Origin of the sequence: Arthrobacter sp. FW306-06-A (assembly GCF_021870055.1) — a bacterium.
Classification (GTDB): Bacteria; Actinomycetota; Actinomycetes; order Actinomycetales; family Micrococcaceae; genus Arthrobacter.
The window spans coordinates 786,970-844,640 of record NZ_CP084552.1 but is presented as its reverse complement, the minus strand read 5'-3'; the positions used below and the strand labels follow the sequence as shown (position 1 = coordinate 844,640).

The following is a 57,671-nucleotide window of genomic DNA, read 5'->3' as shown; positions in this document are numbered from 1 at the left end:
GGAAGACCACCCGGTCCGCCCAGGCAGCGTGCCTGGGCTCATGGGTGACGAGCATGACGGCGGCACCGGCGTCTTGGGTTCTAGTGGTCGTTGCAACACCCCTTAGTTTTGGGAGTTGCAACGACCATGTCGTCTTTAAGCGAGGACAGGACCCCTCGACGGAGCTATACCTCCGGGGAAAGGGAAGGGTTCTTCCGGGCACTGGCAAGCGCGGGGAGTGTTGCTCTTGCCGCGGCTGAGCTCGGGCTTAAACCGTCGGCGTGCTACCGGTGGCTGCGTGAGGCGGGAATATCTGCCGGCACCATAAATGGCGGGAATGTCCGTGGGGCGAGAGTAACCCCGGAGGTGAAGGCAGCGTTCTTCAAGGCTTTGGCGCGTACCGGTAGCACTACGGTTGCCGCTGCCGAACTGGGGTTGAGCCGTCAAACTTGTTACAAGTGGACCCAGAAGGCCGGGCTTGCGCGGAAACGCACGGAAGGCCCCAGCCGTGAGGATTTCCGCAAGCTCCGCGAAGCTGGAATGACACGCCGGGAGGCTGCCAAAGAACTGGGCATTAACCGGTGCACGGCCCAGGAATGGGACAACGGGGTCAGAAGGACACGGAACGGGCGAATCTACCGTGATGGCCGCCGGGTCGATTACACCAGTGGTGTGATGACACTGACCACCGACGAAGCGATCACCGATTCTGGCGCGTTTCCCGCACTTGCGGCCTTGGAGAAACCACTGGATGCCAGATTCCTGACTTTGCAGGACCGGGAACGGATTGCTGACCTCCGCGCTGCCGGCACACCGGTCCGGAAGATCGCCAGGGAGCTGGGCCGGTCCGCCTCGACCATCAGCCGGGAACTGGCCAGGAACAGTGTCAACGATGGGAAGTATTACGCCTATGCAGCCCAACGTGCCGCGACCGCCCGGCGGCCCCGGCCCAAGGACAGCAAGCTGGTCACTCACCACCGGTTACGAAAGTATGTGAAGAAGAAGCTGCTTCGGCGCTGGTCACCGGAACAGATCAGCAACAAGCTGATCAGGAAGTTTCCCAACGACCCGGAGATGCGCGTGAGCCCAGAAACGATCTATCAGGCCCTCTACTTCCAGGCCCGCGGAGGACTCAAACGTGAAGTCCAGGCAGCTCTGCGCACCGGCCGGACGCGCCGTAAGCCTCACAAGGACCCCCAGCAGCGGCAGCCCCGCTTCGCTGACCCTATGGTGATGATCTCCGAACGCCCACCCGAAGTTGAAGACCGCGCCGTTCCAGGACACTGGGAAGGAGACCTGATCACCGGGGCAAGCAACCAGTCCGCCATCGCCACCCTCGTTGAACGCACCACCAGATACGTCATGCTCGTCCATCTGCCCGGAGACCACACCGCCGAAACCGTCCGTGATGGCCTCATCGCCACGATGAAGACACTCCCCGAACACCTCCGAGGCTCCCTGACCTGGGACCAGGGCGCGGAAATGGCAGCCCACAAATCCTTCACCATGGCCACGGACATGCAGGTCTACTTCTGCGACCCCGCCAGCCCCTGGCAACGCGGCTCCAACGAAAACACCAATGGCTTGCTGCGCCAATACTTCGAAAAAGGCACGGACCTATCCATCTATGGCCCCGAAGACCTCGAACACGTCGCCCAAGAACTCAACAGCCGACCACGCAAAACGCTCGGCTGGGACACCCCAGCCGAGCGTCTGCGTGATCTACTAATGACCACATAACACCAGCAGTGTTGCAACGACCCCTAGAAACCGCCCGTCGGCGCGGGACCGCAGCACCTCCATGACCCCCTGGCCCGTCGTGGAGTCGAGCGCGCCGGTGGGTTCATCGGCCAGGATCAGCCGTCGCTTGCCCACGATGGCGCGGGCGATGGCCACGCGCTGCTGCTGGCCTCCGGACATCTGGTCCATGAAGCGGTCGGCGAGTTCCGGGATTCCCACCTGCCGGAGCGCATCCGCGGCCTGCCGGTGCGCCTTCCTGGCGGAAGTTCCATCCAGCTCCAGCGGCAGCGCCACGTTTTCCGCGGCGGTAAGCGTAGGGACCAGGTTGAAGTCCTGGAAAACGTAGCCAACGGCCCGGCGGCGCAGGCGGGCGAGGTCATTCAGGCCCAGCCCGGCCAAGGGCGTGGACTCGACGTAGACAGCGCCCGACGTCGGCCGGTCCAGTCCGCCGGCAAGGGCCAGCAGGGAGGACTTGCCGGAGCCCGACGGGCCCATGACCGCGACGAACTCCCCCGCGCAGATGGTGAGGTCAACGTCGCGGAGTGCGGCGACCGCCGTCGCACCTTCCCCAAAGGTCCTGCCGACCTTGGCGAGTTCAAGGACCTGCTGCGGCCCGCGGACGCTCACCGGCGGCTGTCCGCGTTGAGCGGGGCGTCTTCCGTGGCCCCGTTGGACGTCTTTCGCGGGGCACCGGCGGAGGCGGCCTGGGCCTGGGCCTGCTGGACCATCCTGGCCTCGCAGAGGTCCAGCCAGCGGACCTCCGCCTCGGTCTGGAAGATCAGCGAATCCAGGACCAGCAGCCAGGCGGTGTCGGCAGCCCGCTGGTTGGCCGCCGTGTCACGACGCGCCTTGGTGTAGTCCTGCAGGGCCCGGATGGAGGCCACCCGCTGGGCCTGGATGATGGCCTGCACATCCACACCGGGCAGGGTGACGGCGAGCGCGAGCTTGATGGCCAGCTCATTGCGCGGCGGGTTGTTCCGCTCCACCGGGGCCGCGAACCAGTTGCGTACCTCTGCTTTTCCGGCGGGGGTGATGCTGTACACCACGTGCCCTTCGCCGTCGTCGCCTTCCTTGGCCACCAGGGCGTCGCGTTCCAGCCGGTCCAGGGTGGTGTACACCTGCCCAATGTTCAGGGGCCACGTGGCTCCGGTGCGGTTCTCGAACTCGACCCGCAACTGGTAGCCGTAACGCGGCTGGTCCTGCAGCAGGGCGAGGAGGCTGTGGCGAATGGACATTTTGCTCCCCCGGGCTAGTCACTGTCGGCATGCACGGGCCCCCAAGACCCGTGCATACCGCGTATGGTCAGCCTAACGCGTGCATACCCTTTGCGCAATACCGGGTATGCATCTGGGGTTTTTTACATAACCAGCAGGACCTTGCCCACATGGTCGCCGCTGTCGAAATAGCGGTGGGCCGCCGCAACCTGGTCCATCGGGAAGGTCTTGGCAACCAGCGGGCGGATCCTGCCGTCGGCCACCAGCGGCCACACGGCATCGCGGACAGCGGTCATGATGGCGCCCTTTTCCGCCACCGGCCTGGGCCGCAGTGCGGTAGCCACCACGGCAGCCCGCTTCTTCAGCAGCAGCCCCAGGTCCAGCTCGCCCTTGGCCCCGCCCTGCAGCCCGATCACCACCAGGCGGCCGTAGTCAGCCAGGGCCTCCACATTCTGCTGGAGGTATTTGGCCCCCACCACATCCAGGATGACGTCCGCGCCCTTGCCGTCGTTTTGGCGTCGGAGGCTCTCCGGGAAATCTTCCTCTTTGTAATTGATGGCAATGTCCGCGCCGAGGAATGCCTTGGCAGTGCTGACCTTTTCCTCGGTGCCCGCCGTCGTGGCCACCTTGGCACCGAACGCCTTGGCCAGCTGGATGGCCATGGTGCCGATCCCGCCGGTGGCGCCGTGGATGAGGACCGTTTCGCCCGGCTGCAGCTGCGCCGTCATGATCAGGTTGGAGTAGACCGTGGCAGCCACTTCAGGAAGGGCTGCCGCGGTGACCAGGTCCACCCCCTCAGGCACACGCAACACCTGCTCTGCAGGGACTGCCACCTGCTGGGCGTAGCCACCCCCGGCCAGCAGGGCCACCACCTTGTCCCCCAGCGAGAAAGGCTTGCTGACGCCGGGGCCGAAACCGGCAATCCTGCCGGAAACCTCCAGCCCGGGGACCTCGGAGGCGCCGGGCGGCGGCGGGTAGAACCCCCGGCGCTGCTGCACATCGGCCCGGTTGAGGCCGGCAGCCACCACATCAATCAGCACCTCACCCTGGCCGGGCACCGGGGCATCCACGTCCCGGACTTCCAGCACCTCCGGGCCGCCCGGCTCCGAAATGTAGATGGCTTTCATGGACCTCTCCCGTTCCTGACTCAAAATCCGGCTGCAACCAGTGTGCACCGGACACCTTCCCCGGCCTGTTTTGTTGCAGGCAAGTGCCTATGAAACACTACTAGCTGAGGAAGGTTGTCCGAGCGGCCGAAGGAGCTGGTCTTGAAAACCAGTGTGCGGTAACCCCGTACCAAGAGTTCGAATCTCTTACCTTCCGCAAGGGAACCCCTGGCAGCCGGTGACGGCGGCCAGGGGTTTTTTGCTTTAACGCCATTCCCCCCGCCGCCACGGAGCCCCGCCTGCCGACCATGCCGTATTGCCGGCACGTAAATTCTTTGGACTAACCCCCTGCCAAAGCCCGGCCGGAAAGCTACCCGCGGGTATCGTGTGTGATTAGCGGCACACCTGCGCGTGTGCCCGCATCATCACTCCCGCAACAGCACCTTCGGTACGGGTTGGGGAAGCCCGTCCCGGAGGCGGGGCGTTCCGCTGGGGAACGTCCCGCCGAATGCACGCTCCAGCCACCTTGCGTTCATTCAGTGCTGTTGTCCTGAGCCGGACACCCACTTGACCAGGAGCAGGATCCGGGCGCCACGCCCGGGTACAACCTGGACGCACCCCGCCGGGCCATCCACCCGGGACACCTCAATGAAAGTAAGAGCGGATGCATCAAAAAACATGGAAGTTGACGCTGGGCACAGCGTTGTCGGCGGGGCTTATTGCAGCCCCACTGGCAACCGTCCCGGCAGCCGCGGAGGTCTCAACCGCGGCCGGCACCTCCCCCGTTGTGATCAACGAGGCCTACCTGAGCGGCGGCAGCATCGGCGCCGCCTACAAGAACAAATTCGTAGAGCTTTACAACACCTCCGACGCTCCCGTTTCGCTTGACGGCTGGTCGGTCCAGTACCGCTCCGGTGGCGGCACCGCGGCACCGAGTGGAGTGGCCGCGCTATCAGGATCCATCCCGGCCGGGGGCCACTACCTGGTGCAGGGCGGCAGCAACGGTACCAACGGCGCCGACCTGCCCAAGCCCGACCTCGTGGCCGGCGCCCTTAACTTTTCCGGCGCCTCGGGCACCATCGTGCTCGCCAAGCAGCCCACCGCCGTCGGACTTCCCACCGGTTCCGTGGTGGAGACCGCAGGCGTAGCCGATCTCCTGGGCTACGGAACCTCGAACACCTTTGAGACCCAGGCAGCCGCGGCGCCCACCTCAAACACCGATGTGAGGAGCCTCAACAGGACCGCCGGCGCGGACAGCAACAGCAGCGCCGCGGACTTCACCCTCAGCGCCGCCATCACGCCGACGTCCTCCGGCGGCGCAGCTCCCGCTCCGGATCCGACGCCGGCCCCTGACCCGGTTGCCAGGACCATCGCCGAGATCCAGGGCACTGGTACAGAAAGCCCCCTGACCGGCGCCACCATCACCACCAAGGGCAAGGTCACGGCGGCCTTCCCCACCGGCGGGCTCAACGGTTACTACATCCAGACCCCGGGCACCGGCGGCGACCTCACGGCCACCAACCATGCCGCATCCGACGGCATCTTTGTCTACTCCCCCGCCACGGTGGGTTCGGTACGGGCAGGCGACTACGTCCAGGTGACCGGCACCGTGGCCGAGTACTTCGGAATGACCCAGCTCAACGTCACGGCGGCCGCTGGCCTGACGAAGCTCACCGACGCCGCACCCGAGGTCAAGGCCACCGCCTTCACCCTCCCCGCCACGGAAACCTTCCGCGAATCGTTGGAAGGCATGCTCCTGGCGCCCCAGGGCCCCATGACAGTGAGCGACAACTACAGCCTGAACCAGTACGGCGAGATCGGCCTGGCCGGCGGGACCACCCCGCTCGAGCAGCCCACAGCCGTGGCGCCCTATGGCTCGGCCGAGTACACCGCCCTCGTCGCGGAGAACGCAGCACGCAGCATCAAGCTCGACGACGGCGCCAGCACCAACTTCCTCAAGGACGCCACCACCAAGGCCGAGATCCTGCCGTACCTGGCCACCACGGACCCCGTGCGGGTGGGCTCGCCTGCCGCCTTCACCACCAACGTGGTGCTCGGCTACGCCAACAACTCCTGGAAGCTGCAGCCACTCACCCACCTCACCGAGGCCAACAAGGACACGGTCCAGCCGGCCCGCTTCGGCGGCACCCGCACCGAGGCTCCCGCAGCGGTGGGCGGCAACCTGAAGCTCGCCTCCTTCAACGTGCTGAACTACTTCCCCACCACGGGCGACACGCTGACCGGGTGCACGTTCTACGAGGACCGGGCCGGCAACCCAATCACCGTCCGCGGCGGCTGTGACGCCCGCGGCGCCGCCAACGCCGAGAACTTCAAGCGCCAGCAGGACAAGATTGTTGCCGCCATCAGCAAGTCCGGCGCCGACGTGGTCACCCTCATGGAGGTGGAGAACTCCGCGCAGTTCGGCAAGGACCGGGACGACGCCCTGGCCAAGCTCGTGGAGGCGCTCAACATCCCAACCCCCGGGATCTGGGACTACGTCCGCTCGCCCGCGAACGCACCCCCGCTGGCGGACGAGGACATGATCCGCACCGCATTCATCTACAAAAAGGCCGCGGCGGAGCCTGTCGGCGAATCGATCATCCACAACGACACCGTTGCCTTCGCCAACGCCCGCAAACCACTGGCGCAGGTATTCAAGCCCATCGGCGGCGGCGCCGGCAGCGAGTTCATCGCCATCGCCAACCACTTCAAGTCCAAGGGCTCGGCAGCAACGCCGGACGACACGGACAAGGGCCAGGGCGCCTCCAACCTCGCCCGCACGGCCCAGGCCAAGTCCCTGCTGGACTTCGCCAACTCCCTGCAGGCAGCCAAGGGCACGGACAAGGTCTTCCTGATCGGTGACTTCAACTCGTACGGCAAGGAAGACCCCATCAACGTCCTGACGGGGGCCGGATACGCCAACCAGGATGACAAGGCACGCAACGCCGACGGCTCGGCCAAGCACTCCTACCTGTTCGGCGGCCTGGTGGGTTCGCTGGACCACATCCTGGCTTCCCCCGCCGCCAATTCGGTGGTGTCCGGCGCGGACATCTGGAACATCAACTCCGTTGAATCCGTGGCCCTGGAATACAGCCGCTACAACAACAACGTCACCAACTACTACGCCCCGGACCAGTTCCGCGCCAGCGACCACGACCCCGTGCTGGTGGGCCTGAACCTTCCGTCCACACCTGCCAGCGTTGACCTGAACTTCCTGAACATCAACGATTTCCATGGCCGGATCGACACCAACACCGTCCAGGTGGCCGGCACCATCGAGAAGCTCCGTGCCGCGGCCGCCCCCGGTGCCACGGCATTCCTGTCGGCAGGTGACAACATCGGCGCCTCCCTGTTCGCCTCGGCGGTTGCCAAGGACCAGCCCACCATCGACGTGCTGAACGCCCTGGAGCTGAAGGCTTCGGCCGTGGGCAACCACGAGTTCGACGGCGGGTGGGCGAACCTGCGCGACCGCGTCATTGCGGGCGGCACCAACGCCAAGTTCCCCTACCTGGGCGCCAACGTCTACCGCAAAGGCACCACCGAACCGGTCCTGCCCGAGTACACCGTGCTGGACATGAACGGGATCAAGGTGGCCGTGATCGGCACCGTCACCCAGGAAGTTCCGTCCCTGGTGACGCCGGCCGGGATCGCGGACCTCGACTTCGGCGACCCCGTCGAGGCCATCAACCGGGCAGCCGCGAAGATCACGGCTGACAAGCTTGCCGACGTGATCGTCGTTGAGGATCACGACGGCGCCGGCTCCGGTGTGGTGGAAGGCGCCACTCTGGAGCAGGAAGTGGCAGCCGGTGGGCCTTTTGCCAAGCTGGTCACCGAAACATCCCCTGAGGTTGACGCGATCTTCACCGGCCACACCCACAAGGAATATGCCTGGGACGCACCTGTCCCCGGCAGGGCGGGCGAGACCCGGCCCATTGTGCAGACCGGCAACTACGGCGAGAACGTAGGCCAGATCCAGCTGACCGTGGACACCGCCACCAGGCAGGTGACCAGTTACAAGGCCGGGAACGTCAAGCGCAGCACCGATCCGGCTGCCGATCTGGTCGCCACCTACCCACGGGCGGCCGCCGTCGACGCGATCGTCAAGAAGGCTTTGGCGGACGCCGCCGTGGTGGGCAACCAGCCCATCGGCTCGGTCACCAAGGACATCACCACCGCCTTCACCACCGATGCCACCGGCACCGCCAAACGTGATGACCGGGGCAGCGAGTCCACCCTGGGCAACCTGGTGGCCGACTCCCTGCTTGATTCGCTGAAGTCTTCCGACCTCGGCGGTGCGGAAATCGGCGTCGTCAATCCCGGCGGGCTGCGCAACGAGCTGTACTACGCGCCCGACGGCACCATCACCTACGCCGAGGCCAACGCAGTGCTCCCGTTCGTGAACAACCTGTGGACCACGTCCCTGACCGGCGCGCAGTTCAAGACGCTCCTGGAGCAGCAGTGGCAAACCAATGCTGACGGCACGGTCCCCAGCCGCGCCTACCTGCAGCTGGGCCTTTCAAACAACGTGAACTACACCTACGACGCCGCCCGTGCAGCAGGCGACCGGATCACCGCGGTGCGGGTGAACGGCGAACTGCTGGACCCGGCGAAGTCCTACCGGGTAGGCACGTTCAGCTTCCTGGCGGCCGGCGGGGACAACTTCCGGGTCTTCACCGAAGGCGCCAATACCCGGGATTCGGGACTGGTGGACCGGGACGCGTGGATCGGGTACCTGCAGAAGAGCAGCCCCGTGTCCCCCGACTTCGCCCGCCGCTCCGTGGCAGTCACCAACACTACGGCTGCCGAGGTCAAGCCCGGCGAACCCATCACCCTGGCGGTGTCCAAGCTGGACCTGACCTCCCTGGGCAGCCCGGTCAACACTGCCCTGCAGGCGTCCTTCACGGACGCCGCCGGCACGGTGACGCAGCTGGGGACTGTTCCGGTGGCCTCCGGCGCGGCATCGGTGAACCTGGCGGTCCCGGCCGGCGCAGCGGAAGGCGCGGCAACCTTGGTGCTCACCGCCGTCGAATCCGGCACCGAGGTTAAGGTCGCAGTCCTGGTGGGCGCGGACACCCCGGCACAGCCGGTCTGCGTCCCGCCGGTCAAGCCCACCCGTCCGGCTGATGTCAGGGGCCAGGCCAACTACGGACAGGCCATGGCCGCGTACAGGGCCTGCCTGCGCGGCTAAGACCGCAGATGCGCCATCACTTTGGTCCCTATTCCGCCCGTTTAGCGGCCAAAAGTGATGGCGCATCGCCGTTTAAGCCCTGTTGAGGATGGCGTTCGCGATCTCGTCCGCGTCGCGGAGGGTGCGCTGGCCGCTGCGGTACGCCGGGCCGCCCGCCTGGAGGGCCTCGGCGGCGATGGCTGTGCCCCACTGGGCGGAGGACAACTGCAGTCCCAGCACATACAGGTTCTCCGTCACGGATCCATTGGCGGCCACGGGTCGGTACGGGTGGGGCTCCACGTCCAGCCCGGTGGACTCGATGGGGGCGCCCTCCGGGGTCATCATGAGCTTGGGGCGCACCAGCCCATCCGACAGCAGCTGTTCCAGTACCGGGGAGTCGTTGGCCGAGACCCGGTTGCCGGGGGCCAGTGCTTCCACCATGGTCCGCGCGGCGGCGGGTGGACCGGCAACCCACGGCGAAGCCGCGGTGAACATCGCCGCTTTCCGGTCGATGCCAAACTTCGGGTCGGGGCCAACAAAGCTGACCACCCCGGCCCGTGCCAGTGCGGCGAGCTGTTCGGCCCGCAGCGCCGGCGGGCCGCTGGCCAAGCCCTCCACAAAGGACTCGAACCAGCCACGCAGCCCGGCGACCCAGGACTCATCGGTGATGCCGCCGTCGGCCACTGCTGTCTTGAGGACCGCCCGCCCGTGGTGCAGCGCCGCGATGGCCATTTTGACGGGGTCGTCCTCACCCAGCGCCGAGCGGCGCGCATCGTCGAGCAGGAACTCCACCACTGCCCCGTCGTGCTCCCCGCGGGATGCGAACGAGCGGCCCGACAGCGGAGCCGCAAGCCCGGGCAGGTCCAGCCGGTGCCGTGGGCCAACGTGGATGGCCAGGACGCTCTCCACGCCGTCTTCCCAGTTGGCGGCACTGTGCGCGTGCGGCTGCAGGGCTTCCTCCAGCGCGGCCAGGAACGCCGGCGCATCGGGCACCGCCCCGGGCTGCGAGCGCACCAGCGTTGAGTAGTAGGCCCACAGGGCGTCACGGTGCAGCAGCGGCCACAGGTCGTGGTCAAAGGACGGTCGGATTCCGGCCTTCGCCAACCGCTCGATGGCAGCCTCGGTGAGGTAGCGCAGGGTGATGGACGGGGCGTAATAGCCGGGCAGGGCCGCCTTTGCCCGGTACGGCGTGCCCCGCCGGGACGCAGCGATGATCAGCGGTTCCTGGCCGGACGGTTCGTACTCCAGGCCGCTGCCGGTGGGAACGAACTTCCCGCCGCGGCCTTCGGTGAGCTGGCCCATGGTGTCGAAGAAACTCAGCCCCATGCCACGGACCAGGACGGGCTCGCCGGCGGGGATCAGGTCCCAGTCCACATCCGCGGGCGCGGCCGGCGGGAAGTACTGCAACCCCAGCTGCACGGCTGATGCCTGCAGTTCGCGTTGTTCCGGGTTCAGGCGGGACGGAATGTGCCCCAGCGCCAGCACCACGGCGTTGGCGCGGATGATCGCTCCGGTGGCCAGGCCGACGTCGTACCTTCCGTCCCCGACGGGACGCACCGACTGTGCGGACGTTTCGTGGAATTCGACCGTGACGCCGTCGGGCGCCTTGTCCAGCAATTCCGCCAGGGTGCTGCGGAGGTACCGTCCGTAGAGGGCACGGCTGGGAAAGTCGGTGGACTCCAGCACCGCCAGTTCCGCAAGTTCGTCGGCCGTAAGGTCCGGCAGCGGGTCGCGCTGCTGCTGGGCCCGCCACTGGTCGAAGGTGGTTCCGGCAACCGGCGCCGGCAGCGACGCATCCTGGGGAATCAGGGTGGGATAGAAAGACTGGGTGTTCATGAGGAACAGCCGGGACTGGCCCGGCTGCCAGACATGCCCGGGACCTGCCGGATAGGGGTCCACCACGTCGACGTGCAGCCGGACCGGCCCGCCGGCCGCCGCCGCGTGGGCGAGCAGCCGCTCCAGCACGCTGGTGCCACGGGGGCCGCCGCCGATGATGACGGCCCGGTTGCTCTGCGAGAATTCCACGGATCCAGCGTACGGGCTGAAGACGGGGCCGGCGCCCACCGTGTGACTTGCCAGCCATGGGTGATGTTGTTTGGATGGGGCGCATGACCACCACAGCAGCTGATCAAGCGTCCGTTCCCGGTCCCGGCCGGGACACTTCCGGCACCGCAGCCCGGGAAACCGCACCCGAACCCGTCGACGAAAACGTATGGCTGGAGGATATCTACGGCGAGGAGCAGCTGGCCTGGGTCAAGGAACAGAACTCCCGTACCGAGGACCTGCTGGAGGACGGCGGCTACGCCGAACTGGAAGCCGGCATCCTGGAAGTCCTGGACTCAACGGACCGGATCGCCATGGTGGGCAAGCGCGGCGACTGGTACTACAACTTCTGGAAGGACAACCGGAATCCCAAGGGCCTCTGGCGGCGCACCACCTGGGACAGCTACTGCACCGGTTCGCCGGAATGGGACGTCCTGCTGGATGTGGACGAGCTGTCCCGCACCGAGGGCGTGGAGTGGGTGTTCCACGGCGCCACCTTCCTGCGCCCCGCGGCCGGCGAGCCCTACCGGCTGGCGCTGCTGGCCCTCTCCCCCGACGGCGGCGACGCCAACCGCTACCGCGAGTTCGACGTCGAAGCACGCGGCTTTGTGGATCCCGCCCAGGGCGGGTTCGACCTCCCCACAGCCAAGGGCAACGTTTCGTGGCTGGATAACGACATGCTGCTGGTGGCCTCTACCGCAGATGGCCTGCCCAAGACCGCCTCCTCCTACGCCCGGACGGCGGTGTCCCTCAAACGGGGCGAATCCCTGGCCACGGCACCGCGCATTTTCGAGGTGCCGGAAGACCACATGATGGCCGTGGCTGCGCACGATTCCACGCCCGGCTTTGAGCGGACCTTCGCCGTGGACTACATCGACTTCTTCAACCGCACCAACTTTGTGCTGCGCGACGAATCCTGGACGCCCATTGACGTCCCCACCGACGTCAACGTGAGCGCGCACCGGGAATGGCTGCTTTTCCGCCCGCAGCAGGACTGGGTGCTGGATGGCACCACCTATCCGTCCGGATCCCTGCTGGCCGCCAATTTCGAGGACTACCTGGGCGGCATTCGGCAGCTCACCGTCCTCTTCACCCCGGACGCCCACACCTCGCTGCAGTCCTGGAGCTGGACCCGGAACTTCCTGCTGCTCAACCTGCTCAAGGACGTCTCCTCCGAGATCCGGGTGCTGGACCCGTCGCGGCCCGCCGGCTCCGCGGACGGCGGCTGGGCTGCCACTCCCCTGGATGCCTGCCCGCCGCTGCACGACGTCAACGCCTACGCCGTGGACGACGAGGACGAGGCACCGGCCGAGGGTGGGGCCGGTGACGACTTTTGGCTCATCGCCACCGGCTTCACCACCCCCACGACGCTGATGCGCGGCACGCTGGAAAAGGAACACGACGGGACGTCCGGCGTGGTGAGCCGGCACGCGACAGTCAAGACCTCGCCGTCGTTCTTTGCTGACGGTGACTACGAGGTGGAGCAGCACTTTGCAGTGTCCGACGACGGCACCCGGGTCCCGTATTTCCAGGTGGCTCCGCGGGGGCTGGCTTTGGACGGGCAAAACCCCACACAACTGTCCGGCTATGGCGGGTTTGAGGTTTCACGGACACCTGCTTACAGCGGCACCGTGGGCCGGGCCTGGCTGGAGCGGCGGACCGCGCTTTCGGACGAAAGCGGCGGGAAGGCTCCGCACTCGCGCGGCGGCGTCTACGTAGTGGCGAACATCCGAGGGGGCGGCGAGTACGGGCCGGCATGGCACCGGGCCGCCCTGAAGGAGAACCGGCACCGGGCCTATGAGGATTTCGCAGCCGTGGCACGCGACCTTATCTCGCGCGGCGTCACCTCGCCCCGGCGGCTGGGCTGCGTGGGCGGCTCCAACGGCGGCCTCCTGGTGGGGAACATGCTCACCCGCTACCCGGAACTGTTCAGGGCCGTCTCCTGCGGAGTGCCCCTGCTGGACATGCGGCGCTACACCAGGCTCTCCGCCGGGCATTCGTGGATTGCCGAGTACGGGGATCCGGACGTTCCCGAACAGTGGGAGTACATCAGGACGTTCTCGCCCTACCACCTGCTCAGGGACGCCGTGGAATATCCGGAAACCTTCATCTGGACGGCGACCTCCGACGACCGGGTGGGCCCTGTGCAGGCACGCAAGATGGCGGCCCGGATGTTGGCCATGGGCATCCCCAATGTCTGGTTCCACGAGGCTTTGGAAGGTGGCCACGCGGGCGCATCGGACAACCGGCAGGCCGCTGCGCTGCAGGCGCGCAGCCAGCATTTCCTGTGGAAGGCGCTGGCAGGCTGAACGCTTTGAATCCTGCCCTGACGGTCCGCCGGGCCGGCCCCGGCGACGTTAAGCGGCTTGCCCAGGTGCACGTCCGCTGCTGGCAGGAGACCTACCGGGGAATGCTGTCCGATGCCTTCCTTGCTTCAGTGGATCCGGCGGGGCGACTGCGGCTGTGGCGACACTTGCTGGACCGCCCGGAGCCTGCCGAGGCATGGGTAGCGTGCGACGGCGGGACAGTGGTTGGGTTCTCCGGCGCCCGCCGGCTGCCAGCGCCCGGTTCGCCCGAAGGGCACCCGCCGCCGTCGTCCGGGGACCTGGAACTGTGGGGCCTCTACCTGCTGGCCTCGCACCAGGGCCTTGGGCTGGGCGGCCGTTTGCTGGAGGCTGCCATCAGCACCAGCGCGGCGAGCTTGTGGGTGGCCGCCGGCAACAAGCGGGCCATCGGCTTCTACCGGCGTTTCGGCTTTGAACCCGACGGCGCCGAGGACGTCCTGGCTGACTGGGAGAACCTGCCCGAGATCCGCATGGTCCGCCCGGCACAGCGTTTCCTGTAGGGGGCGGCGGGACTTCAGCGATTGGTTTGGGTAGGGAAGGAAACCGTTTTGCGCTGCATGGCCGGATCTGCGTATCCTTGGTGGGCTAGCAATAGCAATTGGAGACGTGCCAGAGCGGCCGAATGGACTTCACTGCTAATGAAGGGTCGGGGTTAAACTCGACCGGGGGTTCAAATCCCCCCGTCTCCGCGTTTGGCCCCGGTCCTCGGACCGGGGCCTTTTGCGTTGCCTGCGCTTTCGGAATGCGCTGTCCACAACACGGACGTGCAGGGCGCAAGGTGTCGCCGCAGTGGCAGGATTAGCCCATGGCGGCACCCAGCAAACCACACCAGCCGGACGACACCAGTTCAGGATGGAACCCTCGCCTGGCACTCCTGGTGGCAGCGACCTTCTTCATGGAATTCCTGGACGGCACGGTCCTCACTACCGCTATTCCCAGCATCGCGGCTGACTTCGCCATTCCCGCTGCCGACGTCAACATCACCATGACGGCCTACCTCCTGACGGTGGCCGTTGGAATTCCCATCAGCGGCTGGCTGGCTGAAAGGTTCGGTGCCAGGCGGATCTTCTGTGCTGCCATCGCCGTGTTCACCCTCGCTTCGCTGGCCTGCGCCCTCAGCCAGGACCTGGCCACGCTGACCCTGAGCCGCATCGCCCAGGGGGCCGGCGGGGCCATGATGGTCCCGGTGGGAACCCTGGTGGTCCTGCGCGGCACACCGAAGTCCGAGCTGCTGCGGGCCACCGCATTCCTGGTGTGGCCCGGGCTCCTCGCACCGGTCCTTGCACCGCTCGTGGGCGGCGCGCTCACCACCTACCTGTCGTGGCACTGGATCTTCCTGGTGAACATCCCCCTCGGCGCAGCAGCGTTTGCGGCGGCCCTGCGCCTGGTTCCGGTGACGCCGGGAGACCCCGGCCGACGGCTGGACTGGACCGGCATGGCGCTGACCACCGTCGGGGTGGGCGCACTGGTGGCCGGGCTGGAGCTGGCCAGCAGCCATCCGGAGCTGCCCTGGGCCGGAATCAGCGCGCTGGCTGGAGCCGTGGCACTCACCGCCGCCGTGCTCTGGATGCGCCGGGCTCCCCACCCCCTGTTCAATCTCCAGGTCTTCCATGCCCGGACGTTCCGGGCCATGGCCACCGGCGGGTTCATGTACCGGGTCACCATCAGTTCGGTTCCGTTCCTGCTGCCCCTCATGTTCCAGACGGGCTTCGGCTGGTCACCGCTGCAGGCCGGTGCCATGGTGGCGGCAGTATTTGTGGGCAACATCGGGATCAAACCGGCCACCACCCCCCTGATCCGGAAGTTCGGGTTCAAGGCAATGCTGGTGTTCGCTTCCGTGGCATCAGCCATCACCTTCGCCGCCTGTGCCTTCCTGACGCCGGAGACCCCGGAAGCGTTGATGTTCGTGCTGCTGGTGTGCAGCGGCGCCTTCCGTTCCATCGGCTTTTCCGCATATGCGTCGGTGCAGTACGCGGACATTCCGCCGGCGCAACTCACGTCCGCCAATACGGTTTCGGCCACGATCGTGCAATTGGGCACGGGTTCAGGCATCGCCCTGGCAGCCCTGCTCATCCGGACCTTCAACGGCCCGGTGCTGGTACCGCAGGATCCGGCCGGGCCCTTCCGCGGTGCGTTCCTGGCGATGGCGGTCCTGATGCTCGCCAGCACTGCGGACAGCCTGCTGCTCCCGCGTCATGCGGGGGCGGCAGTGAGCCAGCGCGGTCACGGGCAGGACCAGTCCACCAGGCCGGATACCACCGCGGACGGGGACACGCAGCCTGGCACCTCATGCACAGCCACCATGTCCACGCCTGCCCAAGCTGGCACCACCCAGCCTGCGGTCAGCCCGCCTGCGCCAGAACCAGGGGAAGTACCGCTCCCGCCCCGGCCTGCCGAAGGGCGCGCCCCGCGACGGTAAGGGTCCAGCGGCTGTCGGCGAGGTCATCGATCAGCATCACGCTCTGCCCCTGCACCGACTGCAGGGCAGCCTCAAGGTCCGGGCCCACCACCAGCCGGTCCCAAACCCCTGCCAACCGGTAGGCGCTGTTGCCGCCTCGGCCGCCGGTGGGGCCACCGTGCGCCAGCTGCAGCTCGCCAAGGTAGGGAATGCGTCCAATGTCGGAAATTCCGCGGGCCAGTGAGCCCACCAGCTGCCGCTTGCTCCGGGACGGCATACCAACAATGGCGGCAGGCCTGCCCGCCCCACTCCAGCCCGGGTTCCGGCTGTCGCCGGTTCCCCATTCGCGCAGGACCTGCACACATGCCTGGAGCATCGAGGGGTCCACCGGGCGGTCCTCCGCGCCGGCGGCGAACAGCTCCCGCAGGGCACCGCCCCACCCCAGGTCGGTCAGCCGGGACAGGACGCGCCCCTCCGACAAGCCTTCGCCCGATTTGAGTTTGCCTTTCAGCGGCACTCCCAAACGGTCCATGCCGCTGGGCCACTGAAGCCGCGGCTCCAGGACGCCTCCTGCCCTGCTCAGCGTCTGGCCGGCAGCCGCGGTGGCGTCCGCGGCAACGTCTGCAGGGAACCAGCGGCCCGCACAGTTGTCGCAGCGGCCGCAGGGACGGGCTGTTTCGTCGTCGAGGACCGAAGTGATGTATTCCATCCGGCAGCCTGCGGTGTCCTGGTAGATCACCATGGAGTCCTGCTCGTCCACGCGGGCCTCGGCAATGCGGCTGTACCGCTCCGCGTCGTAAACCCACGGTTGGCCGGTAGACCGCCAGCCTCCGCCGACCCGTTCCACCGCGCCGTCCACTGACAGCACTTTCAGCAGCAGCTCCAGCGGCGTGCGGCGCAGGTCGACGCGTGCTTCCAGGGCCACCGTTGACAGGGCTGCACCGGCCTCGGCCAGTGCCGTCAGCACGGCCGCAGCCTTTTCCTCGGAGGGCATGGAGGCGGTGGCGAAGTATTGCCAGATCTCACGGTCCTCGGAGCCCGGCAGCAGCAGGACATCGGCGTTGGCAGCGCCACGGCCGGCGCGGCCCACCTGCTGGTAATAGGCCACCGGTGACGACGGCGCTCCGAGGTGGACGACGAAGCCAAGATCGGGCTTGTCGAAGCCCATGCCAAGCGCGGACGTGGCCACCAGCGCCTTGACCTCGTTGTCCTTCAGCAGCTGCTCTGCCCGCTCCCGGTCTGCCGGATCGGTCCGCCCGGTATAGGCGAGCACATTGTGTCCCGCTTCGGACAGCAGCCGGGCGGTGTCCTCCGCCGCGGAAACTGTCAGCGTGTAAATGATGCCGCTGCCGGGGAGATCCGCCAGGTGGGTCAGCAGCCAGCCCAGCCGAGCTTTGGAATCGGGAAGCGACAGGACTCCCAGCCGCAGTGAATCACGGCCCAGGGACCCGCGGATAGTCAGGACCCCCACGCCGAGCTGTTCTTCAATATCGTGCACCACCCGGGAGTTGGCCGTGGCTGTGGTGGCCAGGACGGGCACCGAATCCGGCAGCCGGGTGATGAGGTCCGCGATGCGGCGGTAATCGGGGCGGAAGTCGTGGCCCCAGTCGGAAATGCAGTGGGCTTCGTCGATGACCAGCAGCCCGGTGCGTCGGAGGAGTTCAGGCAGTTGGGTCTCCCGGAATGCGGGGTTGGTGAGCCGTTCCGGGGAGACCAGGAGGACATCAACCTCATCGGCGGCCAGTTGCCCGCGGACGGTGTCCCACTCCAACTGGTTGGCGGAGTTGATGGCGACGGCGCGAACCCCGGCGCGGGCGGCGGCCGCCACCTGGTCCCGCATCAGGGCAAGGAGGGGCGAAACGATCAGGGTGGGCCCGGCTCCCCGGCGCCGCAGCAGGAGGGATGCCACGAAGTACACGGCCGACTTGCCCCAGCCGGTGCGCTGGACCACCAAAGCCCGCCGCCCGCCGTCGACCAATGCCTCAATGGCTTCAAACTGGCCGTCGTGGAAGACAGCGCCCGGGTTGCCTACCAGCCCGCGAAGCACCTCAAGCGCCTCGGCATGTGTGGCGGTCCCCGGCGCGTCCGGACCTGCCGTATCTGCAACTGCGTCAGCGGAAACTGGGGAAGCGTACTGGTTATTGGCCATTGATTCAGTATCCCAGCACCCTCCGACAGCTGCGCATGCCTGCGCTCTTATGTGGAAACCGCTACAAGTGCGACGGAAAGCCGCGCCCGTTACGGGAAGCCCCTTGGCGGGGTGCGTCGCCCACGTAAGATAAAGCCCGTGACTAGCGAACAGACAACGACATTTGATCTCTCGGCCTCCTTCAAGGCCTACGACGTCCGCGGGATCGTAGGCGAGTCGATCACCGCCGAAATCGTCGAAGCCGTGGGGGCCGCGTTCGTGGATGTCCTGCAGCTTGAGGGCCAGACCATCGTGGTGGGCGGCGACATGCGCCCCTCATCCCCCGAGTTCACCAAGGCCTTCGCGAACGGAGCGGCAACGCGGGGTGCCAACGTGGAATTGCTGGACCTGATCTCCACCGACGAGCTGTACTTCGCCTGCGGTTTCCTCAACCGCGCCGGCGCAACCTTCACCGCCAGTCACAACCCTGCCGAGTACAACGGCATCAAGATGGCCAAGGCAGGCGCCGTGCCCATCTCCTCCGAAACGGGCCTCAAGGACATCCAGGCCCTCGCGGAGCAGTACCTGAACTCCGGCTCCATTCCCGCCGCCGGCACCAAGGGCCTCATCAGCGTCCGGGACGTGCTCAAGGACTACTCCGAGTACCTCCGCAAGCTCGTTGACCTCTCCGCATCCCGCCCCCTGAAGGTGGTGGTGGACGCCGGCAACGGCATGGCCGGGTTGACCACGCCTGCCGTCCTGGGGGATGCGTTGCTGCCCAAGCTGCCGTTCGACGTCGTCCCGCTCTACTTCGAACTGGACGGTTCCTTCCCCAACCACCCGGCCAACCCGCTGGAGCCGGAAAACCTCCGGGACCTGCAGGCCGCCGTCATTGAACACGGCGCGGACATCGGCCTGGCGTTCGACGGCGACGCCGACCGCTGCTTCGTCATCGATGAAAAGGGCGAGCCCGTGTCGCCGTCGGCCATTACCGGCATGGTGGCCCGCCGCGAAATCGCCCGGGCAAAGGCCCGGGGCGAGGAAAACCCCACCATCATCCACAACCTGCTCACCTCGCGCGCCGTGGCGGAGCTTGTGGAGCACGACGGCGGACGCGCGGTCCGCACGCGCGTGGGCCACTCCTTCATCAAGGCGGTCATGGCCAAGGAAGGCGCGGTGTTCGGCGGCGAGCACTCGGCGCACTTCTACTTCCGCGACTTCTGGAACGCGGACACCGGCATGCTGGCCGCCATGCACGTCCTGGCTGCCCTTGGCGAGCAGGACGGCCCGCTGTCCGAGCTGGCACGGGAATACGAGCCCTACGTCAGCTCCGGCGAGATCAACTCCGAGGTGGAGGACAAGCCGGCAGCGGTGGAGCGGGTACGCCAGGCCTTCGCCGACCAGGACCTGACCATCGACAACCTGGACGGCAGCACGTTCACCGCCAACGACGGCAGCTACTGGTTCAACCTGCGCCCGTCCAACACCGAGCCGTTCCTGCGGCTCAACGCCGAGGCCACGGACCGGGCCACCATGGAACGCATCCGCGACCGCGTCCTGTCCCTGGTACGGGCCTAGGACCGGATGACCGACTACACGGGGCAGGCAGCGGACGGCAACGGCGGGCAGGACAGCTGGCGCGATTCCGTCTCCGAAGCCACGGCAACTGACTTGGAGAATCTCCTGGGCACGGGCGTCAGCGCGGCCCAGGAGCAGCTTCAGCGCAATGGCGGCTTCCTGCCCTTCGCACTGACGGTCCAGAACGACGGCGAGGTGCGGCTGGTTGCCGTCTCCCCGGCAGATGCCGCGGAAGGCATGGACGGGGACTTCGACGCCGACGCCATGATCAACGACCTGCAGGCACTCCTGCGCCAGAACAGGGACGACTTCCGGGCCGCGGCCGTGGTCTGCGACATCCTCCTGGTGGAGGAGGATTCGGACGCCATCCACGTGGCGGCTGAGCACCGGGACGGTTCCCTCTTCGCAGCCGTCCTGCCGTACTCGGCCAACGCGACCACCCAGACCTGGGAATTTGGTGAGTTGGGCGCGGACGCCAGCGAGCCCACTATCTGGGTGGACTAGATGTACTCAGTCAGTAGGTTGGTTGCACCTGCTGATCGGTGGGTTGCCTCCGAGGCTGCCGTGGGGCCGGTGGTTGTTGTAGAAGTCTAGCCAAGGCTGCAGAGCGTCTGTGCGGGCCTGGTTTGAGGTGAAGGGTTGACGGTAGGCCCAGCCTTCCTGGAGGGTGCGGTTGAAGCGTTCTGCTTTGCCGTTCTGCCAGGGATGGCGGGGTTTGATCAGGATGTGTTTGGCGCCCAGCGCAGTCAGTGCGTCCTGGAAATCTTTCGAGAGCCGGTAGGCGAAGGCATTATCGGTCATGACCCTTTTGACGGGTGCGCCGTGGGCTGCCATGGCTGCCGCGGCCCGGGTAAGGAATCCTGCGCAGGTCGCGCCTTTCTCATCGGGCAGGACCTCGGCGTAGGCGAAGCGGGAGTGGTCATCCACGGCCACGTGGACGTAGTCAAAACCGACCCTTGAGTGGCCTGTTGAATGATTGCGGGCAGACTGATTCGGGTCTGCCCGCCAGCCCCCGCCATCCGGGATTCGGCCCAGTTTCTTGACGTCGATGTGGATCATGTCCCCGGGAGCGTCGCGTTCGTAGCGGCGGTCGGTCGCCCGGGATGCCCGAATCCGTACCCCGGTCACCGGGTCCAGGTCCCACAGTCTGGGCATGCCCGCGCGGGCCAGGATCCGGGAGACCGTCCGGGCGCTCGTGCCGCAGCGCAAGGCCAGGTCCGCAGGTCCCTCGCGGTGCTCGACGCGCTGGGTCAGAACATCCGCAACGACTTCCGCTGAGGTTGCGTTCGGGCACGACCTTGGGCGGCAGCTGCGGTCCTCGAGGCCGGCCCAGCCGTGGGCCCGGTACCTGCTGATCCAACGGTGCGCGCAGGTCCTGGAGATACCCATCTCCTTGGCAACGTGGGCGACGGGACGGCCGGCAAGGATACGCTCGATGATGATCCGTCTACCGTTCGGAGGCAGCCGGGCATTACGGTGGGACATGAAGACCTCTTAGTCGTTGGCTGTGTGTGGTAACCACCAACCTAAGAGGTCTTCACCTATTCACGATGTAACCAACGTCCTGACTCAGTACAACTAGACCGGAACTCCAGCAATGAAGATCAACGCCTTCGCCGACGTCAGCCTGCGCGCGCTCATGGTGCTCGCAGCCGTGCCGGACGGAACGCTGCTCACCACCCAGAGCATCGCGGACTCCGTGGGGACGCCCTACAACCACGTGAGCAAGGCCATGGCCAAGCTGCGGAGCATGGGGCTGATCGAGGTGGTCCGCGGCCGGTCCGGCGGCTCGCGGCTCAGCCATGCCGGGCGGGTGGCCACGGTGGGCCAGATCCTGCGGCAGCTGGACACCCGTACGGATCCCGCCGACTGCGTGGCGCCGGGCGGCAATTGCCCCCTGATCAACGAGTGCAAACTTCGTAGCGCGCTGGCCCGCGCCCGTGAGGCCTTCTACGCCGAGCTCGACTCCGTAGTGATCGCCGACCTTCCGCAGGCCCGGCAGATGGCGCCGGTTTTCCAAATGATCGGCCTCCGGCCCGGGCTATAGCTTCCCCATAACCGGGCGCTTGCTATCGGTTTGGATCAAACTTCTACAAGGTGTAGAACTGAGTCAGAAATACTTGTATTTGAAATATGAGTTTTCCTCCGGCCGGACGAAGGCCCCGGCCATAACCTCAGGAGTACAGATGCTCTCGGACAAGTCCCGCCCCGTCATCGAGGCCACCCTGCCGCTGGTCGGCTCCCGGATCGGATCCATCACCCCCAACTTCTACGCCCGCCTTTTCGCGGCGCACCCAGAACTGATGGATGGCTTGTTCAGCCGCTCCAACCAGCGCTCCGGCAACCAGCAGCAGGCGCTCGCCGGGAGCATCGCCGCCTTCGCCACCCACCTGGTCAACAACCCGGGCACCCTGCCGGAAACCGTCCTTTCGCGCATCGCCCACCGGCACGCTTCCCTGGGCATCACCGAACCGCAGTACCAGGTGGTCTACGAGCACCTGTTCGCGGCCATCGCCGAAGACCTGGCCGAGGTCATCACGCCGGAGATCGCCGAAGCCTGGACCGAGGTGTACTGGCTGATGGCAGATGCTTTGATCAAGCTCGAGAAGGGCCTCTACGCCGCCCAGGCCAATGACAGGATGTGGACCCCCTGGCGTGTGGCCGCGAAGACTCCCGCGGGAACCGGGTCCATGACCTTCACCCTGGAACCAGCGGATGACACCCCCGTCACCCCCGCCCTGCCCGGCCAGTACATCAGCGTCAAGGTGGCGGTTGCGGACGGCCTGCGCCAGGTCCGGCAGTACTCCCTCTCCGGTGACGCCGGCACCAGCCGCACCTTCACCACGAAACTGGACGACGGCGGCGAGGTCTCCCCCGTCCTGCACAACACCGTCCAGGTGGGTGACGTCGTCGAAATTTCCAACGCCTACGGTGAGATCACGTTGAAGGAGGGCGACGGCCCGGTGGTCCTCGCGTCGGCGGGCATCGGCTGCACCCCCACCGCCTCCATCCTCCGCTCCCTTGCCGAGTCCGGCTCCGACCGGCAGGTCCTGGTGCTGCACGCAGAAAGCACCCTGGACAGCTGGGCCCTGCGCAGCCAGATGACGGACGACGTGGAACGCCTCGACGGTGCCGAACTGCAGCTTTGGCTTGAAAAGCCGGTGGACGGCGCCAAGGAAGGCTTCATGTCCCTGCGCGAAGTGGACCTTCCCGCGAACGCCTCGCTATACCTCTGCGGCCCGCTTCCATTCATGAAGAACATCCGCAATGAGGCCATCAACGCCGGCATCCCCGCCACGCGCATCCACTACGAGGTCTTCGGCCCGGACATCTGGCTCGCCAGCTGAATCCACTGCTCCGCACTTGTCGTTTTGCCGGTTGAAAACGACAAGTGCGGAGCAATCGAGGGAGTGGGCCCAGAGCTCTTCGGGAACGACGACGGCCCCGCACCTTTCACAAAAGGTGCGGGGCCGTCGTCGTACTTATTGCGGTGAAGCCTGATCAGCCGAGGCGGGCCTTGAGGCCGGCCAGCTCGGACTGCAGTGCCTGCGGCAGGGACTCGCCGAAGTTGCCGAACCATTCCTCGATCGAGGCAAGCTCGGTGGCCCATTCAGCGGGGTCGACCTTGACGGCTTCCTCCACCTGCGCGGGGGTCATGTCCAGGCCGTCCAGGTCAATGGCGTCGCCGGTGGGCACGAACCCGATGGGGGTTTCAACGGCGTCCGCCTTGCCCTCGAGGCGCTCGATGGCCCACTTGAGGACGCGCGCGTTGTCGCCGAATCCGGGCCAGGCGAAACCGCCCTCGGAGTTCCGGCGGAACCAGTTGACCAGGAAGATCCTGGGCAGCCGCTCCGGGTTGGCCTTGGCGGACAGGTTGACCCAGTGGTTGAGGTAGTCGCCTGCGTCGTAGCCGATGAAGGGCAGCATGGCCATGGGGTCGCGCCGGACCACACCGACGGCGCCGGCAGCAGCAGCCGTTGTCTCGGAGGACAGGGTGGAGCCCATGAAGATGCCGTTGGACCAGCTGCGGGCCTCGGTGACCAGCGGGATAGTGGTCTTGCGGCGGCCGCCGAACAAGATGGCTGAGAGCTCCACGCCGTCGGGGTTGTGGTACTCCTCGGCCACCATGTCGATCTGGTCGATCGGGGTGCAGAAGCGGGAGTTGGGGTGCGCTGCCGGCTTGTCGGAGTCCGGGGTCCAGGAGTTGCCCTGCCAGTCGGTCAGGTGCGAAGGGACCTCGTCCGTCATGCCCTCCCACCAGACACCGCCGTCGTCGGTCAGTGCCACGTTGGTGAAGATGCTGTTGCCCTTGGCGATGGCGCGCATGGCGTTGGGGTTGGTGCCCCAGCCGGTGCCCGGCGCAACACCGAAGAGGCCGGCCTCGGGGTTGACGGCACGCAGCTCGCCTTCCTTGCCGAACCGCATCCAGGTGATGTCGTCACCCAGGGTCTCCACCTTCCAGCCCTTGATGGTGGGGTCCAGCAGTGCGAGGTTGGTCTTCCCGCAGGCGGAGGGGAAGGCCGCCGCGACGTAGTAGGTCTTCTGCTCCGGGGAAGTCAGCTTAAGGATGAGCATGTGCTCTGCCAGCCAGCCTTCGTCGCGTGCCATGACGGAGGCGATGCGCAGGGCGTAGCACTTCTTGCCCAGCAGGGCGTTGCCGCCGTAGCCGGAGCCGAAGGACCAGATGGAGCGCTCCTCCGGGAAGTGGACAATCCACTTGTCCGGGTTGCACGGCCACGGCACGTCGTCTTGGCCCGGTTCCAGCGGAGCGCCCACGGAGTGCAGTGCCGGAACGAAGAAGGCGTTGGCTTCCGTAATGCGGTTCAGGACATCGGTGCCGATGCGGGCCATGATGCGCATGGAGGCCACAACGTAGGCGCTGTCGGTGATCTCCACCCCGAACTTTGGGTCCTCGGCGTCGAGGTGGCCCATGACGAAGGGGATGACGTACATGGTGCGGCCGCGCATGGACCCGGCGAACAGCCCGCGCAGCTTGTCCTTCATCTCGCGGGGTTCCATCCAGTTATTGGTGAAGCCGGCGTCGCGCTTGTTTTCGGAGCAGATGAAGGTCTGTTCCTCGACGCGGGCAACGTCAGCGGGATCTGAGAACGCGGCGAAGGAGTTGGGGAACAGGTCCTGGTTGAGCCGGGTCAGGGTTCCAGCAGCAACAAGTTCGTCGGTGAGACGGGTGTTTTCCTCTTCGGACCCGTCAACCCAGTAGATGCGGTCCGGCTGCGTAAGCTCAGCAACCTCTTCGACCCATGCCAGCAGACCGGCATGTGTGGTGGGTGCTTTCTCAAGCAGCGGCTTCTGCGCCAGATCGCCCATTGCAGTTCCCTTCCTCGGGTTCATCGGTGTGAGCTAAATGCTATGGTCCGGACCAGTGGGGTTTTTGGGGATTTTGACTGCCATCTCAGGTCACCGAAAGTGAATTCCGCGGAAAATCAAGGAATTATCGCCACAAATCCGCGGATTAAGTGACGAAGGTCACCTATACCGGTCTAGTTGCGGAGATTACAGGTGCTCCGATTTGGCATCAGGCCGCTGCTCGCGTAAAGTAATTCGAGGTTCGGGGAGAGCGGTTCTTCTCCCGGGACACGAAATGCGCCCATAGCTCAGCTGGATAGAGCGTCTGTCTACGGAACAGAAGGTCAGGGGTTCGAATCCCTTTGGGCGCACCAACAAGGTCCGCACCGGTTCGCCGGTGCGGACCTTTTTTGTACAGGCGGGCCAGCCATCACGGTTAGGCTTTGCACATGATGCCCGAGGCCGCTGAGCGCGAATTTGATGTTGTTGTTATCGGCGCAGGCGCCGTAGGGGAAAACGCGGCCGGCCGCGTCGTCGAGGGCGGGCTCACGGCCGTGCTCGTGGAAGCGGAACTGGTGGGCGGTGAATGCTCCTACTGGGCGTGCATGCCGTCAAAGGCCCTGCTTCGTCCCGGCACCGCCTTGCATGGAGCGCAGACCACCCCCGGCGCCAAGGAGGCGGTGACCCGGACCCTGGATGCGGCCGCCGTCCTGGAACGCAGGAACTATTTCACCTCCAACTGGCAGGATGACAGCCAGGCTTCCTGGGTGGAGGACACGGGCATCGAACTGGTGCGCGGCCATGGCTGGTTGACCGGCCCCAAAGCAGTGGAGGTGGCGGGCCTGGACGGGACCCAACACCGGCTGCGCGCGCGGCACGCCGTGGTCCTGGCTACCGGCTCCGCCCCGAACACTCCCCCTATCGAAGGCCTGCAGGACGTGCAGGTATGGGGAACACGGGAAGCGACGTCGGCGAGTGAGGTGCCGAATCGGCTGTTAGTACTGGGCGGCGGGGTGGCCGGAGTTGAACTCGCCCAGGCCTTCGCGCGGCTGGGCTCGAGTGTCACCCTGGTGGCCCGCAGCGGCTTGCTGGGCAACTTTCCAAAGGAGGCCGCTGAACTCGTTGCGGCGGGGCTGCGGGCGGACGGCGTCGAGCTCCGCCTGAATACTGCCACAGAGCGGATCAGCGGGAACGACAACGGCACTATCACCCTCACCCTGGGCGACGGATCCACGATCACCTCGGAGAAGGTGCTGGTTTCCACAGGAAGGCACCCGGCATTGGAGGGCCTCGGCCTGGAAAACATTGGCTTTGAGCCCGACGAATCCGGGCACCTGACCCTGACGGCGGACAGCTCCGGCCTGGTCCAGGGAACGCCGGGCGACGAACCCTGGCTCTACGCCGTGGGAGACGCGGCGGGCAAGAACCTCTTCACCCACCAAGGCAAGTACGAGGCACGGGCAACCGGCGCCGCCATCGCGGCCCGCGCCAAAGGCGAACTCAACGGCACCCCGGGCGAATGGACCCGGTACGCCCAGACCGCCAACCAGCACGCCGTGCCCAGCGTGGTCTTCACGGACCCCGAACTCGCCAGCGTCGGGCGCACCCTGCAGGCCGCCCACAAGGACGGCTACAACGCCTCCTCGGTAGAACTGCCCATCCAGGTGGCGGGATCCTCGCTCCACTCCGAGAACTACGAAGGGTGGGCGCAGCTGGTGGTTGATGAAGACCGCAAGGTCCTGCTGGGCGCCACCTTCGCCGGCCCGGACGTTGCCGAACTGCTGCATGCGGCCACCATCGCCGTGGTGGGCGAGGTGCCGCTGGACCGCCTCTGGCATGCTGTGCCTTCTTACCCCACCATCAGCGAGGTGTGGCTGCGGCTCCTGGAGAAGTACGGTCTCTGAGTTCTATTTGAACTGACCAGTCAGTTCGGTTAGCCTTGATACAGACTTCTTCTGCGAAAGGCAACGCCTTGCTCTCAGCACGCCAGCTCCATGCCAAAGGACGCCGGGACCCGCTGCTTCCGCCCACCTCCCTGAACCTCCGCCGGGGTGAATTGCTGCTCGTCACCGGCGAGCGCCAGGACCAGCGGACCGCCCTGGCCCTCCTGCTCAGCGGCCGGATGAAGGCCACAAGCGGAGACGTCAGCTGGGACGGCAGCCCGCGGACCAAGCAGCTGCGGGTGGCGTCGGCCCTGGTGGACTCCCCCGGGGTGAACGAACCCGAGGAACACCTCAGCGTCCGCGACCTGGTGACCGAGGACCTGGCCCTCATACCCCGGCGGTACCGTGGGGCACTGCTCAGCGGGCCATGGCTGAAGGTCAACCGGTTCGAGGACATCGCGGACCTCTGGACGGAGCAGCTGGAACCACGGCGGCGGCTTGAGCTGCTGACGGCTCTCGCCCTGGCCAACCCGCGCACCGACCTGCTGGTGGTCGACTCGCCGGACCGCCACAGTGCAGACGGGCTCACCTGGCTGCCGCGCCTCCAGGAATTGGCGTACGACGCCGGGCGGCCGCTCGCCGTCGTAGCGGCAGTCAGTGCCGTACCCGGTTGGTGGGACGGCCCGGTTGCCGCGATCGGCAATGACGCGCCCGAGCCTGCCCCTGCCGGTCCCGCCGACAGTTCCGACCCGCGCGATGACATCCAGGCGAATGACGCCACGGCCCCCGCCGGCAAGCACGCCGCCGAAGCCGGGCAGGACCCGGAACATACCAAAACCACACTCGAAACCGAGGTTGCCAAGTGACTGTCCTGCGGCTGGCCCGCTCCGAACTCAAGCGCATGACCGGCGGGCTGCTGCCCAAGCTGACCATCCTGGCGCTGACCATGGTCCCGCTGCTTTACGGTGCGGTCTACCTCTACGCGAACTGGGATCCCTACGGGCACCTCAACAACCTGGACGCTGCCCTGGTGGTGGAGGATTCCGGCGCCACCGCTGCAGACGGCACCCGGCTGGAGGCCGGCACCAAGGTGGCGGACAGCCTGATGGAAGGCAACGTGTTCCACTGGATTCCAGTGGACAGCTCCGCAGAGGCCGATGCGGGCGTCAGGAGCGGGCAGTACGCCTTTGCACTCCGGATTCCCAAGGACTTCTCGGCCAACCTGGTCTCCCCCGGCAGCTTCGACTCCGCCAGCCAGGCGATGCTGAACGTCACTACCAACGATGCGAACAACTACCTCCTGAGCACCATCGTGGACAAGCTGACCACGGCCGTGCACGCAACGGTGGCCAAAGAGGTGGGTGAGGAGACCGCCAACCAGCTGCTGACAGGTTTCGGCACTATCCACTCCAAGATGGTCCAGGCCGCGGACGGCGCTTCGCAGCTGGCCGACGGCGTGGCCACCCTGAGGGACGGAACCGTCACCCTCCACGAAGGGACCTCGGCCCTGAGCAGCGGCGCGGACCAGTTGTACGCCGGCCAGCTGAAACTGCGCGACGGCGCCAACCAGCTGACCGACGGCGCGGGGCAGCTCAGCAGCGGCCTGGCAGTCCTCAAGGACAAGACAGCCAGCCTGCCACCGGACACGCAACGGCTCGCCTCCGGTGCAGCCCAGGTCGCGGCCGGAAACGCACAGCTCAACGCCAAGGTCCAGGATGTGGCAGCCCAGTTGGACGCCGCGGACCAGGGCCTCCGCTCACGCGTGGTGGAGTCCAACAGCAGGCTGGTGGCCTCCGGCATCCTGACCCAGGACCAGGCAAACAAAGTCCTGGCCGACTTCGACGCCGCAGCGGCTTCCAGCCCCGTGGCAACGGCCAGGAGCAAAATCCAGACCGACGCGGCCCAGGTCCAGCAACTCGCCGACGGTTCCCAGGCAGTCAGCGCGGGCGCAGCCCAGCTGGCGGCCGGAATGCCGGCCCTCAAGGATGCCATCGGACAGGCCTCGGCAGGGGCTGACCAGCTGCACGCCGGCGCCGCAGCGTTGGCAGCCGGCGAGCAGTCCGCCGTCGACGGCGCCGCAGGCCTTGCCGACGGAGCAAAGAAGGTGGACGCCGGCGCCGCCCAGGTTTCCGATGGTGCGGCCCAGGCAGCCACCGGCTCACGGACGCTGGCAGACGAGATCGGGAAGGGCGCCGGGCAGGTCCCCAACCCCGACGATGCCCAGAAGAACAACCTGTCCCGGGTGATGGCCGATCCCGTGGCGGTCAGCAACGTCTCGCAGGCGAAGGCAGGGTCCTACGGCGCCGGGCTGGCACCGTTCTTCCTTACGCTGGCCATGTGGATCGGAATCTTCATGCTGGTCCAGGCCATGCGGCCCATCACGCAGCGGGCGCTGGCCTCCAACGCGCCGAGCTGGAAGATCGCTTTGGGCGGCTGGCTGCCTTTCCTGCTGGTCTCGGTGGTGCAGGCCTCCCTCCTGACCCTGGTGGTGGATATCGCACTGGGGCTGGACCCCGCCCACCCGGTGCTGATGTGGATGTTCATGCTGGCCGCCGCAATGGCATTCAGCGCGCTCATCCAAGGCGTGGTGGCCCTGCTCGGTTCACCTGGCAAACTGGTGGTGCTGATCCTGCTGGTGCTGCAGCTGGTGTCATCCGGCGGCACGTTCCCGTGGCAGACCACTCCGCAGCCGCTGCACGTTGTGCACCAGATTCTGCCCATGGGGTACGTGGTGACCGGCATGCGGCACCTGATCTACGGCGGCGACCTGTCCATGATCCTCCCCACCCTGGCAGGACTGGTGGGTTACACGCTGCTGGGCGCGGCCCTGTCCACGCTCGCGGTACGCAAGAACAAGTACTGGACGCTCAAGACGCTGAAACCGGAGATCGCAGTATGACCACGGAACCCACGGCCGCTGCCAAAAGCCTCCGCCCGGCCAGGACCAACGCCACCCGCCAAAAGCTCTTCGATGCCTCCATGGAACTGATCGGCGAGCGCGGGGCGGCCAGCGTCACGGTCGATGAGATCGCGGCAGCCGCGGGAGTTTCCAAGGGCACCGTGTACTACAACTTCGGCAGCAAGTCAGAGCTGATCGCGCAGCTCCTGCGGCACGGCGTGGACATTCTCAAGGCGAGGCTGCTCGAGGCCGCCGACGCCGAAGGGACGGGCAGTGACCCGCTGCTGGCCATGGAGGCGATGATCGGGCAGGCCATGGATTTCATGGCGGAGTACCCTTCCTTCGCCCGCCTTTGGGTCAGCGAGAACTGGCGGATCCCCAGCGAGTGGCAGGGTACCTTCTCGGTGCTGCGCGCCGAGCTCCTGGAGGTCATCGGCCAGGCCGTGGAGAAGGTGGCCAAGGCCTACCCGGTGGATGATTCGGTATCCCGGGGCAGCCTGGAGACCGCCATTTTCGGGGCCTGCTTCGTGGTGGGCCTGGACCGGCAGACGTACAACCCCGAGCGCACCCGTGACCAAAGTGTTGCAGCAATCATGGCCATCATGCGCGGCTACGTCCTGAAGGGGCTTGCTCCTCGGGGATGATGGAGCACATGCGCCATACGGGAAAGAGCGGAAAGTTTGCGGTGATCTGCGGCGTCGTCGCTGCGGGGCTGCTGGTGCTTACCGCGATGACCCTCGCCGAGCCGGTGTTCCTCGCCTTCCTGGGCGTCCTGGCGCTGGCCTACCTTGCCGCGCTGGCCGAAATCCTGGTCCGGCGGCGGCGCTTTGCCCTGCTGGCCGCCGGTGCGGCAACCGCCCTAGCCCTAGGCTTTTCCCTGGCGTTCCTCAGCACCTGGGAGTTGGCATTCGACGGCCAGTCGTCCTTCCTGGGCACCCCGCTGCCCACCCAGGACCCCGATAACTACTTCATCGGCGCTGCCGGCGCCCTTGTGGCCACCTTCGGAATCCTCTTCCTGGGTGCGCTGTGGCCGGGCAAACGGCGTACGGCGGCGCGCCGGCCTTCGCCCGCAGGACGCCAGACTTCCCCTGCAGCCCGTTCCGCCGCCAGGGGAACCGCGCAGGGCCAAGGCAGGTCAGCGGCGCAGCGTCCGCGTCCGCAGGCCGTCCCGCGAGACGCTGCTCCGCGGGCCGGCGCCCAGGCATCCCCGCCTCAGCGGCCCTCCGCTTCCCGGCCCCCGGCCGGAGGTCCGGCGGCAGCCAAGCGCCCGCCGTCGTCGGCATCTCCTGCGGCAAGGCCGGCACCCCGGTCCGGCAGCGGCTCCGCCTCACGCCGCTGACGCCGGCGCCCTCCACTGGTCAGTACCGCCGTCGCCACGCCACCCAGCAGGAGCAGACCGCCCGCCAGTTCCGTTGGCGATGGCACCTCCGCGAGGACCAGCCAGGCAGCGCTCATTCCCACCACCGGGACCAGCAGGGTGAAGGGGACAACGGCCGACGACGGGTGGCTGGCAAGGAGCCGGTTCCAGATCCCGTAGCCCACCAGCGAGGCAAAAACCGCGGTATAGAGTGCGCTGAGGATGGTCGGTGCCTGGAGGGTGGCCAGTGACCGCCAGACGGCGTCCGGGCCGTCCAGCAGTACGGACAGCGCGCCGAGTGGGAGCGGAACCACGGCGCCGGACCAGACCACCAGCCCCAGGCCGGAGGCTGCCTTCGCCCTGCGGGCGATGACATTTCCGGCTGCCCATGACAAGGCCGCAGCCAGGACGATGACCAGCGGCAGCAGCGGGGCCACGGCGCTGCGCCCCACCGCCACGAGCCCCAGCCCGGCGACGCCGAGCACTACTCCGGCCAATTGCCGCCGGCTGGGACGTTCGCCCAGGAAGGCGGCAGCGAGGAGGACGGTCAGCAGCACCTGTGCCTGCAGGACCAGGGACGCAAGCCCTGCGGGCATCCCCAGCGCCATGGCCAGGTAGAGAAGGCCAAACTGGCCGGCGCTCATGAAGAGTCCGACGCCGATGATGGCCTTCCAGCTGACATCCGGCTTCCTGACGAAAAGGATCCACGGGAAGACCACCAGGACGAAGCGCATGGCCACGAACAGCAGGGGCGGGAACTCCTGTCCGCCCGCATGCAGCCCGACGTCGATGGCAACGAAATTAAGGCCCCACAGCAGGGCCACAAGGACGGCAAGGAGGGAGTCGCGCAGGTTCACGCTTCCACTGTCGCAGAGCAGCAGATGAAGCACCAGCGCTCATTTATGCACTTGATCATGTACTTTTGCTTCATGATTGACATCGGATCACTGCGGGCGCTGGCAGGAATCGAGCAGCATGGTTCCGTCATCGCCGCCGCCGAAGCCATGGGGTTCAGCCCCTCGGCCGTGTCCCAGCAGGTGAAAAAGCTGGAGAAGGAGGCGGGCTTCGCGGTCCTGGAGCGCCGCGGCCGCGGGGTGCTGCTCACGGAGCGCGGACTCGCGTTGGCGGCGTACGGCCGCCGCATCCTGGCCGAACTGGAAGAGCTGCAGTCCACGCTGTTGGCGGACCCGGCAAAGCCCAGCGGCAGCCTGAAGATCGTGTCATTCTCCACCGCCTGCCGCGGACTGGTGGGCCCCTTGCTGGCGCAGCTGGAGCAGTCCGGCGCGGCGTTGAGCGTTGCGGTCCTGGCGGAGGATCCGCGTGAGGCCGTGGCCCGGGTTGCGAACGGGGAAGCGGACCTGGGCCTGGTGCACAACTGGAACTCCGTGCCGCTGGTGATCCCGGAACACCTGGCGCTGGAATGGCTGTGCGAGGACGTCGCCGACCTCCTGGTGCACCGCAGCCACCCGCTGGCGCAGCGGGCGGAGGTTGAGCCGGCCGACCTGGTTGACGAGCGGTGGATCAGCACGCCGGGCGGGGCGATCTGCAACGAGGCCTTGCTCCGGATTTTCGCGGACCTGGGCCGGGTACCGGACGTTCGGGTCTACGACCCCGATTTCGCGACGCACGTTGCGTTGGTGGAACAGGGGGTAGCGGTTGCCCTCGTCCCGCGGCTCGGGCGGCCGGCGCTGCCTCCCGGCGTTACGGCTGTTCCCGTGGTCCACCCGGTCCAGGCCCGGCAGGTGGGACTGGTCCACCGCAGGACCATGACGGCCAGCCCGGGAATCAGGCACGTCGCAGGGCTCCTCCGCGGGATTGCCGCCAACGTCCCCAGTGCCTAGCGAGCCCGAGCTGGTTGGGGCAGAACCTAGTGGGCCAGAACCTAGTGGGCGCGGGGAACCGTAAAGCGGGTGATCCGGGCGTCCTGCCCGTCCAGTTCCGCCCATGGCTTTTCCGTTTCCAGGACCGTCAGGGCATTGGTGGGAAAGCGGGTGGCGGCGTCCATGTAGGCGTCGTGGTCGGAGTCGCGTGAGGCGAGGTGCATCGCCAGGTCCTGGACGCCGGGCAGGTGCGCGATAAGCATCAGCGTGGTTACGGTGTCCGGCACATGGTTGACCACAGTGAGCATCCGGAGGGCCGACGCCGCATACAGCCCGTCTTCAAGCTTGGGCGTAGGGGCCTTGTCGCCGAGTTCCGAGCAGACCCACGTACAGGTTTGCCGCGTCCGCAGGGCGCTGGAGCACAGGATGAAGTCCGGGACGATATTGTGCTTGAGCAGCCACCGGCCGGCCAGCGGAGCTTCCCGATGCCCACGTTCCTCAAGGGGCCGCCCATGGTCGGCCACCCCGCCGGGCCAGTCGGCCTTGGCATGGCGCATGATCACAAGGCGTCGGACATGGTGCGAACTCATGGCCCAAGCCTAGCCCCAGCAAGTACAGGCACGGACAGGCAGCGCAGCGGAGACAGCACCACGCAAAGCACGTTTCAAGAGCAGGCAAAGAGCCAGGGCCCGAGACAACAGGGCATCGCCCCCGGGGAGGCTCGGAAACCCTGCCCACAGTGACGCGAGGCCCCCAGCAGCCGCGGAGGCACAGTGCGTGGAGAGGGCCGAACGCGCAAAGGCGGCTTTCTGCGTAGTGCCGCATCGCCGACTGAGGAACGAAGGAGGTGTCTAAGGCACCGCAGAAAGCCGCTTTTCGCGTAAAGAGGGGCTAGATCGAGTACTCCGGAGCGGCCCAGACAACAACTTCCGGGTGCTCGTAGAACCGGTACCCCTGGCCGCGGACGGTGCGGACGGTGTTGGCGAGGCGGCCCAGCTTGGAGCGGAGGCGGCGGATGTGGACGTCGATGGTGCGCTCGTTTGGCACTTCTTCGGCGTTGCGCCACAGTCCTTCGAGGAGTTCGTCGCGGCCCACAGTGCGGGTGCCGTTTTCGACGAGGTAGTTGAGGAGCTCGAACTCCTTGAAGGTGAGGTTCAGGGATTCGCCGTCGAGGTGGACTTCGCGGCGGGCGAGGTCGATGAGGACGCCGGACGGGCGCGGTTCCTGCTGCTGGGCAGGACGGGGGGCCTCGGTGCGCTGGCGGGAGTTGACGGTGGGGTCGCCGAAGGTGGAGCGGACGACGTCGAGTGCGGAACCGGGGGTGCCGGCCGGGGCCACCGCTACAGCGGCGTAGCTTTCGGCGCCGGAGACGAGCGACTGGGCGTAGGCACGGATTTCCTGGGCGAGCTTGGCGATGGAGGTGCCGGCCGCGGCTGCGGTTTCCTCATCGATGCCCATGTAAAGGACGAATCCGCGGGCCACGTTCTCATTGGCTACCGGACGCACGGCGTTTGGTCCGGCCACTACCGGGGTAGGTGCCGTAACGGGAGCGGACTCAGCCGGATGTACGGCTCGGAGCTGGCCGTAGGAGTTGGGGTTGTATCCCTGCGGGGCGAAACCCTGGCCGGGGAAGCTGCTTCCGGAGGTGGAGGGAGCGAGCGCCTGTCGCGGGCCGAAACCGGGACGGAGGCCGGAGGGCCGGCCGGCCTTGGCGGCGTTACGGACAGAGATGTGGACGTATCCGGATGCAACTGACATGGAATGCTTACCTCAATGTGAAATGGCCGCCTTCGCGGCTCGAATGCTGACTTCCCCGTTTGCACTGAGCGGGGAGGGCGCCCGACGCTGGGCTTGGGGGCGAATGCCTAAGAACTTCGGTGGGTGGGAAGGTCAGGCGTGCATTCGACAACAGCGCATGTCGGCAGCAGCGGATGTGCTGGGCCAATATTCTGCGGCTGCAGGTGCTGTTGAGTTCTTGTTCACATTGGAAGTGTGCAGCGTAACAATGCCAACTTGCAAGTAACAATGGACTGAAGAGTCCGCATCGTGAGACAAATCGCGGAATTGTGGTGGATGTCACTAGTTCGGCAGGGGGCTTATATTTCGACTCTTATCCGGACAATTAGCCCTTATCGACGGCGTCACGGAATTTAATTCGCCTAAGAGCCGGCCTGCCGAATAGGTTCGAAATTCAACCGTTTGACGTGGAATCAGCCGACGGGGTCAGCTCGTGTCCAGCCGACGTCCTGCCTCCGGTGGATTTTTCTGCTGAAGTTCCTCCAGCCGGAGGCAGGATGAGCGCATCTTGGCCGCTGCCCGTTGTCCGGGCCTTAGTTGCTGCTGGTTCCCGGGCCGGAAGTTGCTGCAGTGCCCGCCGCTGCAACTTGGATGGTCTGCGCCGTGTAGGTGTCCGGGTTTTTCAGGGCCGTGACGCGGACAGTTGCGCCGGCGGTCACGTTGGAGAAGTTGAGCGTACTGCCGGTGGAGCCCCCACGCTGGCGCATACCCTGGGTCACCTGGACATCGGTGCCCACAGCGTAGGTCCGGGAGAAGCCGTCCTCGCTCTTTACGGTCAAGGAGTTTCCCGAGATCTCCGTGACGGTGCCGGCCTGGCCCGCCATGGTCACATAACTGGAGTCCTGCAGGACCACGTATTCAGAGTGGACGGCTGTATTGAGGCCTGCTCCGCCCATTCCCAGTCCACCGGGTCCGCCGTCCAGGCCCATGCCGCCGTCCATGTCGCGCCCGGTCATGCCTCCGTCCGTGCCGGTTTGGCTACCCGGGCCTGCCATGCCGCCTTGCCCGGTCATGCCGCCTTGCCCTCCGGAACCGAACTGGCCGTTGGCGCCGGCGCCCGGACCGTTGTTTACTGAAGCACCAGCGGTTCCGTTTCCGGCGGCGTAGGCGCCGGCACCGGCTGCTGCGGCAACCACCACCGCCACCCCGCCCACCAGCAACCCCTTCTTCGCTGTCCAGCTTCCTTTCCCGTTCCGCGGCGAAGCGTTTGGCCCGTACTGCTGCGGCGCGCCCCATCCGGTGCCGGAGCCTGGCTCCTGGCCCACCGCCGGCGTCGTGCCCCATCCGGCGGAAGGCGAACCGGGAACGGGCGCACCCCAACCTTGTGCAGGCTGCGGCGAAATCGGCTCGTACGTGGTGTGGTCCTGAGCATCGTTGGCGCGATCGGCCGGGGCGCCGGCCCACACGGGTGCCGGCTGCCCCTTCTGTGCTGATGCCCCGGGGACGGCTCGGTTGTCCTGCTGATCCATGGCTTTCTCCAGAAATCGATGTGGTGGTGATGCTTTTGTCCTGTTGTTGGATCAGGTTCTGCCGGTTTGCTGTGTGGAGGCTGTGCCACAGGCCAAGCCTGCCTGTGACCTGGTGGGACGGGCAGGCCTGGGCAGCATGTGCTGGGGGCCCCGGCTGGCTAGGCTGGAACTCACAGCTGGAACACAGCAACGGCAAAGCATCGGCAAACCGTCAGATCGGAAGGTTGTCCCATGGCATCCCCGCACCCCATGACCAACAACCTCCCGCAGCTCACCCACCCCGACGGCTCCCCCATCCGCGCCCTGGTGGTGGATGACGAGCCCAGCCTGGCTGAACTCATGAGCATGGGGCTGCGCATGGCCGGCTGGTCGGTAGCCGTGGCCGGGGACGGGCCCACCGCCGTCAAGCTCGCAAAGGACTTCCATCCCGACGTCCTGGTGCTTGACGTCATGCTCCCCGGGTTCGACGGCGTGGAGCTGCTGGGCAGGATCCGCGCCTTTGCGCCGGAGGTGCCTGCGCTCTTCCTGACGGCGAAGGACGCCGTTCAGGACCGCATCGTGGGACTGGCCGCCGGTGGGGACGACTACGTCACCAAGCCCTTCAGCATGGAGGAAGTGCTGCTGCGCCTGCACCGCCTGGTACAACGCTCCGGGGTGGCCGCCATGGACACCGCCGAACTGGTGGTAGGCGACCTTGTCCTCAATGTGGACACCCGGGAAGTCACCCGCGCCGGGGAGGACATACAACTGACGGCAACACAGTTCGAGCTGCTCCGCTACCTGATGGAGAACCCCAAGCGCGTGGTCAGCAAGGCCCAAATCCTGGACCATGTGTGGGACTACGACTTCGGCGGCCAGGCGAACATCGTTGAACTGTACATTTCCTACCTTCGCAAAAAGATTGAAGCCAACCATCCGCCGATGATCCACACCGTGCGCGGGGCGGGCTACGTCATCAAGCCCGCAGACTAGCCAAGGAAAAGCATGTCATCGCTTTCCGGCGTCCCCCGGCCTGCCGGCCGATCCTTGTTCAACCCGGCCACCTGGCACCTGCGCACCCGGCTGATCCTGCTGTCAATGGCGCTCCTGGTGGCAATCTCCAGCGCGATCGGCGTGGCCAGCTATGCCTCGATGGACGTGGTCCTCACCAACCAACTGGATGCGCAGCTGAAGCTGGCGTCCCGTGGCCGACCGCCCGAAGGCAACCCCTCCGGCCGCCCGGATCCGCTCGACGCACGCGGACAAAGTGTGGGAACGCTGAATGCCCGGGTGGTGAACGGGCAGATCAGCAGGGAGGCAGGCTTCCTTTCCACCGATTTCACCTGGACTTCCCTGACGCCGTCTGATGTCGCCACCCTGCAGGCACTCCCCCACGATGGCCTGCCGGTGGACCGCGAGCTGTCCAAGGGCGACTACAGGGTGCTGGCCACAGAAACCCCTTACGGCGATGTGGTGATCACGGGGCTGCCGCTGTCGATGAAGCAAAGCACCGAGGCGTCCCTGGTGCTGACCATGGTGCTGGTCTCGCTGGGCGGCCTTGTCGTGATCGGACTTGCCGGCACTGCCCTGATCCGCAGGACCATGCGGCCGCTGGAACAGCTCTCCGACGTCGCAACCAAGGTGTCCAAGCTCCCCCTGGATGCCGGGGAGGTGGCGCTCGCAGTGCGCGTGCCACCCTCCGCAGCACACCCCACCACGGAGGTGGGCAGCGTGGGCCACGCCCTGAACCTGATGCTGGACAATGTCTCCAGCGCGCTGGAGGCCAGGCAACGCAGCGAGATGAAGGTGCGCCAGTTTGTTGCCGACGCCTCCCATGAACTTCGAACTCCATTGACCGCTATCCGCGGGTACACGGAGCTGATGCGCATGACCGAACACCTCACCGAGGACGGGCAGAAGTCGCTGGGCCGCGTCCAGAGCCAGTCCGAGCGCATGACCGCCCTGGTGGAGGACCTGCTGCTGCTGGCCCGCCTGGACGAGGGCAAGGCAACCGAAGCCACGGACGTGGACCTGACGCAGCTGGTCATCGAAACCGTCAGCGACGAAAAGGTCATGGCACCGGACCACACCTGGCAGCTGAAGTTGCCCGACGAACCCGTCACCGTGCGTGGAGACACCACCCAGCTGCACCAGGTGCTGGCAAACCTGCTCTCCAACGCCCGGAAGCACACACCTGCGGGCACCACCGTGACCACCGGCGTCATGCGTTCCGCGGACGGGAGTGTGGTGGTCACGGTCACCGATGACGGCCCCGGAATCCCGGCCGAATTCCAAGGCAACATCTTTTCCCGCTTCACCCGGGCCGACACCGCCCGCTCCGGCTCGGAAGGGTCATCAGGCCTGGGCCTGTCCATTGTCGAATCCATCGTGGCCGCCCATGGCGGCACCGTGGAACTGGTCTCCCGGCCGGGCCGGACCGAGTTCGCCGTGCGCCTACCCGCCGCCGGGGCGGCCGGGCCCTAACCTGCCCAGGCAATGGCCGGTCACCGCGCGCTGACCAGAAAACCGGGGCGGCAGCACTTACACAGGCACGTCACAGGTTGCGCCTAAAACCCACAAATCCGGCGGCGCCACTCTTGATTCATGACGCTCACCGACTCCACTTCAGGAACCCTGCAGGACGCCGCGGTGGCGCCGCCGGGCCTCCCTTCCGCTGGCTTCCCTTCTGCTGGCCTTCCTTCCCGGGGGCGTGCCGTGCGCCGCGCCCCCGTGGACACCCGCACCGCGGTTCCCGTCCTCGATGTCACCATCCCCGTCTTCAACGAGGAACGCGATCTTGAGGAATGCCTCCGAAGGCTCCACGGACACCTGCAAGACACCTTCCCGCACAGCTTCCGGATCACGGTGGCGGACAACGCCAGCACGGATGGGACACTGAAGATCGCCGAACGGCTGGCCCGGGAGTTCCCCGAGGTCGCGGTGGTCCACCTCGACGAGAAGGGCCGGGGGAATGCCCTGCGCAAGGTGTGGCTGGCGTCGCCGTCGCCGGTCCTGGCCTACATGGACGTGGACCTGTCCACCGACCTTGCAGCCCTGCCCCCGCTGCTGGCGCCCCTGATCTCGGGCCACTCGGACCTGGCCATCGGCACACGCCTCACCCGCAATTCCCGCGTGGTCCGCGGCCCCAAGCGCGAATTCATCTCGCGCAGCTACAACCTGATGCTCCACTCCTTCATGGGTGCGCGGTTCAGCGACGCCCAGTGCGGCTTCAAAGCCATCCGCGCCGATGTCGCCCAGCAGATCCTTCCCTACACGGTGGACACTTCCTGGTTCTTCGACACGGAGCTCCTGGTCCTTGCCGAGCGCTGCGGCCTGCGGGTCCATGAAGTTCCCGTGGACTGGACCGACGACCCGGACTCAAGTGTGGACGTGGTGCGGACGGCGCTGGCGGACGTCCGGGGCATGGCCCGGCTCACCCGCGACCTGGTCTACGGCCGCATCCCCGTACCGGAACTGCGCGCCGCCCTGGCGCGGGGTCCGCTGCCGGCGTCATCACGGGCGGACGAGCAGACCCCGGGCAGCAGCCTCTTCGGCCAGCTGGTCCGGTTCGCCGCCATCGGGGCCGCCTCAACCCTGGCCTACCTGCTGATCTTCCTGTTCTGCCGCGGCTTCGTGGACCCGCAGCTGGCAAACTTCCTGGCGCTGCTGATCACCGCGGTGGCCAACACCGGAGCCAACAGGCGCTTCACGTTCGGCATCCAGGGCGGCAACCCGGTCCGGCACCACTTCGAGGGGCTGATTGTTTTCGGCATCGGCCTGCTGCTCACCTCCGGAGCACTCGCCCTGGTGCACAGGACGACGACACCGGACCGGTGGGCGGAAGTCCTCACCGTAGTGGCGGCGAACCTTGCGGCCACCGCAGTCCGATTCCTGCTGTTCCGGCTATGGGTCTTCCGGGACAAGGCACCCGGGACGACGGCAGCTCCCGGCGCCAACTACGCAAGTTCCGAACCCCGTACCGACGCCACAGACGCCACAGACGCCACAGACGCCACAGACGAAAACGCTACGGCCACCACTTCAACAGAAACGGCAGCTTCATGACCTCCACCATCTCCCCGGCAGGCGCCGACTCCACCGGGAGCGCGCAACTCACAGGTCCCCTGCACCCGGACCACCAGCACCCATCCGCCGGCACCACTGCACGCCCCACGGAAGGACCCGCTGGAACTGCCGGACCCGTAGCCCGCAACCCAATGCCGCGCTGGGCCGGCTACGCCTTCGGCAACCAGGCACGCTGGGTGCGGCCCTCAGCGGCGGGGCTCCTGGTGGCCACCGCGGTCCTGTACCTGTGGAACCTGGCAGAAACCGGCTACGGCAACTCCTTCTACGCCGCGGCCATCCAGGCGGGCACCAAGGACTGGACCGCCTTCCTCTTCGGCTCGCTCGATGCCGGCAATGCCATCACCGTCGACAAGCCGCCCGCGGCGCTCTGGATCCCCGCACTCGCGGGCCGAATCTTCGGCTTTTCGCCGCTGAGCATGCTGGTGCCGGAGGCACTCATGGGCGTGGCCGCCATCGGGTTTCTCTACCTGGCCGTCAAACGGGTATCGGGACCGGCGGCAGGCCTGTTGGCCGGCGGTGCGCTGACCCTGACGCCGGTGGCGGCACTTATGTTCAAGTTCAACAACCCGGATGCCATGCTCACGCTGTGCCTGGTGCTCGCCGCATATTTCACCACCCGCGCCATTGAACGGGCCGGCTGGAAGTGGCTGGCGGCGGCCGGTGCCGTGATCGGGCTGGCATTCCTCACCAAGATGCTCCAGGGTTTCCTGATCGTCCCGGCACTCGGACTGGCCTACCTGTGGGCGGCCCCCGCCTCGGTCGGGCGCCGCATTGCCCATCTGCTGGGCGCATTGGGCGGAATCGTTGTCGTGGCAGGCAGCTACGTTGCCCTCTTCCAGCTGACTCCCGCTTCGGAGCGCCCGTACATGGCCGGATCCACCACCAACAGCTTCCTGGAACTGACCTTCGGCTACAACGGCCTGGCCAGAATCACCGGTTCGGGCGAAGGCATGCCCGGCGGCGCCGCCGGGGGTGCTGCAGGCGGGCCCGGAGGCAGCTTCGGCGGCGGCAACGCTGGATTCGGCGGGGCTGCCGGCCTGTTACGGATGTTCGGGACGAGCTTTGGCGGTGAAGTCTCATGGCTTTTACCCGCTGCCCTGATCCTGCTGGTGGCGGGCCTGTGGTTCACCCGGCGTGAAGCCCGCACTTCCCCAAGCCGGGCCGCCCTGATTCTGTGGGGCGGCTGGCTCTTGGTCACCGGAGGCGTCTTCAGCTTCATGAGCGGCATCGTCCACCCCTATTACTCGGTAGCACTCGCACCGGCCATCGCGGCGCTGGTGGGCATCGGTGCCGTGGAACTCTGGCGCGGCCGAACCTACTGGCCCGCCCGCATTGTCCTTGCGGTGGCCGTCCTGGGCACCTCGATTTGGTCCTCTGTCCTCCTGGGCCGGGACGCATCCTGGTTCCCTTGGCTGCGCGTGGCGGTCATCATCCTCGGTGTCCTTGCCGCCGCGGCAATCCTGCTCCGCCTTGACGCCGTGCGCACCTCCGGACGGTTCCGGCGTGCGGGGGCGGCCGCCGTCGTCGTCGTATCCCTCCTGGCCGGCGGGCTTGGTGCCGGTGCCTGGACCCTGGCCACCGCTGCCTCCGCACACTCAGGCTCCATTCCGACGTCGGGACCCGCAGGCTCAGCGGGCGCTTTCGGCAACCGGGCCGCGGGCTTCCGCGGCGACCGGACCGACGGCAGGAACTCCGCCACGGACTCGGCCACCGGAACCGACGGCCTTGACCCAATGAACGACCTCGGCGGCACCCCCGGAGCCGGTACCGGCGCACCTGACGGCGGCCCGGGCGGTGCAGGTGGCCCCGGTGATGCAGGCGGCGCCGGCGGTCCCGGCGAAGGAACTGCCGATGCCGCGGTGACTGCCCTGTTGAAGGCCACCAGCACAAAGTGGTCTGCGATCGTTTCCGGCGCCACCCAGGCAGCCAGCCTGGAACTGGCCACGGACACCAACGTCATTGCCCTCGGAGGCTGGAACGGCGGCGATCCCTACCCCACCCTGGCCGAGTTCCAGGACATGGTGGCCGAGGGCCAGATCGGCTACTTCATCCAAAGCGGAGGCATGGGCGGTGGCGGCATGGGCGGCCGCGGCGGCAACTCCGAAGTGGCCGCCTGGGTCCAGGCCAACTTCCAGGCCCAGACCGTAGGCAACTCAACCGTCTACCAGCTCACCAAGTAGGACACGATGGCCAGCCAGCACAGCATGCCTGTAACCACCGCAGCCCGCCCCCGGAGGAATCCACTGGGGCGGGAGCGATTCACCCTCCGGGGCCGGCCGGGCACGCGGGACCATGCGGCCTTCCGCGGAGACCGTGCGGCCTTCCACCGGAGGCTGGAACTGGCAGCTGTACTGGCTGGCACGGCCGTGCTGTACCTGTGGAACCTCGGTGCGTCGGGCTGGGCCAACGCGTTCTATTCCGCCGCAGCCCAGGCCGGATCGCAGGACTGGGCAGCCTGGTTCTTCGGCTCCTCCGATGCCGCGAATGCCATCACCGTGGACAAGCCGCCGGCCTCCCTGTGGATCATGGGGCTGTCGGTCCGGATCTTTGGCCTGAGCTCGTGGAGCATCCTGGTTCCCCAGGCTCTGATGGGGGTCGGCTCGGCGTGGCTGGTCTATCTGGCCGTGCGGCGGGCCGCAACGCCGGCCACCGCTGACGTCCGGCTTGGGCACCGGGCAGGGCTGCTGGCAGCGGCGGTCCTTGCCCTCACCCCGGTTGCCACCCTGATGTTCCGGTTCAACAACCCGGACGCCCTGCTGGTGCTGCTAATGACAGCAGCCGCCTACGGGTTCCTCCGCGCGGTCCAGGAGGACCGGCCTCGGTGGCTCCTGCTGGCCGGGGTATTCCTGGGCTTTGGGTTTCTCGCCAAGCAGCTTCAGGTCCTGCTGGTGGTTCCCGGGTTCGCCCTCGCCTACATGGTGGCAGCTCCGGGCGGCACCCGGCGGCGGTTGATCCGTCTGGCAGCAGCGGGAGCAGCGATGGTGGTTTCTGCCGGCTGGTGGCTGCTGGCCGTCGAGCTGACGCCGGCGAACATGCGGCCCTACATTGGCGGATCCCAGAACAACTCCATCCTGGAGCTGACGTTGGGCTACAACGGCCTGGGCCGGCTCACGGGCGACGAAACGGGCAGTGTGGGCGGCGGCAACGGCTGGGGCGTTCCGGGCCTGTTCCGGATGTTCAACAGCGAGTTCGGCGGCCAGATCGCATGGCTGCTGCCGTCCGCACTCATCCTTGCGGCGGGGCTGCTGTGGGTGGGGCGGCGGGCACCGCGAACAGATGTTGTCCGCGCTTCCGTCATCATCTGGGGCTCGTGGATCCTGGTAACGGGCCTGGTGTTCAGCTTCATGGCCGGCATCATCCACCCCTACTACGCGGTGGCACTGGCACCGGGAATCGCCGGAATGGCAGGGCTGGGCAGCGTTCTCCTGTGGCAGCGCCGCAGGCAAGCGGCTGCCCGCATCTTCCTCGCTTCAGCAGTGGCCGTGGCATCGCTTACGGCCTTCTACCTGCTGGGAACCACGTCCGCCTACGGCCCTTGGCTGCGCTGGCTGGTGCTCGGCGGAAGTTTGGCAGCCGCAGCAGGCATTGGGCTGGGCAAGTTCCTGCGCTTGGCTTCCATGCAGCGGACGACGGCGGCCCTCGCCATCGCTGCGTCGCTCGCCGGTCCGCTGGCCTACTCCGTCACCACCGCGGCTACGGCACACAGCGGGGCGATCGTCAGTGCGGGGCCAGCCTCGGGCTTAGGCGCCGGCGGCCGCGGACCGGGAGGCTTCAGTTCGACCGGCCGGAGCCCTTCGGGCCGCGGTACCGGACAGGGCGTCACGGGCCAGGGTCCCACGGGGCAGGGCTTCCAGCAGCAGGGTTCCCAGCAGCAGGCCGCCCCGGCCGGAACAAACCCTGGCGGCGCTAACTTCGGGGGCAGGCCCGGCGGCGGACTCGGTGGCCTCCTCGGCGCACCTACTCCATCAGCGGATCTTGTGGCCGCGCTCAAAGACGGTGCAACCAATTACACCTGGGCAGCAGCGGTAGTGGGCTCCAACAATGCCGCCGGGTACCAGCTCGCCACGGAACTGCCGGTGATGGCCGTGGGCGGCTTCAACGGCACCGACCCCTCCCCCACCCTGGCGCAGTTCCAAGACCTCGTCGCGCAGGGAAAAATCCACTACTTCATTGCCGGCGGGGCCATGCCGTCCAGCTCCGGTTCGGATGCCGCCGGCCGGATCGCCGAGTGGGTTTCGCAGAACTTCAGTGCGCAGAGCATCGGCGGCGCCACTATCTACCTCCTGGCACGGTAACAACACGGTCTGGTGTCCTGAACGTAACGATTGAACCGCAGGCCAGAAGCAAACCGGCGCGCTGAAGGCCGTGACTTCCGTTACCTAAATGTGACTTTGCTTCGCTTTTCCTGTACCGTCGATTGGGTGCGGCTCCCGTTCGGGCCGCATATCCCGGGTTGACGCCAAGCTCTGCCGCTTCCCCGGATTCCGATTGAGCAACGGCAGAGGCGGGGGACCCACCGTCCCGGGCGATGAACGCCCTTGGGGTTAAGCACGCACGTGATCTTTCCGTGCGGCCGGATGCCCTCATCCGAACCCGACAGCTAACTCCGCAGGTGTGAGAGGCGATCAATCATGTCCAAAAACACGGCAGAAGCATGCCTGCATGCCAAGGGTAAACATCTGGCACAGCAGGGACCGGCCAAGAAACCAGCAAAGAAGACCAGCCTGGGCGTGCGTGCCGGGATCCTTGCGGCATCCTGCGCGGTGCTCGTGGGGGTAGGCGCGGCAGGCCAGGCAACCAGCAGCATGACCCCGGTGTCATCCACCGAATCAAACTCTTCCACGGCAGCGGCCGATGCCCAAATGAGCATCGAGAAGAGCGAAATCCGCTCCAACCCGGCAGTGTCCGTTCCGGCGGCAATCAGCGTAGCCCCCCAGGCAGCGGAACCAGCCCCCGCGCCTGCACCGGCGGCCCCCGCAGCGGAAGCCCCGGCACCTGCCCCGGCTCCGGCACCCGCTCCTGCACCTGCGCCGGCACCCGTCGTCGCGGTGAATGATCCCGCCGGTGCCCAGGCTTATGCTGCCGGCCAGCTGGCAACCTTTGGCTGGGGACCTGACCAGATGCAGTGCCTGCAGACGCTGTGGACCAAGGAGTCCGACTGGACCACCACGGCCACGAATCCCAGCAGCGGCGCCTACGGCATCGTCCAGTCCCTGCCTGCAGAGAAGATGGCCAGCGCCGGCGCCGACTACCTGACCAACTACCGCACGCAGATCAACTGGGGCCTGGATTACATCAAGAAGAGCTACCAGTCTCCGTGCGGTGCGCTGAACTTCCACCTGGCGCACAACTGGTACTAGGCACCTCTCCCTGGCATAGCGCCGCAAAGGGAAACCTCAGCTGAACCTCCCGGCTCCAAGGACAGCCGACGGCGTGTCCCGCCACCCGCCGTCGTACGCCTTGGCCACGGGGTAACGCCGGGGATTCCAGCGACAGACCGCGGGCCGCATCATCACGATGCGGCCCGCAGCCTGCTTTAAGCGTTGCTGGGCATACTGCCGGCCTGAGCTGCATCCTGCCCGGCATTCCGCCAAGGGATGTACTGGACGGCCCACTTATTGCCGTCCGGGTCGGCGAAGTACACGAAGTGGCCCCAAGGCAGCACTTCGATGTCACTGACGTCCACACCATTGTTCTTCAGGTGGTCATGCGCCTTTTGGATGTCGTCGACCACCATCTGGAGGGTGGTTCCCGTGCCGGGAGGGGCGTCCAAAAGCCCCTCGCCCATGCAGATGGAGCAGGCAGAGCCGGGCGGCGTCAGCTGTACAAAGCGAACGTGGTCCGACGGCCGCTCGTCGTAGTCCGCGTTGAAGCCCACCTTGTTGACATAGAAGTCCTTGGCGCGGTCAACGTCGGATACAGGGACAAAGACAAGTTCGAGTTTCCAGTCCATCCGCACAGGCTAGCGGCGGGACACCGATTGAAAAAGGGTAAAAACTACCCTGCGATGCCGTAGAGCCGGTCGCCGGCGTCGCCCAGGCCGGGAACGATGTAGGACTTCTCGTTGAGCTTCTCGTCGATGGAGGCCAGGACGATGTGCACGTTCGCGCCCGAGAGTTCCTCTTCCAGCCGGGCCAGGCCTTCAGGGGCAGCCAGCAGGCAGATGCAGGTGACGTCGGAAGCGCCCCGCTTGAACAGGAACTTGATGGCCTCACGCAGGGTGCCGCCGGTGGCCAGCATGGGGTCCAGCACGAAGACCTGGCGGCCCGTCAGGTCCTCCGGAAGGCGCTCGGCATAGGTGATGATGTCCAGCGTTTCCTCGTCCCGGGCCATACCCAGGAAGCCCACCTCCGCCGTGGGGACCAGCTTGGTCATGCCCTCCAGCATTCCCAGGCCGGCACGAAGAATGGGAACCACCAGCGGTGTGGGCTTGGTGAATGCCGTGCCGATGGTGGTGCTGACTGGCGTCTGGATGGTGACGGGCTCCGTGCGGACCTCCCGCGTGGCCTCGTAAGCCAGCAGGGTCACCAGCTCTTCCGTCAGCTGGCGGAATACCGGCGACGGCGTGTTCTTGTCCCGCAGGACGGTGAGCTTGTGGGCGACCAGGGGGTGGTCAACAACGAGAGTGCGCATCCCCCAAAACTATCATCCGGCGGTGTCCTTGCCTCGGCTGCCGGACGCGCCCTGCTTGCCGGCATCGCCGCCGTCGTGCACGGATTCGAGGACGACGTCCCGCACCACGGGACGATCGAACGTGGGGGCCGGACCCGCATGCTGCTTGCGCCTCAACAGGTGGAACAACCGATGCGCCAGGATCACGATGGCCACCCAGGCCAGCCCCAGCGTCCAGCCGGCCATGACGTCGGTCAACCAGTGGTGGCCCAGGAATACCCTGCTCAGCCCCATGGCAATGATGAAAATCACGCCGGCCGTGATTGCCGTGACCCTGACCCAGAGTTGGTGGAACTGCAGGCAAAGAACGTACAGGAGGACGCTGATGACCACGGTGGTGTTGAGAGTATGGCCGCTGGGGAACGACGGCGAATCCTCGTAAGGCGGGACCGCATCGGCGTGGTCCGGCCGGGTCCTGCCCACAAGTTTCTTGCCGAACGTGGTGGCGAGGATGGAGACGGTTGCCGCGCCGCCCACCAGGAGGAGTGGGCGCCAGGTCCGGCTCAGGAACGTCAGCCACGCGGTAAGGATGCTGGCGAGGATGGGCATACCGATGCCGCCGCCGATGTTGGTGAAGCCGGTGGCAAAGGCATCAAGGCCCGGGTTTCGCAGCGACTCAGCGTACTGGAGGGCCGGAACATCGAGGTTTGCGAGCCCGTCCTTGCCCACTACGTCGTCGTAGACCTCGGCGCCGGCCAGGGCCATGATGACAACCACGGTCCCGCCGATGATCAGGGTCAGCCAAAGGGCGGCGTAGGGCTTGAACCATCTGTCCATCCGCTCGTGGACTCTGCTCATCATGCCTCCCAGGAAAAGTACGCAAGCTTAGTATCTCTCGAAACTATCATTGAGCCATGCCGTTGCCCGAAAAGAAACACAACGCCTGGATGGGCCTTGCCCTGGTTGAGGCCCGGCGGGCCCTCGCCACGGAGGACGTGCCCATCGGCGCCGTGGTAATAGGGCCCGACGGCGATCTGCTGGGTTCCGGCCGGAACCAACGGGAGGCCTTGGGCGACCCCACGGCCCATGCCGAGGTGGTGGCCATCAGGGAGGCGGCCGGACGGCTACAGGAACGGGCACGGCTCCACGGCGGCAGCGACGACGGCTGGCGGCTGTCCGACTGCACGCTGGTGGTCACCTTGGAACCGTGCGCCATGTGTGCCGGCGCCATCGTGCTGGCGCGGATTCCCCGGGTGGTGTTCGGAGCGTGGGACGAGAAGGCCGGGGCCGCCGGGTCGGTGTTCGATATCCTCCGCGAACGCCGCCTCAACCATTGGGTCGAGGTGTACCCCGGGGTCCGCGAGGAAGAGTGCGCACAGCTGCTGCGGGAGTTTTTCGCCGGGCACCGGAGCAACAGCCTCTAACCCCGTTGGTTCAGTCGGGGCCCGCTTCAGTCCTGGCCCGGACCTTCAGTCTCAGCCGGTTCCTGCTGCCCCGCGCCCGACAGCAGGGCCAGCATCCCCTGGGCGGTACTGCTCCAGTCCGGCAGCCTGGTCCGCGCTTTCAGCGCTGCTGCCCGCCAGCTTTCCCGGGTTTGTTCGTCCGTCAGCCAGCGACGCAGGACCTCCGCCAAGCGACCCGGACTCTCACTTGCCCCGGCCGGAAGTGGCAGCGCTGCCCCCGGAAGGCGCGGCCCGCCGTCGTCCGCTTTCATCCCGGCGATGCCAAGCGCTTCCACTGCCCCCGTCCCCTCGCGGACAAGTACCGGGATTCCGTGCGCAAGGGACTCGGTGACCGCCATTCCGAACGCTTCGATCCGGGAAACGAGCAGGGTCAGGTCGGTGCGCGCCCATTCGGCTTCGAGGGCCCTACCCGTGAGCTCACCCTCCAGCCGCACCCGTTCCTGCAGCCCGTTGGCAGTGATGGCAGCCTGGACCTCCCGCGCGTAGTCCGGGTCGGCCTGGTCGGACCCCACGAACGACGCAGTCCACTCAAGGTCCTTGAGCCGGGCCAGCGCCTCGACTGTCAGCACCTGGTCTTTGTTGGGCAGCAGGGCTGCGACGACCGCCAGGTGCGGAGGCGTGGAACCGTCAGCCTGGGGTGCGAGGTCCACTCCAGGCAGGACCACTTGGGCCTGGCGGAGTCCCCGCGTGGTAAGCACGGACGCCGCAGAAGCGCTGCTGCAGACCACTCCTGTTGCTGCACGCAGGGCCCTGACTTCGCGTTCGAGCGCTGCGGACCCCGAACTTTCCGGAACGGGCATATGCACCAGGACCCATGTTTCCCGCCCCGCCTTTGCCGCGAATTCCAGTTCGTCCGGGGCACCAACGGCCACCAACCCGTCTACGATAACCACGGCATTCCCCGGAGCCTTGTCAGATTCCCACGCCCCGAGCAGGGTACCCAGACGGCGTCGTTCGTCGGCGCCGGCATCCGGCCAGCCGCCATCGACGCTGATGACGTCCACCGCGGCACCGAGCGCTTGCAGGCCGGCAACCAGATGCGCGTTGTAGACGTTTCCGCCTGAGCTGTGGCGTATGTTGCCGGGGACCAGCAGCCGGATGGGGCGCACGGCTACGCGGTGAGGTCCAGGGAATAAGACGCCCACGCGTCCGGATTCTCGCGCAGGGTGACGTCAATTGCCGCCAGTTCCCGGCCGTCGTCGCTGTCCTTGATTTGGGCGGCGACCTGCTGGGCGATGTATTCGGCGAGCGCCTCCGTGGTGGTGAGCTTGCCTTCGAAGTCCGGGTGCTCGTCCAGGTTTTGGTAGTTCAGCCCGGCCAGCACGTCCTCGATGATGGTGCCGGCGGCACCGATGTCCAGGACGATCGCGTCGGCGTTAAGCACGCGACGGCGGAAGGTCACCTCCGCAACGAAGGTTGCCCCGTGCAGGCCCTGTGCGGGGCCGAACACTTCACGGGGAAGGCTGTGGGCGACCATGAAGTGGCGGCGGACGGTCAGGCTGAACATGGGTTACCTCAAGTTTCCGTTGTTGTCAGTGGCTGGACTGGGGGCGGAGCTGCTTCCGGGGTACTCGACGACGTGGCACAGGGCTTGCAGGGTGCCATCCGCCAGGTTCTGAACCACGTCCGGCAGGTCCTCGAAGCGGCATGATCCGGTCAGGAACGCGTCGAAGACCGGATCCTTGAGCAGCGATACGGCGAGGTCAAGCCGGTCCGCGTTGGTGCGGCGGTGACGGCGGGCACGTGCCACCATGCCCACCTGGCTGGCACGGATAGATAGGCGCCTCGCGTGGAAATCCTCCCCCAGCGGTACGGTGACCTCCCGGTTGGCGTACCAGGACATTTCGATGACGTCGCCTTCATCGCCGGCGAGCTGGAGGCTGCGTTCCAGGCCCTCCTGGGAGGCCGAGCAGTGGAAAACGATGTCGCAGTCGGCCAGGGCGTCATCCGGCTGCGCGAAGTCCACACCCAGCGTCTCCGCGAGCTGCCTCCTGCCCGGATCAAGGTCCACGAGCTGCAGGCGCTGCAGCGGGAAGGTGCGCAGCAGCGTAGCCACCATGCCGCCCACCAGGCCGGCGCCGACGACCGCGACCCGGTCCCCCAGGCGCGGCCCGGCTTCCCACAGGGCATTGACAGCTGTTTCGACTGTGCCGGTGAGGACCGCCCTGCGCGAGGGGACCTCGTCAGGGATCCGGGTTAGGGATTCCACGGGAACCACGTAGCGGTCCTGGTGCGGGTTCAGGCAGAAGACGCGCTGGCCCTTCCACCCCTCGGGCCCCTCCTCCACGACTCCGACGGAGAGGTAGCCGAACTTCACCGGGCCGGGGAACTCGCCCTCCTGGTGCGGGGCGCGCATTTCCTCTGCGACCCGCGGCGGAACGGCCCCTGCGTGAACCACCATTTCCGTGCCCTTGCTGATGCCCGAGTAAAGGGCACGGACCAGTGCTTCACCCGGTCCGGGGGCGGCAACTTCTTCCGCCCTGAGTTCGCCGTGATCTTTGGCAGTGGTCCAGTATGCGGTTGCGTGGATGGGAGTTTCTGAATTCGTCATCTTGCTGATGAATCTATCCGGACCCGTGGCGAGGGGGAAAGTCCGACGGCGGATGTCGGGTTTCGTTGCGGCTTGCCGGGACACGTCGGACAGCATCCCGGGCGGTGAAAGGCATGGCTTCGTGGCGGGGCTTAGTGACGCAGTTTCATTTCAGGGTTACCAATCCGCGGGCAAGCCAACGGTGATTTTCCCCGGCACCAGGCAGACAGCTAGGGAGAGGCCGCAGCTAGGCGGAGGGCGGATGGAGGATACCGTCAAGGCATGCTTCCCCCAGGGAGAAGCCCCCGACCACCAAGTCCCTGCAACCTGAGATTGCCCTTTGCGCCGGATTCAGTTGCGGCACCAGCTGCCTGGGCCGTTTGGGTGGTTCCCAGTCCTGGTGTTCGCTTGGGTAGTGGCGGCCGGTGGGTGAGGTCCAGCCAGGTGGTGCGTTCTTGGTGGCCGCGGTGGGTTTCCAACCGGTGGTGTGCCGGAGCTTGTGGTGTTTCGGGCAGGGCTGTCCCAGGTTGCTGATCCCGGTGGTGCCACCCTCGGCCCAGGCGAGGATGTGGTCGGCATCGTTGTCCAGGGAATTGTTGCTGCAGCCCGGGAACGGGCACTTACCGTCCCGCATCCTCAGCCAGGCCCGCATCGCCCCGGTCACCCGGTAACTCTTCCGGCCAATTTCCAGCGGCGCCCCGTCCCGCGGATCCACCAACACCCGGTAAAACGACCCCGCACCGTTCGCGACCAGGTCCCGTGCCATCGAGCGCGGGATGGGCCCGTACCCGTCGAGCATGGCCGGTTCATCGGTCAACCCCATCAGGGAGAACACCGGGACCGTGACCAGGACCTGGGCCCGGATCGGCGAAGACACGTCTTCCCGTCCAGCCCTGCCATTGACACCGGCGCTGTCACGGGCACCGGTATCGCCGTCACCACCATCAGCTTCGTCAATCGCATCCGTGACACTGGCGCCACTGCCGCTGATACTGCTCCTATTACGGCCCCTGCCACTGCCACTGCCACTGCCACTGCCACTGCCACTGCCGAGGATCGCATCAGCGAACTTGTCCGCCCGCAACTGGGACATGGTCCGGGACTCCGCGGGCCCCTGCAGTGACCGGGACATTGCGGTGAGCCGGTTCCACCCGGCCAACGCCTGATCCGCCGGCAAACACGCGGACAGCCACGCCATCCCGTCCTGGTCCGGCCGGAACTCCACCCGCCGATCCGCCACCCCCTTGGCATGGCGCACTTCGATGCTCTCGGCGTGGTGGCGTTCCCGCCAGGTCCGGGCCTTGGCCCTGAACCGGTGCGCCGGCATCTCCCCGGCAGGGCACCCCCGAGCAGCATCCGGGGCGTCCGGGTCCAAAAAGTGCGCTTCCAACGCCGCCGACCCCGCAGTATCAAGACTCGCGACCTCATCAGCCATCACCACCGCGTGCTGCCACGACAACGTCCCGGCCTGCAGCCCCGCAAGGGTCCGCGGCAACGAGGAAACAACGGCGTGCGAAGTCGCCAGAAACGACGACGCCGCCCGCGGCCCCAGCGCCAGTACACACCCGACCTCCGCAGCGACCGCCATCTCCTGCGCCTGCACCGACACATCCGGCCCCGCAACGACAGAGGCGCTCTCCGCGTACTTCACCGCAGCCTTCGCCTTCAAACCAGCGAACCCGGCCTCGACCTCACGGGCCCCGGCAAGAATGTCCAAGCAACCATCCGCCAAGCCCGCCAACGGATCAACCACCGAAAACGGGTCCGAACCGCACCCGTCAACCTCAGTGTTCAGCGCAGCAAGGGCAGCCCGGATGTCCGCATAAGCCTTGACCACTGCTGCAGTTCCCATGAATCAATCATCGCGGCAGGGTCTGACATTCACGCGAAGTGGCATGTGACCGCAATGTTCCGGGCCGGCATTGCAGTTATCTGCCACCTCGCAGATGCATCGGCAGAATCCAGCCCCTGCTCCAAGCCCGCGCTATACGTGCGTTTTGGGGATGCAGGCCTTACTCCGGTACCCTATTGAGGTTGGTGACGTGTCCGAGCGGCCGAAGGTGCAACACTCGAAATGTTGTTTGGTGTAAAAGCCAACGTGGGTTCAAATCCCACCGTCACCGCCAGGTAGAAAGGCCCTGCTTCCCTCTTGAAAAAGAGGGAAGCAGGGCCTTTTGCTTTGCCAAAAGGAGTCAGTGGGAGTGCCTCCGACGGCGGGGACCTACGGCACTTATGAACTCTGAACCTTGACACTACTTTTGATGCCGTGGCGGAGGCAGTGGAAGGACAAGTGCGCGGCTCTGACCGCGAGGTGCAGGGCCGCCCGCTTGGGCTGGGCCAGTGGTCGGCGTGGGCCGTTTTCGCGTTTGATGTGGTGTATCTGGCCCTGGTAGGGGCAAGTGGGGCATTCTCGGGCGCGCCCCGGGATCCGTTCTGGGCGGCAGCTGAAGCAGTGACAGTCATTGGGGCGCCCATCCACGTGGTACTTTTCGCCGTCATTTTCCAGCTCACCCCCGCACCGGCCAGGGTTTTCGGTGTCCTGGCCTTTGGCTTCATGCTCTCCACGGCAGCGGTAACCTCGACCGTGCACCTGATCGAATTGTTGGTGGCCCGCCGGGTGGCCCCCGTCGGCGATCCGGCCCTCGGCTATATCTATGACTTCACCCAACCGTCACTGTTCTTTGCCGCCGACGTCACAGCCTGGCACTTCCTCTTCGGCCTCTCACTGCTGTTCGCGGCGGTGGCATTCACCGGCCCTGGCAGCCCCCTGTACGTACGGGCCGCCTTCCTGATGGCTGGCCTTCTCTGCCTGCTGGGGTTGACCGGCCCTGCTTTCGGTAATCCATACCTCCGCTTGATAGGTGTCTTTGGCTACGGCGCAGTCTTTCCCATCCTCTGCCTGCTGCTGGGCGTCCACTTCAGGTCGGCTCGAAAGAAGATCTTCCGCTGAGGAGCGGCCTGCTGTTCCGTCCGGACCTATTCCGTCCGGGCCAAACCTTCCAAAGGAAGATCCTGCAGAAATCCCAGTATTGCGTGGTTCACAACCGCCTGGGCCTCCATGGCAATCATGTGCCCGACCCCTGGAACCAGATGTGTCTGCGCACCGGGAATGAAGTTCCGCGCCTGCGAGACCGCGATCCGGGGATCGAACGCGGACTCCCGGTCGCCCACCATCAGCAGGACCGGCACCTGGATGGAACTGAGCTCCTTGGTAGTGAAAGGCCTGGGAAAGACACTCACCCGGGGATCTGCGGGCTTGAAGTAGCGGCCACCGAGGATGAACTGCTTTGCGAACCTCTCATCGAACCGGTATCCGGGTGCCATCATCCGCAGCGCAAGGCCTCCTGGCGGACCCCACGGAAGGTAAGGACCAACCTTGAGGAAAGCCAGAATGCTGCGCGAGTAGGGGGCGAGAGAGCCGAAGGGTGCGAGGAGCACCGTCTTGTCGACCCGCTCGGGCCTGTCGATGGTGAAGGCAAGTGCGGCCCAGCCCCCAAATGACCACCCAACCAAAGACGGCCGCTCCAACCCGAGCCCATCAAGGACGGACGACAGCCACTGCACGCAGTCCTTCCGGCCCCGAAGCAGCTTACTTTGGTGTGACTTCCCGGCTTCGCCGACGATGTCGACGGCGAAGACCCGGCACCGGGCGCTGAGTGGTCCCACGTTCGCCAACCACCCCGTGGAGCTCGTCCCGGTGGCGTGGAGGAGGACAAGGGGAGGCGCCTCGGTGTCACCGCTCACCAGGACGTGGGTACTTCCGAAGAGTGTCTCGACGGCGATCTCCTCGTAGGCGGCCGGCCATTCTTCCAGTACGTCCTGGTAGGCCCGCAGGTACTGCTGCTCTCCTTCAGTACTCCGAAACCCGGAAAGACGGCCCTTCCTGCGAGTGGCTGCCCACGTGCCATACCCCGCAACTGCCGATAGGGCCGCAATGCCGCCAGCCGTGCCCCAGCCCCTTACCGAACTCCGTGGAGACTGCCGATTCCTCGGAGACTCGCTGTTGGCACGGGTTCGCGGCATCTCCATTGTTGTCACCTCCTTGCCTCAGCCTCCTGCCGCTTGAGTACGGCGGCCTAGGGCCTGAAGTCCCGGCACCTCCCACCCTTCGTTGTGGGCCCACTGAAACAAGGGAAGCGGTGCCGTTTGCATCAATCTGGAGGAGCAGTGTTTACTTTGCACCGCTCCCCTGCCCACGATAAAAATGTGGGAACCAAGGGCAGGTGGATGGGGCGTGTATCCAGCCTGTCCCTGTTGATTGCAGCAGGTGCGGCAGCGGGCTGTTCCTACCAATACGACGAGTCTCCGCAGGCACCTACAACGGAACCGGCACGCGAAACAAGCTCCCCAGTGCCCTCCGTTGATCCCCTGGTGCTGGAGCGCGAGGTCAAAAATTACCGTGAGGTGGACCGACTCCTCAAGGCGGTGCCGGGTCCGGTCCTCCTTTTTGAGGAGGGTCCCCTTGATGGCCCGGTCAGGGGCTTTGGCACGACGGCGGAAGTCCCGGCAGCCGGGCAGTTCACCGTTACAGCCGCTTGTGCCGGCGCTTCCGGTGCCACGGTCGCCGTCGGGCAGGAGCATCCCGGCGCTCGCTTCCAGCCCGTCGAGCTGACGCTGGATTGCCGTGGAGACACCACGCAAGTCTTGGAGCTGCAGCAGGGGTACGTTTTCGCCCACCTGGTGTTGCCGGCACCCGGCGATACCCCCTGGACAGGAGCCGTCGGCGGAGTACGCGTGACAGGCCGGGTACCTATGCCCAGCCCTGCACAGTCCCCTGAAAATTCCCCCTGACGAAAGGCCCTGGTATCGCTGGCCCCGCCCGAGCAGGCTGGGGTTGAAGGATCATTAGCCGCCAGATCCAAAACGGGTGTCGGCCAAGGCAGGAGGTCTGTGATGACCGCACAGCCACAGCATGGATTGCCGCTGGTACCTGGCGCTGCCGGGAAAGGGTTCACCTCGTTGGTCCGCCGGCACCCTGTATCCACCTATTACGCCCTAACCTTTGTCTTGTCTTGGGGCGGGATGGCAGCGGTCATTGGCTTCGCACCGGTCCCAATGGCTGTTGGACTTACGCTGGCGCCCCTGGGACCCGCCGCCGCATCCGTCATCCTCACCAGCCTCCTGGACGGAAAGGCGGGGCTTCGGGACATGGGCAGCCGCCTCCGCCGGTGGAGGGTGGGTGCCCGCTGGTATGCGCTGGCGCTCCTCACCGCTCCGCTGGTCATGGCTGCGACGGCCGTGGCAGTGGCCGTCGTCTTTCCCGGTTACTACGGCGGCGTGCCGACGTCGGGCGAGCTGGTGACCATCATTTTGGCCGGGATTGCGGTGGGGTTGATAGTCGGCATGCTGGAAGAGGTGGGCTGGACTGGCTTCGCGCTGCCCCGCCTGCGCCGGCGGCACGGTGTTGTGTCCACGGCCTTGATCATGGCCGCCTTTTGGGGTGCCTGGCACTACCCCATGTTCGCCAACAGCACTGATCCTTCAGGGGCCATACCTGCCGCCCTTATCGTTGCCGTGTTCCTCTTTGCCTGGCTGCCCGGTTACCGGATGCTGATGGTTTGGCTTTACGACCGGACCGGGAGCCTCCTCCTGGCGGTGCTGATGCACGCGCCCCTCGCCGCGGGCGCCTTCATCAACTCCTTCATGGCGGCCTCCGGAAACGCGTCAGGAATTGCCATCCTGGCTCCGGCCCTCAGCTGGGGTGCGGCCTTTTGGGTGATTGCCGCCGTCGCCCTTCTCACCGAACGCCGGCGCGCACGGGTGTCGACGTGACGGCCCAACTTCCGCGGGTGCCGGCCGGGGAGGCAATCCTGTCGGCAGCGCGGCGTTTCGTCGCTTCCCACGGCCGGAAACTCAGGGCCGGTGAGGTGGAATGGCGCTATGTAAGGCTGGGCGAAGGACCGCCCGTGCTCTGGCTCACCGGCGGCCTGCGCCGGGCTGGGCTGGGATATGACTTCCTTGGGCGCCTTGCGCGCAGCCACACGGTGGTGGCGCCGGATTACCCCCACGTGAAGCGGTTTGCCGATTTCGACGACGGCGTCTCGGCCATCCTGCGCGCGGAAGGGATTGCGCGCTGCAACGTGGCGGGCCAATCCTACGGCGGTTTGCTCGCCCAGGCGTTCCTTGCTTCCCATCCCGAACGGATCGGCCGGCTGGTGCTGTCCAGCAGCGGACCGGCCGACTACGGCCTGCTCTGGGTACCGGCCCTGACAGTGGCAACTTTCGCAGCGCGGGTGCTGCCCAAGCGCTGGTCGGCTTCCCTGCTGCTCGCCGGCCTTACCGGCCTGTTCCCGGCCGGGTCGGATCCCGACGGCGACTGGGCGGCGGTCCTTCGCCACACTGTCCGGCACGACCTCACCCGGGCGGACATTGTGTCGCATTTCGCGGTCGCAGCTGACGTGGCCAGGAGGCAACTGGTGCGTCGGGAACGGTTTCAGCAGTGGCACGGAGACGCTGTGGTGCTGCGGGCGGAGAATGACCGCACCCAGGCCACCCGCGACATCCCCCGGCTCCAAAGGCTGCTGGGCAGGCCAGTGCAGACGATTTCGATGGGCCTCGCCGGTCACACCGCGGCGCTGCTGGAACCAGAGGCCTGTGTGCAGTGGCTGGAAAAGGCGCTGGGCTGACATCCGGCGAACCACCGTCACGTAGACCGCCACCCGGAGTTGGGATACCTACCCCTGGACCTTTTGTCCTACCTGTCCGGCAGAATGGGGTTTCAATTAGTCAAGCGTCTGGAATACAAGCCCGCCTACGAGAACCAGGACAGGA

44 protein-coding genes, 4 tRNA genes, 1 pseudogene and 1 riboswitch (1 of these 50 running past the window's edge) are annotated in these 57,671 nt (G+C 66.6%); of the genes and pseudogenes, 29 read left to right on the top strand and 20 right to left on the bottom strand.

From position 1 onward, the window contains the following. A pseudogene (locus LFT49_RS04120) lies at positions 1-76 on the bottom strand (ABC transporter ATP-binding protein) (its annotated part extends 77 nt beyond the left edge of the window); the annotation flags it as partial. 443 nt (positions 77-519) lie between these two features. Here LFT49_RS04120 and LFT49_RS04115 point away from each other — a divergent pair. After that, positions 520-1,719, top strand: a complete 1,200-nt coding sequence (locus tag LFT49_RS04115) for an IS30 family transposase (RefSeq protein ID WP_442863690.1) — start codon at positions 520-522, stop codon at positions 1,717-1,719. On the opposite strand, the gene LFT49_RS04110 is transcribed toward LFT49_RS04115, so the two are convergent. The 3 genes from LFT49_RS04110 to LFT49_RS04100 all read right to left on the bottom strand — a co-directional run bounded on the left by LFT49_RS04110 (position 1,705) and on the right by LFT49_RS04100 (position 4,060). Then, positions 1,705-2,346 carry an ABC transporter ATP-binding protein gene (locus tag LFT49_RS04110; RefSeq protein ID WP_237429840.1) on the bottom strand — a complete coding sequence of 214 codons (642 nt, stop codon included), beginning with the start codon at positions 2,344-2,346 and terminating at the stop codon, positions 1,705-1,707. The two genes, LFT49_RS04115 and LFT49_RS04110, sit on opposite strands and share 15 nt — an antisense overlap. Further along, positions 2,343-2,954, bottom strand: a complete 612-nt coding sequence (locus tag LFT49_RS04105) for a PadR family transcriptional regulator (protein WP_237429839.1) — start codon at positions 2,952-2,954, stop codon at positions 2,343-2,345. Before LFT49_RS04105 ends, LFT49_RS04110 begins: the two co-directional genes overlap by 4 nt. A gap of 122 nt (positions 2,955-3,076) precedes the next feature. Continuing rightward, positions 3,077-4,060, bottom strand: a complete 984-nt coding sequence (locus LFT49_RS04100) for an NAD(P)H-quinone oxidoreductase (RefSeq protein WP_236801072.1) — start codon at positions 4,058-4,060, stop codon at positions 3,077-3,079. A 108-nt stretch (positions 4,061-4,168) separates the two neighbouring features. Here LFT49_RS04100 and LFT49_RS04095 point away from each other — a divergent pair. After that, positions 4,169-4,256 (top strand) — tRNA-Ser (locus tag LFT49_RS04095). A 447-nt stretch (positions 4,257-4,703) separates the two neighbouring features. Beyond that, positions 4,704-9,227 carry an ExeM/NucH family extracellular endonuclease gene (locus LFT49_RS04090; RefSeq protein WP_237429838.1) on the top strand — a complete coding sequence of 1,508 codons (4,524 nt, stop codon included), beginning with the start codon at positions 4,704-4,706 and terminating at the stop codon, positions 9,225-9,227. Positions 9,228-9,299: 72 nt separating this feature from the next. On the opposite strand, the gene LFT49_RS04085 is transcribed toward LFT49_RS04090, so the two are convergent. Then, on the bottom strand, positions 9,300-11,231 hold the full coding sequence (locus LFT49_RS04085; protein ID WP_237429837.1) for an FAD/NAD(P)-binding protein: 1,932 nt from the start codon (positions 11,229-11,231) through the stop codon (positions 9,300-9,302). Between the two features lie 83 nt (positions 11,232-11,314). On the opposite strand from LFT49_RS04085, the gene LFT49_RS04080 reads away from it, so the two are divergent. From LFT49_RS04080 to LFT49_RS04065, 4 genes are all read left to right on the top strand, one after another. Continuing rightward, a complete protein-coding gene (locus LFT49_RS04080) occupies positions 11,315-13,558 on the top strand; it encodes a prolyl oligopeptidase family serine peptidase (protein WP_236801067.1) in 2,244 nt (747 codons plus the stop codon). A 5-nt stretch (positions 13,559-13,563) separates the two neighbouring features. Continuing rightward, the gene (locus LFT49_RS04075) at positions 13,564-14,094 is read left to right on the top strand and encodes a GNAT family N-acetyltransferase (RefSeq protein WP_237429836.1); all 531 of its coding nucleotides are present in this window, start codon (positions 13,564-13,566) and stop codon (positions 14,092-14,094) included. Between the two features lie 100 nt (positions 14,095-14,194). Continuing rightward, positions 14,195-14,283: transfer RNA gene (locus LFT49_RS04070), tRNA-Ser, on the top strand. Between the two features lie 116 nt (positions 14,284-14,399). Beyond that, positions 14,400-16,013, top strand: a complete 1,614-nt coding sequence (locus LFT49_RS04065) for an MFS transporter (protein ID WP_237429835.1) — start codon at positions 14,400-14,402, stop codon at positions 16,011-16,013. Here LFT49_RS04065 and LFT49_RS04060 read toward each other — a convergent pair. Beyond that, complete coding sequence (locus LFT49_RS04060) at positions 15,937-18,141, bottom strand: RecQ family ATP-dependent DNA helicase (protein ID WP_237429834.1); 2,205 nt, start codon at positions 18,139-18,141, stop codon at positions 15,937-15,939. The genes LFT49_RS04065 and LFT49_RS04060 overlap by 77 nt on opposite strands. Before the next feature lie 138 nt (positions 18,142-18,279). Here LFT49_RS04060 and LFT49_RS04055 point away from each other — a divergent pair, with 138 nt between their 5' ends. Beyond that, positions 18,280-19,698 (top strand): phosphomannomutase/phosphoglucomutase, encoded by a 1,419-nt coding sequence (locus LFT49_RS04055; protein WP_237429833.1) that lies wholly within the window; start codon positions 18,280-18,282, stop codon positions 19,696-19,698. Positions 19,699-19,704: 6 nt separating this feature from the next. Then, positions 19,705-20,202, top strand: coding sequence for a hypothetical protein (locus LFT49_RS04050; protein WP_236801062.1), 498 nt, complete (start codon positions 19,705-19,707; stop codon positions 20,200-20,202). A gap of 6 nt (positions 20,203-20,208) precedes the next feature. On the opposite strand, the gene LFT49_RS04045 is transcribed toward LFT49_RS04050, so the two are convergent. Continuing rightward, positions 20,209-21,183 carry an IS481 family transposase gene (locus tag LFT49_RS04045; protein WP_237429832.1) on the bottom strand — a complete coding sequence of 325 codons (975 nt, stop codon included), beginning with the start codon at positions 21,181-21,183 and terminating at the stop codon, positions 20,209-20,211. A gap of 112 nt (positions 21,184-21,295) precedes the next feature. Here LFT49_RS04045 and LFT49_RS04040 point away from each other — a divergent pair, with 112 nt between their 5' ends. Both LFT49_RS04040 and LFT49_RS04035 read left to right on the top strand, forming a co-directional pair. Continuing rightward, positions 21,296-21,745: an RrF2 family transcriptional regulator gene (locus LFT49_RS04040; RefSeq protein WP_236801060.1), complete on the top strand. Its 450-nt coding sequence runs from the start codon at positions 21,296-21,298 to the stop codon at positions 21,743-21,745. 139 nt (positions 21,746-21,884) lie between these two features. Next, positions 21,885-23,045 carry a globin domain-containing protein gene (locus LFT49_RS04035; RefSeq protein WP_236801058.1) on the top strand — a complete coding sequence of 387 codons (1,161 nt, stop codon included), beginning with the start codon at positions 21,885-21,887 and terminating at the stop codon, positions 23,043-23,045. A gap of 154 nt (positions 23,046-23,199) precedes the next feature. Here LFT49_RS04035 and LFT49_RS04030 read toward each other — a convergent pair whose 3' ends face one another. Continuing rightward, positions 23,200-25,026: a phosphoenolpyruvate carboxykinase (GTP) gene (locus tag LFT49_RS04030; protein WP_236801056.1), complete on the bottom strand. Its 1,827-nt coding sequence runs from the start codon at positions 25,024-25,026 to the stop codon at positions 23,200-23,202. A gap of 276 nt (positions 25,027-25,302) precedes the next feature. Here LFT49_RS04030 and LFT49_RS04025 point away from each other — a divergent pair. The 5 genes from LFT49_RS04025 (at position 25,303) to LFT49_RS04005 (ending at position 30,431) form a co-directional block, all read left to right on the top strand. Further along, a tRNA-Arg gene (locus tag LFT49_RS04025) sits at positions 25,303-25,379 on the top strand. A gap of 75 nt (positions 25,380-25,454) precedes the next feature. Continuing rightward, positions 25,455-26,909: a dihydrolipoyl dehydrogenase family protein gene (locus LFT49_RS04020; RefSeq protein ID WP_236801055.1), complete on the top strand. Its 1,455-nt coding sequence runs from the start codon at positions 25,455-25,457 to the stop codon at positions 26,907-26,909. A gap of 68 nt (positions 26,910-26,977) precedes the next feature. After that, positions 26,978-27,754: an ABC transporter ATP-binding protein gene (locus LFT49_RS04015; protein ID WP_237429831.1), complete on the top strand. Its 777-nt coding sequence runs from the start codon at positions 26,978-26,980 to the stop codon at positions 27,752-27,754. Continuing rightward, the gene (locus LFT49_RS04010) at positions 27,751-29,787 is read left to right on the top strand and encodes a YhgE/Pip family protein (protein WP_237429830.1); all 2,037 of its coding nucleotides are present in this window, start codon (positions 27,751-27,753) and stop codon (positions 29,785-29,787) included. The genes LFT49_RS04015 and LFT49_RS04010 overlap by 4 nt, the downstream gene beginning before the upstream one ends. Beyond that, a complete protein-coding gene (locus LFT49_RS04005; protein WP_237429829.1) occupies positions 29,784-30,431 on the top strand; it encodes a TetR/AcrR family transcriptional regulator in 648 nt (215 codons plus the stop codon). The genes LFT49_RS04010 and LFT49_RS04005 overlap by 4 nt, the downstream gene beginning before the upstream one ends. Positions 30,432-30,999: 568 nt before the next feature. Here the strand turns inward: LFT49_RS04005 and LFT49_RS04000 are convergent. After that, positions 31,000-32,001, bottom strand: a complete 1,002-nt coding sequence (locus LFT49_RS04000; RefSeq protein ID WP_236801052.1) for an EamA family transporter — start codon at positions 31,999-32,001, stop codon at positions 31,000-31,002. A gap of 72 nt (positions 32,002-32,073) precedes the next feature. Between LFT49_RS04000 and LFT49_RS03995 the strand changes: the two genes are divergently transcribed. Then, positions 32,074-32,985, top strand: a complete 912-nt coding sequence (locus tag LFT49_RS03995) for a LysR family transcriptional regulator (RefSeq protein WP_237429828.1) — start codon at positions 32,074-32,076, stop codon at positions 32,983-32,985. A 41-nt stretch (positions 32,986-33,026) separates the two neighbouring features. On the opposite strand, the gene LFT49_RS03990 is transcribed toward LFT49_RS03995, so the two are convergent. From LFT49_RS03990 to LFT49_RS03980, 3 genes are all read right to left on the bottom strand, one after another. Beyond that, entirely contained in the window at positions 33,027-33,554 is a 528-nt protein-coding gene (locus LFT49_RS03990; RefSeq protein ID WP_237429827.1) for a SixA phosphatase family protein, read from the bottom strand. Between the two features lie 301 nt (positions 33,555-33,855). Next, positions 33,856-34,722, bottom strand: a complete 867-nt coding sequence (locus tag LFT49_RS03985; protein WP_237429826.1) for a winged helix-turn-helix domain-containing protein — start codon at positions 34,720-34,722, stop codon at positions 33,856-33,858. Positions 34,723-35,294: 572 nt separating this feature from the next. Further along, positions 35,295-36,230 carry a hypothetical protein gene (locus LFT49_RS03980; protein WP_237429825.1) on the bottom strand — a complete coding sequence of 312 codons (936 nt, stop codon included), beginning with the start codon at positions 36,228-36,230 and terminating at the stop codon, positions 35,295-35,297. A 231-nt stretch (positions 36,231-36,461) separates the two neighbouring features. On the opposite strand from LFT49_RS03980, the gene LFT49_RS03975 reads away from it, so the two are divergent. The 6 genes from LFT49_RS03975 to LFT49_RS03950 all read left to right on the top strand — a co-directional run bounded on the left by LFT49_RS03975 (position 36,462) and on the right by LFT49_RS03950 (position 45,655). Then, on the top strand, positions 36,462-37,202 hold the full coding sequence (locus LFT49_RS03975; protein WP_236801045.1) for a response regulator transcription factor: 741 nt from the start codon (positions 36,462-36,464) through the stop codon (positions 37,200-37,202). A gap of 12 nt (positions 37,203-37,214) precedes the next feature. Then, positions 37,215-38,693 (top strand): sensor histidine kinase, encoded by a 1,479-nt coding sequence (locus LFT49_RS03970; protein WP_237429824.1) that lies wholly within the window; start codon positions 37,215-37,217, stop codon positions 38,691-38,693. A 120-nt stretch (positions 38,694-38,813) separates the two neighbouring features. Then, entirely contained in the window at positions 38,814-40,274 is a 1,461-nt protein-coding gene (locus LFT49_RS03965) for a bifunctional glycosyltransferase family 2/GtrA family protein (RefSeq protein WP_237429823.1), read from the top strand. Then, a complete protein-coding gene (locus LFT49_RS03960) occupies positions 40,271-42,475 on the top strand; it encodes a glycosyltransferase family 39 protein (RefSeq protein WP_237429822.1) in 2,205 nt (734 codons plus the stop codon). The genes LFT49_RS03965 and LFT49_RS03960 overlap by 4 nt, the downstream gene beginning before the upstream one ends. 24 nt (positions 42,476-42,499) lie before the next feature. Beyond that, positions 42,500-44,590: an ArnT family glycosyltransferase gene (locus LFT49_RS03955; RefSeq protein WP_237429821.1), complete on the top strand. Its 2,091-nt coding sequence runs from the start codon at positions 42,500-42,502 to the stop codon at positions 44,588-44,590. A 170-nt stretch (positions 44,591-44,760) separates the two neighbouring features. Continuing rightward, a riboswitch (cyclic di-AMP (ydaO/yuaA leader) is annotated at positions 44,761-44,921 on the top strand. A gap of 5 nt (positions 44,922-44,926) precedes the next feature. Continuing rightward, complete coding sequence (locus tag LFT49_RS03950; protein ID WP_237429820.1) at positions 44,927-45,655, top strand: hypothetical protein; 729 nt, start codon at positions 44,927-44,929, stop codon at positions 45,653-45,655. 176 nt (positions 45,656-45,831) lie between these two features. On the opposite strand, the gene LFT49_RS03945 is transcribed toward LFT49_RS03950, so the two are convergent. Genes LFT49_RS03945 through LFT49_RS03935 form a run of 3 tightly spaced genes read right to left on the bottom strand, consistent with a single transcriptional unit; the run spans position 45,832 to position 47,765 of the window. Next, positions 45,832-46,248, bottom strand: a complete 417-nt coding sequence (locus LFT49_RS03945; RefSeq protein WP_237429819.1) for a glyoxalase superfamily protein — start codon at positions 46,246-46,248, stop codon at positions 45,832-45,834. A gap of 44 nt (positions 46,249-46,292) precedes the next feature. Beyond that, positions 46,293-46,928 (bottom strand): uracil phosphoribosyltransferase, encoded by a 636-nt coding sequence (gene upp, locus LFT49_RS03940; protein WP_142030188.1) that lies wholly within the window; start codon positions 46,926-46,928, stop codon positions 46,293-46,295. A 12-nt stretch (positions 46,929-46,940) separates the two neighbouring features. Beyond that, positions 46,941-47,765: a phosphatase PAP2 family protein gene (locus tag LFT49_RS03935; RefSeq protein ID WP_236802781.1), complete on the bottom strand. Its 825-nt coding sequence runs from the start codon at positions 47,763-47,765 to the stop codon at positions 46,941-46,943. Between the two features lie 56 nt (positions 47,766-47,821). On the opposite strand from LFT49_RS03935, the gene LFT49_RS03930 reads away from it, so the two are divergent. Next, positions 47,822-48,331, top strand: coding sequence for a nucleoside deaminase (locus LFT49_RS03930; protein ID WP_237429818.1), 510 nt, complete (start codon positions 47,822-47,824; stop codon positions 48,329-48,331). Positions 48,332-48,357: 26 nt separating this feature from the next. Here LFT49_RS03930 and LFT49_RS03925 read toward each other — a convergent pair whose 3' ends face one another. From LFT49_RS03925 to LFT49_RS03910, 4 genes are all read right to left on the bottom strand, one after another. Further along, a complete protein-coding gene (locus LFT49_RS03925) occupies positions 48,358-49,479 on the bottom strand; it encodes a glycosyltransferase family 4 protein (RefSeq protein ID WP_237429817.1) in 1,122 nt (373 codons plus the stop codon). A 2-nt stretch (positions 49,480-49,481) separates the two neighbouring features. After that, the gene (locus LFT49_RS03920; protein WP_237429816.1) at positions 49,482-49,877 is read right to left on the bottom strand and encodes a 6-pyruvoyl trahydropterin synthase family protein; all 396 of its coding nucleotides are present in this window, start codon (positions 49,875-49,877) and stop codon (positions 49,482-49,484) included. Between the two features lie 3 nt (positions 49,878-49,880). After that, on the bottom strand, positions 49,881-50,921 hold the full coding sequence (locus LFT49_RS03915; protein WP_237429815.1) for a zinc-dependent alcohol dehydrogenase: 1,041 nt from the start codon (positions 50,919-50,921) through the stop codon (positions 49,881-49,883). 226 nt (positions 50,922-51,147) lie between these two features. Further along, complete coding sequence (locus LFT49_RS03910; RefSeq protein ID WP_237429814.1) at positions 51,148-52,752, bottom strand: HNH endonuclease signature motif containing protein; 1,605 nt, start codon at positions 52,750-52,752, stop codon at positions 51,148-51,150. A 184-nt stretch (positions 52,753-52,936) separates the two neighbouring features. Here LFT49_RS03910 and LFT49_RS03905 point away from each other — a divergent pair. Both LFT49_RS03905 and LFT49_RS03900 read left to right on the top strand, forming a co-directional pair. Next, positions 52,937-53,026: transfer RNA gene (locus LFT49_RS03905), tRNA-Ser, on the top strand. 140 nt (positions 53,027-53,166) lie between these two features. Continuing rightward, positions 53,167-53,850 carry a hypothetical protein gene (locus LFT49_RS03900; RefSeq protein ID WP_237429813.1) on the top strand — a complete coding sequence of 228 codons (684 nt, stop codon included), beginning with the start codon at positions 53,167-53,169 and terminating at the stop codon, positions 53,848-53,850. Positions 53,851-53,876: 26 nt separating this feature from the next. Here the strand turns inward: LFT49_RS03900 and LFT49_RS03895 are convergent, their stop codons facing one another. Beyond that, complete coding sequence (locus LFT49_RS03895; protein WP_237429812.1) at positions 53,877-54,929, bottom strand: alpha/beta fold hydrolase; 1,053 nt, start codon at positions 54,927-54,929, stop codon at positions 53,877-53,879. Positions 54,930-55,127: 198 nt separating this feature from the next. On the opposite strand from LFT49_RS03895, the gene LFT49_RS03890 reads away from it, so the two are divergent. The 3 genes from LFT49_RS03890 (at position 55,128) to LFT49_RS03880 (ending at position 57,526) form a co-directional block, all read left to right on the top strand. Continuing rightward, positions 55,128-55,691 (top strand): hypothetical protein, encoded by a 564-nt coding sequence (locus LFT49_RS03890; protein WP_237429811.1) that lies wholly within the window; start codon positions 55,128-55,130, stop codon positions 55,689-55,691. A gap of 102 nt (positions 55,692-55,793) precedes the next feature. Beyond that, positions 55,794-56,672: a CPBP family intramembrane glutamic endopeptidase gene (locus LFT49_RS03885; protein ID WP_237429810.1), complete on the top strand. Its 879-nt coding sequence runs from the start codon at positions 55,794-55,796 to the stop codon at positions 56,670-56,672. Then, the gene (locus LFT49_RS03880; protein ID WP_237429809.1) at positions 56,669-57,526 is read left to right on the top strand and encodes an alpha/beta fold hydrolase; all 858 of its coding nucleotides are present in this window, start codon (positions 56,669-56,671) and stop codon (positions 57,524-57,526) included. Before LFT49_RS03885 ends, LFT49_RS03880 begins: the two co-directional genes overlap by 4 nt. Positions 57,527-57,671 lie beyond the last annotated feature (145 nt).

What these genes read in the sequence shown, in the direction of transcription:
- LFT49_RS04115 (WP_442863690.1), top strand. Translation starts at nt 520, where the DNA reads ATGACACGCCGGGAGGCTGCCAAAGAACTGGGCATTAACCGGTGCACG.
- LFT49_RS04105 (WP_237429839.1), bottom strand. Translation starts at nt 2,954, where the DNA reads ATGTCCATTCGCCACAGCCTCCTCGCCCTGCTGCAGGACCAGCCGCGT.
- LFT49_RS04100 (WP_236801072.1), bottom strand. Translation starts at nt 4,060, where the DNA reads ATGAAAGCCATCTACATTTCGGAGCCGGGCGGCCCGGAGGTGCTGGAA.
- LFT49_RS04090 (WP_237429838.1), top strand. Translation starts at nt 4,704, where the DNA reads ATGCATCAAAAAACATGGAAGTTGACGCTGGGCACAGCGTTGTCGGCG.
- LFT49_RS04080 (WP_236801067.1), top strand. Translation starts at nt 11,315, where the DNA reads ATGACCACCACAGCAGCTGATCAAGCGTCCGTTCCCGGTCCCGGCCGG.
- LFT49_RS04065 (WP_237429835.1), top strand. Translation starts at nt 14,400, where the DNA reads ATGGCGGCACCCAGCAAACCACACCAGCCGGACGACACCAGTTCAGGA.
- LFT49_RS04060 (WP_237429834.1), bottom strand. Translation starts at nt 18,141, where the DNA reads ATGGCCAATAACCAGTACGCTTCCCCAGTTTCCGCTGACGCAGTTGCA.
- LFT49_RS04050 (WP_236801062.1), top strand. Translation starts at nt 19,705, where the DNA reads ATGACCGACTACACGGGGCAGGCAGCGGACGGCAACGGCGGGCAGGAC.
- LFT49_RS04045 (WP_237429832.1), bottom strand. Translation starts at nt 21,183, where the DNA reads ATGTCCCACCGTAATGCCCGGCTGCCTCCGAACGGTAGACGGATCATC.
- LFT49_RS04040 (WP_236801060.1), top strand. Translation starts at nt 21,296, where the DNA reads ATGAAGATCAACGCCTTCGCCGACGTCAGCCTGCGCGCGCTCATGGTG.
- LFT49_RS04035 (WP_236801058.1), top strand. Translation starts at nt 21,885, where the DNA reads ATGCTCTCGGACAAGTCCCGCCCCGTCATCGAGGCCACCCTGCCGCTG.
- LFT49_RS04030 (WP_236801056.1), bottom strand. Translation starts at nt 25,026, where the DNA reads ATGGGCGATCTGGCGCAGAAGCCGCTGCTTGAGAAAGCACCCACCACA.
- LFT49_RS04020 (WP_236801055.1), top strand. Translation starts at nt 25,455, where the DNA reads ATGATGCCCGAGGCCGCTGAGCGCGAATTTGATGTTGTTGTTATCGGC.
- LFT49_RS04005 (WP_237429829.1), top strand. Translation starts at nt 29,784, where the DNA reads ATGACCACGGAACCCACGGCCGCTGCCAAAAGCCTCCGCCCGGCCAGG.
- LFT49_RS03995 (WP_237429828.1), top strand. Translation starts at nt 32,074, where the DNA reads ATGATTGACATCGGATCACTGCGGGCGCTGGCAGGAATCGAGCAGCAT.
- LFT49_RS03990 (WP_237429827.1), bottom strand. Translation starts at nt 33,554, where the DNA reads ATGAGTTCGCACCATGTCCGACGCCTTGTGATCATGCGCCATGCCAAG.
- LFT49_RS03985 (WP_237429826.1), bottom strand. Translation starts at nt 34,722, where the DNA reads ATGTCAGTTGCATCCGGATACGTCCACATCTCTGTCCGTAACGCCGCC.
- LFT49_RS03980 (WP_237429825.1), bottom strand. Translation starts at nt 36,230, where the DNA reads ATGGATCAGCAGGACAACCGAGCCGTCCCCGGGGCATCAGCACAGAAG.
- LFT49_RS03975 (WP_236801045.1), top strand. Translation starts at nt 36,462, where the DNA reads ATGGCATCCCCGCACCCCATGACCAACAACCTCCCGCAGCTCACCCAC.
- LFT49_RS03970 (WP_237429824.1), top strand. Translation starts at nt 37,215, where the DNA reads ATGTCATCGCTTTCCGGCGTCCCCCGGCCTGCCGGCCGATCCTTGTTC.
- LFT49_RS03965 (WP_237429823.1), top strand. Translation starts at nt 38,814, where the DNA reads ATGACGCTCACCGACTCCACTTCAGGAACCCTGCAGGACGCCGCGGTG.
- LFT49_RS03960 (WP_237429822.1), top strand. Translation starts at nt 40,271, where the DNA reads ATGACCTCCACCATCTCCCCGGCAGGCGCCGACTCCACCGGGAGCGCG.
- LFT49_RS03955 (WP_237429821.1), top strand. Translation starts at nt 42,500, where the DNA reads ATGCCTGTAACCACCGCAGCCCGCCCCCGGAGGAATCCACTGGGGCGG.
- LFT49_RS03950 (WP_237429820.1), top strand. Translation starts at nt 44,927, where the DNA reads ATGTCCAAAAACACGGCAGAAGCATGCCTGCATGCCAAGGGTAAACAT.
- LFT49_RS03945 (WP_237429819.1), bottom strand. Translation starts at nt 46,248, where the DNA reads ATGGACTGGAAACTCGAACTTGTCTTTGTCCCTGTATCCGACGTTGAC.
- upp (WP_142030188.1), bottom strand. Translation starts at nt 46,928, where the DNA reads ATGCGCACTCTCGTTGTTGACCACCCCCTGGTCGCCCACAAGCTCACC.
- LFT49_RS03935 (WP_236802781.1), bottom strand. Translation starts at nt 47,765, where the DNA reads ATGAGCAGAGTCCACGAGCGGATGGACAGATGGTTCAAGCCCTACGCC.
- LFT49_RS03930 (WP_237429818.1), top strand. Translation starts at nt 47,822, where the DNA reads ATGCCGTTGCCCGAAAAGAAACACAACGCCTGGATGGGCCTTGCCCTG.
- LFT49_RS03920 (WP_237429816.1), bottom strand. Translation starts at nt 49,877, where the DNA reads ATGTTCAGCCTGACCGTCCGCCGCCACTTCATGGTCGCCCACAGCCTT.
- LFT49_RS03915 (WP_237429815.1), bottom strand. Translation starts at nt 50,921, where the DNA reads ATGACGAATTCAGAAACTCCCATCCACGCAACCGCATACTGGACCACT.
- LFT49_RS03910 (WP_237429814.1), bottom strand. Translation starts at nt 52,752, where the DNA reads ATGGGAACTGCAGCAGTGGTCAAGGCTTATGCGGACATCCGGGCTGCC.
- LFT49_RS03895 (WP_237429812.1), bottom strand. Translation starts at nt 54,929, where the DNA reads ATGGAGATGCCGCGAACCCGTGCCAACAGCGAGTCTCCGAGGAATCGG.
- LFT49_RS03890 (WP_237429811.1), top strand. Translation starts at nt 55,128, where the DNA reads ATGGGGCGTGTATCCAGCCTGTCCCTGTTGATTGCAGCAGGTGCGGCA.
- LFT49_RS03885 (WP_237429810.1), top strand. Translation starts at nt 55,794, where the DNA reads ATGACCGCACAGCCACAGCATGGATTGCCGCTGGTACCTGGCGCTGCC.